The organism is Parendozoicomonas sp. 209JJ7-1, assembly GCF_058147085.1.
Window position 1 is genome coordinate 55,708 of record NZ_JBYVJU010000007.1, and the last position, 57,671, is coordinate 113,378.

49 protein-coding genes (2 of these 49 only partly in view) are annotated in these 57,671 nt (G+C 49.9%); 19 read left to right on the forward strand and 30 right to left on the reverse strand.

The annotated features are described in order from the left end of the window. Together ACY2RQ_RS08675 and flgM are read right to left on the reverse strand one after the other, a co-directional pair. A protein-coding gene (locus ACY2RQ_RS08675) for an alpha-hydroxy acid oxidase (RefSeq protein WP_490112566.1) crosses the window boundary here: on the reverse strand, positions 1–122 show its 5' end (the start). The gene continues 1,069 nt to the left of window position 1, outside the view; 122 of the gene's 1,191 nt are visible here — the first part of the coding sequence; it begins with the start codon at positions 120–122; the stop codon falls past the left edge of the window. A 241-nt stretch (positions 123–363) separates the two neighbouring features. Further along, positions 364–684: a flagellar biosynthesis anti-sigma factor FlgM gene (gene flgM / locus ACY2RQ_RS08680; protein WP_490112567.1), complete on the reverse strand. Its 321-nt coding sequence runs from the start codon at positions 682–684 to the stop codon at positions 364–366. Positions 685–970: 286 nt separating this feature from the next. Here flgM and ACY2RQ_RS08685 point away from each other — a divergent pair, with 286 nt between their 5' ends. After that, entirely contained in the window at positions 971–2,242 is a 1,272-nt protein-coding gene (locus ACY2RQ_RS08685) for a hypothetical protein (protein ID WP_490112568.1), read from the forward strand. A 137-nt stretch (positions 2,243–2,379) separates the two neighbouring features. Then, complete coding sequence (locus ACY2RQ_RS08690) at positions 2,380–3,417, forward strand: hypothetical protein (protein WP_490112569.1); 1,038 nt, start codon at positions 2,380–2,382, stop codon at positions 3,415–3,417. 204 nt (positions 3,418–3,621) lie between these two features. Here the strand turns inward: ACY2RQ_RS08690 and ilvM are convergent, their stop codons facing one another. The 6 genes from ilvM to ACY2RQ_RS08720 form a co-directional block, all read right to left on the reverse strand. Further along, positions 3,622–3,885, reverse strand: a complete 264-nt coding sequence (ilvM, locus tag ACY2RQ_RS08695; protein ID WP_490112570.1) for an acetolactate synthase 2 small subunit — start codon at positions 3,883–3,885, stop codon at positions 3,622–3,624. Positions 3,886–3,901: 16 nt separating this feature from the next. Further along, positions 3,902–5,620 (reverse strand): acetolactate synthase 2 catalytic subunit, encoded by a 1,719-nt coding sequence (gene ilvG / locus ACY2RQ_RS08700; protein ID WP_490112571.1) that lies wholly within the window; start codon positions 5,618–5,620, stop codon positions 3,902–3,904. A gap of 375 nt (positions 5,621–5,995) precedes the next feature. Next, entirely contained in the window at positions 5,996–6,673 is a 678-nt protein-coding gene (locus tag ACY2RQ_RS08705) for a class I SAM-dependent methyltransferase (RefSeq protein ID WP_490112572.1), read from the reverse strand. Positions 6,674–6,859: 186 nt separating this feature from the next. Continuing rightward, positions 6,860–8,473: a phosphoenolpyruvate carboxykinase (ATP) gene (gene pckA / locus ACY2RQ_RS08710; protein WP_490112573.1), complete on the reverse strand. Its 1,614-nt coding sequence runs from the start codon at positions 8,471–8,473 to the stop codon at positions 6,860–6,862. A 141-nt stretch (positions 8,474–8,614) separates the two neighbouring features. Continuing rightward, the gene (locus ACY2RQ_RS08715; RefSeq protein ID WP_490112574.1) at positions 8,615–9,052 is read right to left on the reverse strand and encodes a cobalamin biosynthesis protein; all 438 of its coding nucleotides are present in this window, start codon (positions 9,050–9,052) and stop codon (positions 8,615–8,617) included. A 129-nt stretch (positions 9,053–9,181) separates the two neighbouring features. Continuing rightward, positions 9,182–12,544 carry a hypothetical protein gene (locus tag ACY2RQ_RS08720; protein WP_490112575.1) on the reverse strand — a complete coding sequence of 1,121 codons (3,363 nt, stop codon included), beginning with the start codon at positions 12,542–12,544 and terminating at the stop codon, positions 9,182–9,184. A 160-nt stretch (positions 12,545–12,704) separates the two neighbouring features. Here ACY2RQ_RS08720 and ACY2RQ_RS08725 point away from each other — a divergent pair, with 160 nt between their 5' ends. Then, positions 12,705–14,135, forward strand: coding sequence for a hypothetical protein (locus ACY2RQ_RS08725; protein ID WP_490112576.1), 1,431 nt, complete (start codon positions 12,705–12,707; stop codon positions 14,133–14,135). Here ACY2RQ_RS08725 and ACY2RQ_RS08730 read toward each other — a convergent pair. The 4 genes from ACY2RQ_RS08730 to ACY2RQ_RS08745 form a co-directional block, all read right to left on the reverse strand. Next, positions 14,098–17,349 carry a PAS domain S-box protein gene (locus ACY2RQ_RS08730; protein ID WP_490112577.1) on the reverse strand — a complete coding sequence of 1,084 codons (3,252 nt, stop codon included), beginning with the start codon at positions 17,347–17,349 and terminating at the stop codon, positions 14,098–14,100. The two genes, ACY2RQ_RS08725 and ACY2RQ_RS08730, sit on opposite strands and share 38 nt — an antisense overlap. A 157-nt stretch (positions 17,350–17,506) precedes the next feature. After that, entirely contained in the window at positions 17,507–18,175 is a 669-nt protein-coding gene (ssb, locus tag ACY2RQ_RS08735) for a single-stranded DNA-binding protein (RefSeq protein WP_490112578.1), read from the reverse strand. Between the two features lie 106 nt (positions 18,176–18,281). Further along, on the reverse strand, positions 18,282–19,634 hold the full coding sequence (locus ACY2RQ_RS08740) for an MFS transporter (protein WP_490112579.1): 1,353 nt from the start codon (positions 19,632–19,634) through the stop codon (positions 18,282–18,284). A 65-nt stretch (positions 19,635–19,699) separates the two neighbouring features. After that, a complete protein-coding gene (locus ACY2RQ_RS08745) occupies positions 19,700–20,884 on the reverse strand; it encodes a PQQ-dependent sugar dehydrogenase (protein WP_490112580.1) in 1,185 nt (394 codons plus the stop codon). Positions 20,885–21,031: 147 nt separating this feature from the next. Between ACY2RQ_RS08745 and ACY2RQ_RS08750 the strand changes: the two genes are divergently transcribed. Next, positions 21,032–21,538: a hypothetical protein gene (locus ACY2RQ_RS08750; RefSeq protein ID WP_490112581.1), complete on the forward strand. Its 507-nt coding sequence runs from the start codon at positions 21,032–21,034 to the stop codon at positions 21,536–21,538. A 180-nt stretch (positions 21,539–21,718) separates the two neighbouring features. On the opposite strand, the gene ACY2RQ_RS08755 is transcribed toward ACY2RQ_RS08750, so the two are convergent. Next, positions 21,719–23,902: a hypothetical protein gene (locus ACY2RQ_RS08755; protein WP_490112582.1), complete on the reverse strand. Its 2,184-nt coding sequence runs from the start codon at positions 23,900–23,902 to the stop codon at positions 21,719–21,721. An 811-nt stretch (positions 23,903–24,713) separates the two neighbouring features. Between ACY2RQ_RS08755 and ACY2RQ_RS08760 the strand changes: the two genes are divergently transcribed. Further along, positions 24,714–26,429, forward strand: coding sequence for a hypothetical protein (locus ACY2RQ_RS08760; RefSeq protein ID WP_490112583.1), 1,716 nt, complete (start codon positions 24,714–24,716; stop codon positions 26,427–26,429). A gap of 2 nt (positions 26,430–26,431) precedes the next feature. On the opposite strand, the gene ACY2RQ_RS08765 is transcribed toward ACY2RQ_RS08760, so the two are convergent. Further along, on the reverse strand, positions 26,432–27,067 hold the full coding sequence (locus ACY2RQ_RS08765) for a TetR/AcrR family transcriptional regulator (protein ID WP_490112584.1): 636 nt from the start codon (positions 27,065–27,067) through the stop codon (positions 26,432–26,434). A 208-nt stretch (positions 27,068–27,275) separates the two neighbouring features. Here ACY2RQ_RS08765 and ACY2RQ_RS08770 point away from each other — a divergent pair, with 208 nt between their 5' ends. Beyond that, positions 27,276–29,012 (forward strand): acyl-CoA dehydrogenase family protein, encoded by a 1,737-nt coding sequence (locus ACY2RQ_RS08770; protein ID WP_490112585.1) that lies wholly within the window; start codon positions 27,276–27,278, stop codon positions 29,010–29,012. Positions 29,013–29,122: 110 nt separating this feature from the next. Here the strand turns inward: ACY2RQ_RS08770 and ACY2RQ_RS08775 are convergent, their stop codons facing one another. Further along, complete coding sequence (locus ACY2RQ_RS08775; protein ID WP_490112586.1) at positions 29,123–29,647, reverse strand: hypothetical protein; 525 nt, start codon at positions 29,645–29,647, stop codon at positions 29,123–29,125. 195 nt (positions 29,648–29,842) lie between these two features. Between ACY2RQ_RS08775 and ACY2RQ_RS08780 the strand changes: the two genes are divergently transcribed. Both ACY2RQ_RS08780 and purT read left to right on the forward strand, forming a co-directional pair. Next, positions 29,843–31,222, forward strand: coding sequence for a bZIP transcription factor (locus ACY2RQ_RS08780; protein WP_490112587.1), 1,380 nt, complete (start codon positions 29,843–29,845; stop codon positions 31,220–31,222). A 117-nt stretch (positions 31,223–31,339) separates the two neighbouring features. After that, positions 31,340–32,515: a formate-dependent phosphoribosylglycinamide formyltransferase gene (gene purT / locus ACY2RQ_RS08785; RefSeq protein ID WP_490112588.1), complete on the forward strand. Its 1,176-nt coding sequence runs from the start codon at positions 31,340–31,342 to the stop codon at positions 32,513–32,515. Between the two features lie 66 nt (positions 32,516–32,581). On the opposite strand, the gene ACY2RQ_RS08790 is transcribed toward purT, so the two are convergent. Both ACY2RQ_RS08790 and ACY2RQ_RS08795 read right to left on the reverse strand, forming a co-directional pair. Next, entirely contained in the window at positions 32,582–33,667 is a 1,086-nt protein-coding gene (locus ACY2RQ_RS08790; RefSeq protein ID WP_490112589.1) for an SMP-30/gluconolactonase/LRE family protein, read from the reverse strand. A 144-nt stretch (positions 33,668–33,811) separates the two neighbouring features. After that, positions 33,812–34,468, reverse strand: a complete 657-nt coding sequence (locus tag ACY2RQ_RS08795; protein WP_490112590.1) for a transglutaminase-like domain-containing protein — start codon at positions 34,466–34,468, stop codon at positions 33,812–33,814. 218 nt (positions 34,469–34,686) lie between these two features. Between ACY2RQ_RS08795 and ACY2RQ_RS08800 the strand changes: the two genes are divergently transcribed. Together ACY2RQ_RS08800 and ACY2RQ_RS08805 are read left to right on the forward strand one after the other, a co-directional pair. Continuing rightward, on the forward strand, positions 34,687–35,052 hold the full coding sequence (locus ACY2RQ_RS08800; protein ID WP_490112591.1) for a YacL family protein: 366 nt from the start codon (positions 34,687–34,689) through the stop codon (positions 35,050–35,052). Positions 35,053–35,090: 38 nt separating this feature from the next. Further along, positions 35,091–35,549 (forward strand): DUF2062 domain-containing protein, encoded by a 459-nt coding sequence (locus ACY2RQ_RS08805; RefSeq protein ID WP_490112592.1) that lies wholly within the window; start codon positions 35,091–35,093, stop codon positions 35,547–35,549. A 248-nt stretch (positions 35,550–35,797) separates the two neighbouring features. Here the strand turns inward: ACY2RQ_RS08805 and ACY2RQ_RS08810 are convergent, their stop codons facing one another. Further along, complete coding sequence (locus tag ACY2RQ_RS08810; RefSeq protein WP_490112593.1) at positions 35,798–37,651, reverse strand: hypothetical protein; 1,854 nt, start codon at positions 37,649–37,651, stop codon at positions 35,798–35,800. Positions 37,652–37,822: 171 nt separating this feature from the next. On the opposite strand from ACY2RQ_RS08810, the gene ACY2RQ_RS08815 reads away from it, so the two are divergent. The 3 genes from ACY2RQ_RS08815 to ACY2RQ_RS08825 are packed head-to-tail and all read left to right on the forward strand — an operon-like array spanning position 37,823 to position 41,163. Continuing rightward, positions 37,823–38,980: a paraquat-inducible protein A gene (locus tag ACY2RQ_RS08815; protein ID WP_490112594.1), complete on the forward strand. Its 1,158-nt coding sequence runs from the start codon at positions 37,823–37,825 to the stop codon at positions 38,978–38,980. Continuing rightward, positions 38,967–40,613 carry an intermembrane transport protein PqiB gene (pqiB, locus tag ACY2RQ_RS08820; protein WP_490112595.1) on the forward strand — a complete coding sequence of 549 codons (1,647 nt, stop codon included), beginning with the start codon at positions 38,967–38,969 and terminating at the stop codon, positions 40,611–40,613. The genes ACY2RQ_RS08815 and pqiB overlap by 14 nt, the downstream gene beginning before the upstream one ends. A gap of 4 nt (positions 40,614–40,617) precedes the next feature. Continuing rightward, positions 40,618–41,163 carry a PqiC family protein gene (locus ACY2RQ_RS08825; RefSeq protein WP_490112596.1) on the forward strand — a complete coding sequence of 182 codons (546 nt, stop codon included), beginning with the start codon at positions 40,618–40,620 and terminating at the stop codon, positions 41,161–41,163. Positions 41,164–41,233: 70 nt separating this feature from the next. Here ACY2RQ_RS08825 and asd read toward each other — a convergent pair whose 3' ends face one another. Both asd and ACY2RQ_RS08835 read right to left on the reverse strand, forming a co-directional pair. Beyond that, complete coding sequence (gene asd, locus ACY2RQ_RS08830) at positions 41,234–42,274, reverse strand: archaetidylserine decarboxylase (RefSeq protein WP_490112597.1); 1,041 nt, start codon at positions 42,272–42,274, stop codon at positions 41,234–41,236. Between the two features lie 19 nt (positions 42,275–42,293). After that, positions 42,294–43,913 (reverse strand): hypothetical protein, encoded by a 1,620-nt coding sequence (locus ACY2RQ_RS08835; protein ID WP_490112598.1) that lies wholly within the window; start codon positions 43,911–43,913, stop codon positions 42,294–42,296. Positions 43,914–44,356: 443 nt separating this feature from the next. Here ACY2RQ_RS08835 and ACY2RQ_RS08840 point away from each other — a divergent pair, with 443 nt between their 5' ends. Then, entirely contained in the window at positions 44,357–45,049 is a 693-nt protein-coding gene (locus tag ACY2RQ_RS08840; RefSeq protein ID WP_490112599.1) for a hypothetical protein, read from the forward strand. 116 nt (positions 45,050–45,165) lie between these two features. Further along, complete coding sequence (locus ACY2RQ_RS08845) at positions 45,166–46,401, forward strand: SGNH/GDSL hydrolase family protein (RefSeq protein WP_490112600.1); 1,236 nt, start codon at positions 45,166–45,168, stop codon at positions 46,399–46,401. A 69-nt stretch (positions 46,402–46,470) separates the two neighbouring features. Here the strand turns inward: ACY2RQ_RS08845 and ACY2RQ_RS08850 are convergent, their stop codons facing one another. Further along, positions 46,471–46,929, reverse strand: coding sequence for a methylglyoxal synthase (locus tag ACY2RQ_RS08850; protein ID WP_490112601.1), 459 nt, complete (start codon positions 46,927–46,929; stop codon positions 46,471–46,473). Positions 46,930–47,267: 338 nt separating this feature from the next. Between ACY2RQ_RS08850 and ACY2RQ_RS08855 the strand changes: the two genes are divergently transcribed. Both ACY2RQ_RS08855 and ACY2RQ_RS08860 read left to right on the forward strand, forming a co-directional pair. Next, entirely contained in the window at positions 47,268–47,567 is a 300-nt protein-coding gene (locus ACY2RQ_RS08855; RefSeq protein WP_490112602.1) for a hypothetical protein, read from the forward strand. 69 nt (positions 47,568–47,636) lie between these two features. Further along, the gene (locus ACY2RQ_RS08860; protein WP_490112603.1) at positions 47,637–48,086 is read left to right on the forward strand and encodes a YHS domain-containing (seleno)protein; all 450 of its coding nucleotides are present in this window, start codon (positions 47,637–47,639) and stop codon (positions 48,084–48,086) included. A 114-nt stretch (positions 48,087–48,200) separates the two neighbouring features. Here ACY2RQ_RS08860 and ACY2RQ_RS08865 read toward each other — a convergent pair whose 3' ends face one another. Both ACY2RQ_RS08865 and ACY2RQ_RS08870 read right to left on the reverse strand, forming a co-directional pair. Next, entirely contained in the window at positions 48,201–49,466 is a 1,266-nt protein-coding gene (locus ACY2RQ_RS08865; protein ID WP_490112604.1) for a 6-phosphofructokinase, read from the reverse strand. A gap of 184 nt (positions 49,467–49,650) precedes the next feature. Further along, positions 49,651–50,247, reverse strand: a complete 597-nt coding sequence (locus tag ACY2RQ_RS08870) for a hypothetical protein (protein WP_490112605.1) — start codon at positions 50,245–50,247, stop codon at positions 49,651–49,653. Between the two features lie 214 nt (positions 50,248–50,461). Between ACY2RQ_RS08870 and mpl the strand changes: the two genes are divergently transcribed. After that, complete coding sequence (gene mpl, locus ACY2RQ_RS08875; protein WP_490112606.1) at positions 50,462–51,820, forward strand: UDP-N-acetylmuramate:L-alanyl-gamma-D-glutamyl-meso-diaminopimelate ligase; 1,359 nt, start codon at positions 50,462–50,464, stop codon at positions 51,818–51,820. Next, entirely contained in the window at positions 51,817–52,455 is a 639-nt protein-coding gene (locus ACY2RQ_RS08880) for a flavin prenyltransferase UbiX (RefSeq protein WP_490112607.1), read from the forward strand. Before mpl ends, ACY2RQ_RS08880 begins: the two co-directional genes overlap by 4 nt. A gap of 617 nt (positions 52,456–53,072) precedes the next feature. Here ACY2RQ_RS08880 and ACY2RQ_RS08885 read toward each other — a convergent pair. The 7 genes from ACY2RQ_RS08885 to trmH form a co-directional block, all read right to left on the reverse strand. Further along, entirely contained in the window at positions 53,073–53,915 is an 843-nt protein-coding gene (locus ACY2RQ_RS08885; RefSeq protein ID WP_490112608.1) for a hypothetical protein, read from the reverse strand. 46 nt (positions 53,916–53,961) lie between these two features. Then, positions 53,962–54,285, reverse strand: coding sequence for a cupin domain-containing protein (locus ACY2RQ_RS08890; protein ID WP_490112609.1), 324 nt, complete (start codon positions 54,283–54,285; stop codon positions 53,962–53,964). 98 nt (positions 54,286–54,383) lie between these two features. After that, complete coding sequence (locus ACY2RQ_RS08895) at positions 54,384–54,698, reverse strand: hypothetical protein (RefSeq protein WP_490112610.1); 315 nt, start codon at positions 54,696–54,698, stop codon at positions 54,384–54,386. Positions 54,699–54,859: 161 nt separating this feature from the next. Continuing rightward, on the reverse strand, positions 54,860–55,333 hold the full coding sequence (locus ACY2RQ_RS08900) for a hypothetical protein (protein WP_490112611.1): 474 nt from the start codon (positions 55,331–55,333) through the stop codon (positions 54,860–54,862). 131 nt (positions 55,334–55,464) lie between these two features. Further along, on the reverse strand, positions 55,465–56,520 hold the full coding sequence (locus ACY2RQ_RS08905; protein ID WP_490112612.1) for a polysaccharide deacetylase family protein: 1,056 nt from the start codon (positions 56,518–56,520) through the stop codon (positions 55,465–55,467). Between the two features lie 62 nt (positions 56,521–56,582). Beyond that, positions 56,583–57,476 carry an acyl-CoA thioesterase II gene (tesB, locus tag ACY2RQ_RS08910; RefSeq protein WP_490112613.1) on the reverse strand — a complete coding sequence of 298 codons (894 nt, stop codon included), beginning with the start codon at positions 57,474–57,476 and terminating at the stop codon, positions 56,583–56,585. Between the two features lie 44 nt (positions 57,477–57,520). Then, positions 57,521–57,671, reverse strand: the end of a protein-coding gene (trmH, locus tag ACY2RQ_RS08915) for a tRNA (guanosine(18)-2'-O)-methyltransferase TrmH (protein WP_490112614.1). It continues 527 nt past the right edge of the window; only the last 151 of its 678 coding nucleotides appear in the window; its start codon lies beyond the right edge, outside the window; the stop codon is at positions 57,521–57,523.

Below are 57,671 nucleotides of genomic sequence, written 5' to 3' on the forward strand. Positions count from 1 at the left end.
TTGTCGAGGTTAACAGGCGCAACTGAGCCAGTGGCATGGGCAGGAAGGGCAGGTAATGCAGCAAACCCCGTTGCCAAAGCAGGAAGAGCTGCTCCCAGGAAATGCCGGCGTGACAAAGTCATTATGGCAGACCAGATAAGAATAAAGACTCCAAGTAAAGTCTGAATAGCCGGTCTTACCAGAAAATATTCATTATTTACTGTTTTTCCATCAGGACTTGGTTAAACGGTACAGGAGTGTTACCACAGTCCGTGTCCAGCGGACAGCGAAGTGAAGGGGGTATACGCAGGCGCGTTCAAGCCATGGTTTGAGTTGTTGCAGGCGGCTCAGGTCATTTTGTGATGGCGAAAATTCGCGTCGGCATCATTTCTCTTCAGACGATATATCTACCAGTGATGCCTCGAAGTTGAGCATCTTCTGTGCCAGCTTCTCATAGTCAATTTTCAACTCACCACGGATCATCGCCTGCTTGATTTCCTCGACCTTGTCGATATCAACATCCGGTGTGGCGACTGCAATAGCTTTCGCATTCTGCAGAAGCTCCACATCAGCATTGAGGGACAGAGTATCCTTTTCCCTTGTCGGTGCGGCACTGGCTTTTTGCTCAGCTTTCTGGCCTTCAAGCCTGCGTATACGCTCAGTATGAAGTTCTGTAACGGAGGCGGAGATGCGGGTAGTAGACATTCTTGAATCCCAATCTCTCTGCGAGTTAATGGGGTTGTCATAAACATCGGAATACTAAATGAATGCAACCCTGTTTGACGAACATTTACAGACCAGCGGTATAAACTGGAGTGAAAGGATTTATGAGCCAACAATCATAAGCCCGTTTTTGACCGCCCGTCCGTAAATAATTTTACTGCAGTTCGGGTCTCTGACTTCCCAATCTCCGCAAAAAACTGAGTAATCCACGGAAAGCACTGCGCTCCTTGTCTAGTCTTAGATGACAACCTTGGCAAGGATGCTTTTTATGGCTCTACCTCCCGTAAACGGAGGCTCCCAAAACCGGGGAGCTTCTCCAACCACCGCCCCGAAAGCCAGTGAAAGCACGGCATTTGACCGCAAAACAGCAATTGTTGATGTAAAGCCTTTGATGACCGGCAAGTACCTGGGACTGCATCTGGCACAGCAAAGCTTCTGGGAAAAGCTGAAGATAGCTCGTAAACATCCCGTTGTTTTCTGGCACCTCATAACAAACAAATTGCAGAAAATGCAGGAAACAAATCCCGGCAGGTTTATGCGGGAAGCGGCCCATCTGTGCAGTACTCCCAAAGACTGGGAACTGTTGCTCCAGAAAGGAGAACAGATGAAAACCCGGCCAGAAGCAGACCCCTCCCAGATCGAAGAACAACAGGCCAAAGCACTTGGCTATGCAGCCGGACATATCGAAGGCATTAAAACCGTTTCTGACATGTGCCTGCGCCTTGGGCGAATCACAAAATATGCACGGGGTCTGCAACGGGTTCGTGCTGAATCAAGCCGAAGGTCTGAATCCGGCAGTGGCTTTCATTACCTGGGTGCCAAAACAGAGAAGCTCCTGCCGAAAGCCAGCCGAGAAGAGCTGATAACACTCAAGTCTCATCTCAGTATTCTGCACACTAAAATAACTCCGGATAATAACCTTTTCAGCCGGTTGCTGGATCAGGTTGATGCACGCCTTCAGGCGTTGAGAGAACCGGAAAAAGCCAATGCTTTTACAGGAAATGCTTTTACACAGAAGGATTATCACATAAACAGACAAACTGTCGGAAAGAGCGTAGCGGAGCTGGATAAATTTGCGGCTCTTACCGAGGAGGTTTCCGAAAAAGCACTGGATGACCTGGCGGCTCCTCTGATCAGTAACCCCCATGACAAAGCTGCCTGGAAAGAGCTTGAAGAGCAGATAGAAGAGATAACAGACCTGCAGCAGGCTCAGGTATTCTATAAAATCTATCTTGCTCACCCTGAGCACAGCACAGTTCTGGAAAAAGTCCTCGCTTATTCATTACCGGTTTTCCCCGAGAACAAAGCATTCTGGTCCATATACGACCATTTCAAAGAACTCAAAGAGCACTCTACTCCCGAAAAGCTGATTGCCTTGCTTGAACCCGTTTTCAGTTCCAACCCGGAAAATATTGAAGTCAAAGCCCGTTTACTCGAACAGCTTATTCCCCTGGAGCGCGAGGGCTGGAAGGGTTCAACAATCGGCAACACGAAAGTGCAGCATTATCAACAGTTGTACAAGGATATTCTTCAAGGTTAATACAAGTAAAGGACAGGGAGTTTTTTATGGAACCCATGTTACCCCCATCAGGCAGAAGCAGCTCACAGGGCCCTGTCAATATTCAGGGCCCTGAAACAGACTCACTCCCTGCCTCCGGCAACCGTGTGCAGGTAGAAATGAATGTAGCACCCTACCTCGCCGGTAAAGACCTCGGAAAACATCTGAAACCCAAAGGCCTGGCCATGTTCAGGCTAATGATCTTCCATCCCAAAACAGCCTTTGACCTGCTGACCGGACGGCTGGCACAGCGTCGTTTAACGAAACCCACCGTTTATCTAACAGAAATTGCCGATCTTTGCCGTAAACCGGAGGACTGGGCTCATCTGCTCAATGAAATACGCAGTATCAAAGGAGGAGATTACATTCCCCTGCAACAAATGGGAGAACTTGATAAAAAAGAACTACAGGCCCTGAAACATATTGGCAGGTTTATCGGTGATACCGGCAGGCACTATTCACCACATAAACTGGCCCGACATTTAGGCAAGGTGACCGAGTTAACACGCCAGTGTGTAACCTTACCCTCAAACCTCCCCGAAACGTCTGTTGGCCTCAATAAACTGAGGCATGCCGTGAAAATTACACTCCCTCTAATGAGTGACTTTGATAAGGCAGCCGCATTAAACGACCTGGTAACACTGACCCTTCATCTTGAGCCTTCCGAAATTGAGGAGTTTCTCTATAAGCCCTTCAAAGAGCTGAAAGATTTATGTAAACAACCGGCAGACTGGGGATATCTTCTGGTTCGGGTAAGGGACTTGAAAAAACACCCCTCTATGCAGGGCGATCTTGAATTCCAGCGTGAATATCAGCAGTTTATGAAGCAGGTAGAACAAAACATCCTGGAGCAGATAAGCAAGGTTCTCAGCAATATCAGCCTGTCACCCACACCAGAGAAATTAATCAAACACCTGGAAGAAATAGCCGATCTGGCAAACGCCTGTGGCACCTTGTCTTATGATCCAGAATCAGCTCATGTTACAGGCTTCAATACACTGTACCAGGCTCTGTCAAACACGCTGCCAATAATGACGTCAGATGATAAAGCCGAGGTTCTTGATCATCTCACCACCCTGACCAGCCACCTGGAACCCATGTTTAACACGCCTCTGCAAACATTTGTCCGGCAACTGAGCGGAGAATTCAGGGGATAAGAGATCAGTTTCAAAGACCTGGCTACTCACCTTTAACAGCAGGGACACGACCCTCAGTGAGATTATGAAAGCCAGGAAGAATGGCAGACCGCATGCTCCGTGACCCTGAAAACCCCAAGGGGGTCAGTAACCGCCGTATGGGATTAATACTAATCTCTTAACCAGAGGTGATCTTCAAACCAGTTGCTCTTATACAAATTGCTCCTATGCAAATTGCTCCTGCGCAAACTCTTCCGCCGTAACAGTTTTTATATCCACCAGCTTTGCTAATTGCTGGTACAGCAACTCCGGTCTGCGTCCCTGCACAATAACCCGCAACTGCAGGTGTTCTCCTTCCCCTGAGGGCAGGGTCAGGCCACACAGCTCAAACCCGCGGTGGCGGATGACCCGCAGAATGCGTTCCAGCACCGCTGGCTGGTTGTGAAAGTAGATGGACAAATGGTGTCTGTTATCAATGGAACCGTTCATAGCTGTCTCCTTCGCCCTAGCAATGCTTTCCAAGCATTTCGTGGTTAGATGCTCCTGGCGGAACCAGGGGCCAGACATTCTCCGCGGCATCTATGGACACATGCAGCAGCGCCGGGCCATCCGTTTCCATCAGGAAGGCCAGCCCTTCATCAATCTGTTCTCGTCTATCAATACTCTTTCCGGGAATTCTGAAAGCTTTGGCCAGGGTTATAAAGTCCGGGTTATCAGACAGAATGGTTTCACTGTGTCGTCCATCAAAAAACAGGCTCTGCCACTGGCGCACCATGCCCAGCCGCTCATTGTCGAGAAGCACAATCTTCACCGGCAGATTTAAACGGCGAAGTGTAGCCAGCTCCTGGACATTCATCATAATGGAGCCGTCACCGGTCACACAGAGAACCATATCCCCAGGCCGCGAGCGGGCCGCCCCCAAGGCCGCTGGCAGGCCAAAACCCATGGTTCCCAGGCCTCCGCTGCTAAGATGATTTTCCGGCCGGGGAAATGACATATGCTGGGCCACCCACATCTGGTGCTGCCCTACATCGCAGGCAACGATAGCCGATTCAGGTAACAGATGACTGAGTGTATGCAATAATGCCGGGGCATAGATGGTTTCTCCCTGGGTGTCATAGCGCCAGCGGAATTCAGCGGCCATCTCCTGATTGTATTGCAGCCATTCAAAGTAGTTCCCAGGCACTGCGATCTCTGGAAGAATCTTGCACAGATCCCCTTGCAGGGCAACATCGGGCTGCCGTCGTTTGCCGAATTCCGCCGGGTCAATATCCATGTGAATAACTTTCGCTTCAGGGGCAAAACCTTCCAGTTTTCCCGTGACCCTGTCATCAAACCTTGCGCCTGCGCACACCAGAAGGTCACAATTCTGTACCGCCAGATTCGCCGCCCTGGTACCATGCATCCCCAGCATCCCCAGGTAACCGGGAGTGTCCGGAGCAATAGCGCCAATGCCTTTCAGGGTCACCACGGAGGGCATCATGGTGACGGCCTGAAAATCTCTTAACTCCTCAACTGCATCAGCCATGCCCACACCGCCACCGGCGTACAGCACCGGTTTTTTAGCTTGGGCCAATAACTGGCGGGCCTGATGGATATCAGCTTCATCCGGCCCAGGTAGTGGGCACTCCTCCGATAAACCGTGGAGAGTTGTTTCCGGAGATGCCTGCAGCACATCTTTGGGAATATCTACAAGAACAGGCCCTGGTCGGCCTGAACGGGCAATCTCAAAAGCCTGTTCCATAACGGAGGGCAATTCGTCAACAGAAGTCACCAGGAAACTGTGCTTGGTGACAGACAGACTCAGGCCCAGCATATCCACTTCCTGGAAAGCATCTGTTCCCAGAACAGATGTGTCTACCTGGCCAGTGATGGCCACCAGCGGGACGGAATCCAGCATGGCTTCAGCAAGTCCGGTGATCAGATTGGTTGCACCTGGACCAGATGTCGCTATACAGACGCCCACTCGGCCACTGGCCCGCGCATAACCGACAGCCGCCAGTGCCGCGCCCTGTTCGTGCCGGCAGAGAATATGTTCGACAGAGCCATCATAAAGGGCGTCGTACAGAGGCATGATAGCCCCGCCGGGATAACCGAATACAGAGGTAACACCCCGCTCCGTCAGCATACGGACAAGATATTCCGCGCCACTTTCTGGCCTGGCATGGCTGGCCGAATGCTCTACCGAACCTTCCGGCTCCCTGTCTGTTGTTGAATCCTTCACATTAAACCCTCTGCTCTAACTGTTGCCTGTCTTTAAAAACGCCTTTACCAGCACATTTACAAGAACGCAAAAGAAAGCCCCCGATCCTTGCGGAGCGGGGGCTTTCTGAATACGGTTTAGTCTTTCTTCAGACCATAATCAGCCCCCGTAGTGACCAAATAATCACTACGACGACTAGCAGGTTGAAGAAAGAATGCTTGAGCATGTATATAAACCCGATAAATAAATCTGTTGCCAATGGCTGTTCAAAATGAGTTACCCGAATAATTAACACAGGTAGTCAGGTTGTGCAAACTGTAACCATAAAATTCCTGACTCTTTGACTGCAAAGCGTGGGTTGCAAAGAGCTGAAGCAAGTTTCTGGCTCATCTGGTTTTAAAGGCTGACCGCCTGTGATTTGTAAAGCAGGATGACATCATTCCCGATAAATTCCAGCTCACACTTCAACTGCTCCGCCAGCCAGAAGAAGGTAGCCTGGCTGAAAAAGCAGATATGGGTTCTGTCGCGAATATAGTGCCATCGGGAGAAGGCATCACGGTCCCGGACCAGCTTGGTCATAATACCCAGACATCCGCCGGGGCGCAGTATGGACAGCAGTTGTTCAAGGATTGCTCGGGGATCAGATAGATGTTCGATAACTTCAGTCGCGGTTATAAAGTCATAGGTTTTTTCCAACACATCCGGGTTGCGGGCGTAAAAGTGGTCATAAACATTCATGGTATAGCCCGTTTCCTGGAACATAGCCGCAAGTACCGGGCCTGGCCCGCAACCAAAGTCCAAACCCAGGGCAGGCGGGAAGGTACGTTTTGAAACCGGAAGAAACATACGGGAAAGAAAGCGCCGGTAGCCGAGATCATCCTCACTGTTTTCATGGAGGTCGTAACAGGCTTTCTCTTCTTCCTCCGAAAGATGCCAGACCCTGGGGACAAAAATCAGCTCACACTCCTGACACCGTACATACTCCCGGTATTTATCTTTCCACCAGGGGGTTATATGAGTATGGCCGCACAGAGGACATGAAAGGTCAGACATTACGGTATTGCAGGACATCATCAGGTTTGTGGCTCCCGGTACAGTCTTTCAGTTTCAGCGCACCGGACTTTACCCATTTGGCCAGAATAGAAACATGACCGATGAGTTAGTGACAGCTCATTGAAAGGGTTGGACTCTAACGAAAAACGGCCCGCCACTGGCGAGCCGTCTGCGATTATCGAAAAGTTTCCGACAAGCTAAAAACCTTTATAGCTGGGGACCAGCCGCAAGCAGAGCTTTACCTGCGTCATTGTCAGTGTACTGGGCAAAGTTCTTCGCAAACAGGCTGGCCAGATTTTGCGCTCTGGCTTCCCATTCCGCCTCAGTGTTCCAGGTGTTGCGGGGATCAAGGATACTCGCATCCTCAACACCGGGCACAGCAACGGGAACCTGCAGGTTGAAGTAAGGCAGGGTAAGGGTCTCGGCTTCATCGATGGAGCCATCCAGAATGGCATCAATGATCGCACGGGTCGCCTTAATGGAAATCCGCTTGCCGGTACCATTCCATCCAGTGTTGACCAGATAAGCGGTAGCGCCGGAATCCTGCATACGCTTCACCAGAATCTCCGCGTACTTGGTGGGATGCAAGCTCAGGAAGGCTGCGCCAAACGCCGCGGAGAAGGTTGGGGTCGGCTCAGTAATACCACGCTCAGTGCCGGCCAGCTTGGAAGTGTAACCGGACAGAAAGTGATACTGGGTCTGCTCAGGGGTCAGCCTGGACACCGGAGGCAGAACACCAAAAGCATCTGCGGCCAGGAAAATTACACGGTTTGCATGACCAGCCTTGGAGACTGGTTTGACGATATTGTCGATATGGTAAATCGGGTAAGAGACCCGGGTGTTTTCCGTCAGACTGTTATCGTCGAAATCAACGCTGTTATCGTCACAGACAACAACGTTTTCCAGCAGAGCGTCACGACGGATGGCCTGGTAGATATCGGGCTCGGCTTCCGCGCTCAGACTGATGGTCTTGGCGTAGCAGCCGCCTTCAAAATTGAAGACGCCATCATCATCCCAGCCGTGCTCATCATCACCGATCAGCTCACGCTTGGGGTCGGTAGAGAGAGTGGTTTTACCTGTACCGGACAGACCGAAGAAGATCGCTACATCGCCCTCTTTGCCAACGTTGGCAGAGCAGTGCATGGAAGCGATGCCCTTGAGGGGAAGCAGGTAGTTCATGATAGAGAACAGACCTTTCTTCATTTCACCGCCGTACCAGGTGCCACCGATCAGCTGTACACGCTCGGTCAGGTTGAAGGCAACGAAGTTCTCGGAGTTTAGCCCCATATCTTCCCAGTTGGGGTTAGTGCACTTGGCACCGTTCATCACGATAAAGTCGGCTTCAAAGGTTTCCAGTTCTTCAGCGGAAGGACGGATAAACATGTTGGTCACAAAGTGCGCCTGCCAGGCCACCTCTGTGATAAAACGAACCGCCAGACGGGTATCGGGGTTAGCGCCACAGTAGGCATCAACAACGAACAAACGCTTGCCGGAGAGCTGCCCGGTCACCAGCCCTTTCAGGTGGTTCCAGTTTTCGCAGGACAGGGGCTTATTGTCATTCTTGCCCTGGTCGGACCACCATACAGTATCCCGGGTCGTGTCATCTTCAACGATGTACTTGTCCTTGGGGGAGCGACCGGTGAATATACCGGTGTTCACTGCAACAGCACCAAGATCAGTGACTCTGCCCTGCTCATAACCCTCCAGGCCCGGCTTTGTTTCTTCTGCGAACAACACGTCATAAGACGGGTTATGAAGGATTTCAGTTGTATTGGTAATCCCGTAGGGAGACAGATCCAGCATGGTCTTGTGCGCACTCACATTAATTCTCCCGCTCTGAGTGATTATTTGTCGGGCGATCCATGTAAACGATATTCGTGTTTGTTTGGTTTTGTTTACAGGGGTGCGTTTTTACCCTAAGACCGCCCAAAAAGCCAGATCGCCATACGTAATTTTACGTCTTTAAACAGATTTACATACTGACACGGTAACGCTGTGACTATCCAGACAAAGACGGTATTTAAAGGGAGGGGCGATAAGCTGTCTTGCGCCACTGAAGAAAAGTGCGGAGTGTTCGCTGACAGCTTCAGGATCATTACACGAACGATATCTGCAATTTCCCGTAACACCGGCCACCGATTGCAGCTCCAGCGCATCACAGGTAACAAAAGGAACCCGGTGAATCCGTGCGAAAGCGCCATAGGCCGGATCATACTTCTTCATTCTTATACTGGCCACCATGCGGACATCTTTCATCTCCACCTGCAGGTTATTCAGGCACTGCATCACCCCCTGTCCGATAACTTCAAGGGGCGTTCCCCGTTCACTCCCTACACCCACCACATAGGCTGTACGCCTGTGTAGCGGCCTGGCCGTCAGTATATAATCTTTGTCGTTCATTTTGTTATTTCGCTGCTAACGGACGGAAGCTGTCAGGATAGCCTATGCAGATAATGGATTACCCTGATGATAGTGGGTAAAGATTGTGGAAGGAAAACAAGTAGAGAAAGAAAGCGAACAGGAAAAACCTTAAAAGCCTTTTATGCCCTTCATCTGGAAACGCTGGACAGGGCGTTCATGTCCGACAGAGAAACGCCGGCATTCCATGCCCTGAATGATGATAGGAGGTTCCTCTTCCAGAGGCCGATAAAGCAGGGAAGCTTTGATTCCACTCACTGGCTTGACCTCTCCATGCCACCGGATCATAGAGGGAATGATATTCAGAGGTGGGCTGGGCGCTTTTTTCTCAACAGGTAAATCCGATCCCATGAAAAACCACGAACCATCTTTATCTCCTTCTCTTAAGTACTTCAGGTATATCCAGGTCGTTTGCCGGTTTTTGGTTTCAGATAACAGTTTGTCCTGAGGTATTTTGCTGTAATCCACTGTCCAAAAACCATTTTTGGTTTTGCTGCGGGACAACCTGTAACAGGATTTTTCAGAACCAGAACCAGAACCAGAACCAGAACCAGAACCACTCTCCAGATAGATCGTCAGTCCATAACTGATAACCAGGGCCTGCAAGAAGTCTTCCTCCTGTTCCACACTCAATCCCGGTGACAGGTGTGTGTCCATTGTCTGCCCCGTCGCCGCAAAGATTGTCCCGTAATGCCATACGACTTCATGGCTTACTTCACTGCGGGCTGCTTTGTTCTGACTAACGTTGTCCTGGCTTGCTGTGCTGTTGTTTCCGAAAGACCACGGAACAGATACTACCTGGCCAGACTTCAGCAGCTTTTTTTTGCCAGATTTGCCAAAGCCTGCCTGCTGTATCGAAGCGCCATAACGGTTGATATCCGACCAGATTCCAGATAAAGCCTGCCACAAAGAGTGCCGTCCGGAGGCGTTCTGTCTCCCGGTTTTACGGGGCTTTTGGCTCCGAAGAATCATACGAGGGCGATCTGGTTCTGTGCCAGTACTTAAACTGCCCCTCTTCGCCTGCTTCGATAAAGAGAGTACTGGGGCTGAGAAAATAACACCGGCTTTATGAACAGTTGTCTTTTTATTTCTGGCTATGCCGGGAAGCCTCCCTGAAAACAACATGTCTGCACTGCCATTGTTATCTCCACTGTCTGTATCTTCAATGGGCGAAGACAACACAGGAGAAGCAGGCACCTGCGTTAACCTTTCAGTGGTCGTTCCGGTTAATGGAGATGATGACGAGTGCACAGGCATATACACAGGCTGTACCGGCCCCCTTGCCCGGTAATCTTCCCCTGCCGTGTATCTTTTCACGAGCCCCCGGAAGACAGGTACAATGTCATCAGGCTTCAGATTATTCCCTCCTGCCTGTTGCAGTAGCTTTTTAAACTCTTTCGGATAGACTTCTTTCGCCCATGCCATCAAAGCCTTCTCGTCAGCTGTCGCCGGCATTGCCTGGTTATTCCTGTTGTAATCCTTTCTACCCATAAAGTCGGTAAAATCGAGAAAATCCAGCCCCAGGCGCAGCAGCATATTTTTTTCAATTCTGGCCCACCAGTATTCAAAAGCCTCATCCATTGAGACTTCGGCCGCATAACCGCACTTCATCGCGCTTCTGTTTATTGTGTCAACAATCATCTGATAGAGTTGGAATTTATTACCTTTCCGCCTTGTAATTTCTCTTCTGGCTTCACGGCAATCACTGAAAATCATGTCTATGGCACTGGCGGCCAGCTTCATTAACATCCGTTCCGGTTTTGTATTCAGGTTATATCGGCTGCTAAATCCTTTAACCATGCCTTTACGAGCAAGTTCATCCGTTCCATAACTGTCATGGAAAAACTCATCAAAAACCTGAAACTGAAAATGTCCGTAATTCTTGGAAGGGGCCCTGCCGAACAGGTGAAGATGGGCAGGAAACAGGTCGAAATATTTTAGCTTAAGCTTTCCCGTCTCAGGACATTGCTCCAGAGAGTAATTGGGAAACTTCGCATCATGGAAGCCTTCAAGAATTCTTTTGTGCCCGGAACTTCCCTGACCCTCTGCATACTTTTTATTGACCCCCTGTAGAACAACAATGCTACTGACGATTTGATGCGTCATCTGTTCCAGAAACGTTTGCACCTTCATGCGCTGCCCGAAAACCTCCACATCTTCAGCTCCGGCATTGTCGGCAATTTTCCGCAGATAACTCTCAAGAAGATTGTCCGGTTTGATAAATGGCTGGGCAATCAGGACGGGCTTGTTAGCGGTACCAGCCTCTGGCCTCCAGAATTGGGCCGCCAGGGTTTCCATACCGTGTTCTTCAAGAAAATGAAACTGGGCCAGCTGATGGAAAAAGAAAATTTTGGAATCACTGTCATCATTAAAATAGATGCGTCGAAATGCCAGGTCCGGCAGAACTTTATTAAGATCCTTTATATCCTCATCTACTATGCCCTCATCTACTCTATTTTCACCTGCTCTATTTTCACCTGCTATGTTTTCACCCGATATGCCTTCACCTGCACCAGGGGCTTCGGTCAGTGGCTGGAACTTACCAAAACGGAATACAACCGTACTGGTTCCAATGCCGATAACTTTTGCTTTTATGACATAGTGAACATTTCTCTTTTTGTAGCTGAAATATAAGGGGTCACCCACCTCATAACGCTTCCGCTTATATTGTTCTTTCTCCTCTATATGATTTAAGAAACGCGCGACCGACTGGTTAACACGACTTCGCCTTTTAAACGACTGTTTAATTCCGTCCTGTTCAGTCATAGCAGCAAAGTCAGGGATTTGGCTTAACTTGCCAAAAGCGCAACACACATCAAAAAGTTCATCAAAATGCTCATACTGATTGCAGATCAGCACCCTTGACCTCTGGTCTTCCCCCTGGCTTCTTTTCAGGAATGAGAAACCTTTATCGTATCTTTCCTGGTTCAGTTTTCTGACCCACAACAGGCCACTTTCCTCAAAAGAAGTGTCACTGGCGTCTTCAACGGAAACCAGACTTTCTGTCTCGCCGCTGCTACCGGACATCTGGTGCTGGTAATCTGAAGGCAGGTCCAGCCTCACGACCTGCTCCAGAGCAAGAGCCTGATCAAAGTAGGCGGAAGGATGATTTACATCCGATTCTTCTATCGGTGTCTGTACTGCAGGTGTTCTTGGGTCGATGCCGTCAAGGGTGAAGAAATAACCTCCATTATGATTGGCCCTGAAATCTGACCTCTGGCTGTATTCACAGACTTCATGCCGATTCTGCCTCACGGCCAGAATCCTGGACCAGCCGTCCGTATCACCATGATCCACAAAAATCCCGCTCCAGTCTTCTTCCGCAGCCTCTATCAGATTCTGGTAATGCACCTCCATAACTTCCACGCATTCAGTCAGCCCCAACTCCTTTGCAGGCAACCAGGCACTCCCCAGCAATAGAAAACCGGTAAAAGCTGCTCTGAACAGGTTTTTACTGAATCTCGTCGAAATCACATGCGCCGTCTGTTTTTACCCTTGCTATGCCCCGCCGCAGCGCAGCTGTGGCAAACACTTCAGCCCATCAGATTAGAAAAATCTTTCTGTTTGTACAGTTGAGATCATGAGCTGTACCAGGTGACCTATATTCCTAGATTTACCAGGGACTGAAGAGCAAATGGCAAAACGAAAACACGCTTCTGCACTGGAACTGTCTGCAAGCCTGACCGCCGGGGTACTGACTCCCTTAGGGTTACCCCCTATCAACTTCTGGCCTCTGTCTCTGGTTGGAATAGCCCTGTTATTCACCCGCTGCCAGCAACTGCCCGGAGTATCCGCCCTTATCACCTCCCTTGGATTCGCTGCCAGTTACATTCTGACCGGGCAACTCTGGTTCTACTACTCTCAGTCTTTTTTACCCGGTATGTCTCTCTTTGAAAGTCTTCACTCGGGTCTGCTGATACTGGGGATTCCTTTCTCTATCCTGTTTTGCCTTCTGAACATTTATCCTCTCGCCCGGAAAGTACTGCACCTGAAACGGTTTTCTATAGCCGGTGCCCTTCTTTTCAGCTGTTTCTGGGTACTGTTTGAAACAGGTTATGCCTGGTTCCATATCAGTAATCCTCTCCTTATCAGTGGCTATGCCCTGCTGGGGTTGCCCACAGACAGCCTTATCCCGATACTTGGTATCTTTGCCGTCAGTATGCTGCTAAGTCTGGTTTCCGCGCTGCTGGCCAGTCTGTTCCACCATCTTTGCCGGGGTCATGTCCGTCCATGCCGGGGTCTGCTGGTCTGGCTGGGCGCATGCCTCCTTATCCCCTGCATAGCACCAGACCAGTGGAACAAATCTTATGACAATCGCCCGTTCCTGTATGCCATGCAGACAGGCAAACGGGCGGACATGTCTCTTACCCAGATTGATGAGATAAACGGCCAGGAGCCACGGCTGGCAATTGTTGGAGGAACCATCCCTGAAAAGATGCCTGGTTTCGAGAAGCAACGCTTTTACCTGGATACCAATAAAAAAACGGCTTTTCTTTCCATATTTCCCACAGGCATTAATGCTTGCCCTTATTACTTCTGCACTTATGGAGAGGGAGAGGGGTGTGCGCTGCCTAAAAACTCACCTTATTTATTATCCCAGGCAATTCCTCCGGAGTGTAATACGGCAACGCTCTCAAGCCGCTTTTATCTCCAGCTTCGCCATCAGGCTATAGATGCCTACCGTTGCATGGTTATTGACTCTTCAAGAAGCATATCGCCCTATATCCCTGCCCACAAAGTGCTGGGTTCAGAAATGCTTGTTGTCTTTGATACAAAAAACCACGGGCAGGTCTCCCAGGAAAGGCTGCTTCTGGCGGACCGGGCCAGGGCTCTGGAAACAGGCAGGCCCCTGCTGCGCTACAGTTCTGCGGGCACTTCCGCCGCTATTGATCATAAAGGCAGAATACAGAACAGGTTCCGACCGGAACAAAAACTGGTATTCGGAACTATCACCCCCATGTCCGGCCCCACGCCTTACATTCAAACTAACGCCTTGGGAATTCTTGTAATTATCACCTTGATTTTCATCACACTGGCCTATCGTCGTCTTTTTCAGACTCTTTGAGCGCCCGGTTAATGTCATCATATAACATTTCCATTTTATTGAAGGAGAGTGAGCGACACAGGCTTTCCAGTTCACCAGCCAGTTCCTGACACTCCGGCAGGCTTTTGAACAGCGATGCAAGTTTGCGAATAGTTTCTATATCACCAACGTCTGCAGCGTCCCGCAACTGCTCAAAGAGAGGTTTTATGTCTCCGTGAATCTGAGGCATCCAGTATTTTTCAGGTTTTGAGGGCTGAATATCCCGCCAGATAAACCGGATATTTAAAATGTCCTCTATTTTTCTGAACAGGTCATCCACCCGAAATGGTTTTCCCACATAACCATTAAACCCCAGGCTTTGAAAATGCCTCTGCTGCTCAGGGTCAACACTGGCTGTCACTGCAATAACCGGAACCGGATTTTCCTGCCCCCGCAATTGTTTGACAGCTTCGGTTCCATTCATAACCGGCATACGAATATCCATCAGCACCAGATCCGGCTGATAAGTCTGGATACAGTTCAAACCGTCCTGGCCATTAACAGCTTCAAATGTTTTAAAGCCAGCATCATTCAGAAGACAAACCAGCATTTCCCGGTTTATCCGGCTGTCATCAACCACCAGCACACTGACTGATTCATCAGCATGCAGACGCAGGCAGCATGTCCCCAGTGTTTCCTCGTTTTTGTCGTCCTGTGCATCTTCTTCAATGGAGGCCTTTCTCAAGGGAAGAGAGAAGTAAAAGCGACTGCCAGTTCCTTTGGAGCTGGATACCTTAAGAGCCCCGCCAAGGGCGGACACCAGTCTCTGGCTGATAGCCAGCCCCAGCCCTGTTCCTCCCGGATGGTCATCAGACTGAACCTGATGGAACGGCGAGAAGATCCGGTCATGCTCCGTCGGGTCTATCCCAATACCTGTATCACTGACGATATAAATAACCCGGTTTCCATCCTGAACGACTTTGAGCTGAACTTCTCCCTTCTCGGTAAATTTTACCGCATTACCGAGCAGGTTGATCAGAATCTGCCGCAGCTTAGTGGTGTCCATCAGGATGACATCTGGCAGGCGGGTATCCACATCCAACACCAACTGCAGGTTTTTCCGGTCAGCCCTGGGCTGAAGTATACGACAGACCTTTTCCAGTACCGGATGCAGGCGGGCCGGTTGCAGCTCAACCCTCGGACCGGCTGTTTCAATTTTGGTCAGGTCCAGAACATCATTAATCAGCAACAATAAATGCTGGCCACAGTCCTCAACTGTTTCCATACTTTCCCGCTGGGGCTGGTCAAGATTGCTGCGCAACAGTAATTGCACATGGCCGAGAATACCGTTTAACGGCGTTCTCAGTTCATGGCTCATATTGGACAGAAACTGGCTTTTGGCCAGATCCGCTGCCCGTGCTTCATCCCGGGCTTTACGCAAATCCCGCTCCGTACGTTTACGGTCGGTAATATCCCGGATGGCGATTGTGACCAGCGTTCCTGAATCAGTATCCAGGGGGCTTGATGTCACTTCCGCAGGGAAGCTGCTGCCATCCTGACGGCGACAGACAGTTTCAAACCCCAGCTTCAGTTCGTGTTCATGTTCATCTTCATTCACTGTGTAACGCTTGCGGGGAAGGAGGTGGCCAACACGTTTTCGGCCCAGCATACCGAGGGGTTTTCCCAGAAGCTCCTTACGGTTATATCCGAACAACTCCTCAGCTCTGGCATTCACCATGGAGATCAGTTCATCCCTGTCGGTGATCACTATAGCGTCAGGAGCGGCTTCCAGCAGGCCGCGAAAGCGACGTTTGTCGTTTACAAGGCCGGTTACATCATGGCCCATGCCTTCTATTCCGCTGATACGCCCGCCCGGTTCGATAACAGGTACATTGACTATCTCAATAGTACGTCTGCTCCCATCTCTATGGGGCAGCTCAACCTGAAAAGCATCATTATTCAATTCACCATGAAGTATGGCCTTGATGGATCTTCGAATATCTTCTGCTCCCGGATAATTCTTGAAAACCTCCGGTATATTTTTGATCAGCACCTTCGCGGTATAACCAAGAACATAAATGACTGAAGGGCTGATATACGTAATCATCCCCTGGTCATCCAGCATGTAATAGAAGTAACTGCCCCGCATCCGCTCCGCAATATGGCTGATATTGCTGGCCCTTAATTCACGCAGGGCTTCATCCCTTTCGGACAGGCGCCGGGCCATTGCTGAAATGCTGCGGGCAAGGCGTCCGGTTTCATCATTGGACTGATGATGAAATTTCAGATGCCAGTGCTTGTCACCCAGGGTGTCTACAGCCTGGGCCAGTTTTACCAGGGGACGGGTTATAAAACCGGAAATTTTCAACACGCACGCGCTCACCAGCAGCAGAGCAGCCACCAGCAGGAAGGCACTGTAGTAAACAGACTCCCTTGCTGTCGCAAGGGCTGTTGTTTCCCGGATATGAGTCAGCAATACCCAGCCCGACTCGGGAATGGGGCTGGCGAAGTACCAGGTTGGCCAGTCTCTGAAGTGAACGGTTTCCAGCCCCCGGGTACCATTACGAATCGGGCCGTCTACCAGTCGCATCAATGACTCGGAATCTATTCGTCTGGCAGTGTCCTGAAGAGAGCCGTCGGGCCTTGTGGAGCGCATGTCCGAGTGAACAAAGCTGCTGTTCCTGTCCACAATAACGAATCGGAGATTGCGGGGATTATCCTGCTGCAGCAGAGCGATGAGCTTTTCTACCTGCACAATAAAGAACAGGTTTTTCAGACCGGGAACCCTGTAGGTGACTACTTTCTCGCAGGCAACCGGACTGTAAAAAGGGAGGCTCCATCCCCAAGGGTTTTCAGAAAATGTTCCGAGTTCCGGCCAATCTGCCTCCTGCAGCTTCCCGTTCGAGAAATAAAGCAAGGTTCCCTTACCCGGTCCCCCTGTGGCAACGCCATAGAACGCGTCATCTTTAAGAATGCCTGTTATAAATTGCCGGAAATCCTGGTCAATTGTTACCTCCTCCGCATGGCTGGCAGCGGAAATATTATGGGAGAGGGAGTCACCATAAGATTCAATAAAGCGCAGGTGGTTATCCAGCATTCCGGCAAAATGCCCGGCCTGTTGCTCCATAAATTCTTCAACCCCGATACGGGACACCCGAAGGCTGTCCAGAATATGGAGAACAAAAATAACGCTATAGAGAAGGGTCAGGGGAACAATTGTAAACAGAACGATCTTGTTGCGGATCGACGACCACATGAATCCCTAACCTGATCCACAACTGCCAAGACGTCAATAGCCTAGTAGAGAGAAAGAAAAGGGGACAGAAATTCTTCCACAAAAAGCTCCGCGTATTGCGGAGCTTCTTCAGAACGCGATGTCTGTTATTGTCGGTCTGTTTCCGGAGTCTGGTATGTCAGAACGGAATGTCATCATCGAAGTCATCAAAACCACCGGCCGGGGCCGCTGCAGGCTGCTGGGTCGGCTGCTGCTGGGAAGCCTGCTGCTGGGGCTGCCCATAGCCCGGGTTCTGTTGCTGGGCCGGCTGCTGTTGCTGGGTCTGAGGCTGTTGTTGCTGGGCCTGAGGCTGTTGTTGCTGGGCCTGAGGCTGTTGTTGCTGGGCCTGAGGCTGCTGTTGCTGACCGTATCCCTGACTTCCGGCAGGACGCTGTTGTTGCTGACGGGGAGCCTGCTGACGATAATTATCACCGGAGTTACCAGCATTGCTGCCACCGTCACGGGAATCCAGCATCTGCATCTGGCCATCAAAATCAACGATAACTTCTGTTGTATAACGATCCTGGCCCTGCTGATCCTGCCACTTGCGGGTCTGCAGTTTACCTTCGATGTAAACTTTGGAACCCTTGCGCAGATACTGCCCGGCGATCTCGGCAAGTTTTCCGAAAATAGCTACACGGTGCCATTCAGTGCGTTCCTGGCGCTGATTTGTATTTTTGTCTATCCAGGATTCACCAGTGGCAATACTCAGGTTGGTGATAGCGTTGCCATTCGGAGTGTAACGAACTTCCGGATCCCCGCCGAGGTTGCCGACCAGAATAACCTTGTTAATACCACTTCGAGCCATTAGCGTCTCCCATATTCATAACAATGTGTTTTATCAACAAAAATTCCGGAACCGGTTACAGCAGATCACTGACAACTGCTGAATACTGCCTTTCTGCGTGCCGGTTCTACCAGTCCCCGTACTGGCGTAAATGCTGCTCATCGAGCTGGTTTTTATCTATTTTCAGATAAGCTATCTGCTCTTCCACGACCAGGGATATATCCTTAACACCTGCCACCGTAGCAAGACGATCATTCATCCGGCTGGCTTCTGCGGGAGCCACCGGATAAAGATTCAATACGATACTGCTGACATAGGGGGGATTCTTCATGGTAACAGACAATAACCACCAGATGGCAGTCGCAATTGCCACGAGCGCAAACAATCCGCTCTCCCCCGACTGCTGATAAATATAGCCTGAGACAACACCGCCAAGCCCCGCCCCCAGGAACTGACAGGTGGAGAAAGCTCCCATGGCTGTTCCCCGGCTGCCCGCTGGCGCGATGCGGCTGAGCAATGAGGGGAGAGTAGCTTCCAGATAATTAAATGCCATAAAAAACAGCAGCACGCTGATCACCAGTAGTGTCAGGTTGCTCTGCCCGTACCAGATTAATGCCTGGGCTATCAGCAGCAAAGCTATAGCCCCAATCATTACCGGGCGAATTATGCGCTTTTTCTCACCCAGAATAATAAACGGCACCATAGCTACAAAAGAAAACACCATAGAAACCAGATAGACCCACCAGTGCTCATCCCTGGGTAATCCGGCCAGATTCTGCAGGCTCAGGGGAAGATGAACAAACAGCGCCATCAAAACAAAATGGAGAATAAATACACCGGCATCGAGGCGCAGCAGCTGTTTGTTGGCAAGCACCTGCCGTATCTGTGAAACCGCCGTAACAGTTTCACGGTTCGACTTTTGCCGAACCGGTGAAGGCACTCCCCACATCACCAGAGTAATCGCCAGTACCGCCATCACCGCAGAGATATAGAACATACCGGAAATGCCCCAGCCCTCTGCCAGCAAAGGCCCAAGAACCATAGCGACGCAGAAAGACAAACCGATGGTCATACCCACCATAGCCATAGCCTTGGTGCGGTTCTCTTCCCGGGTCAGGTCCGCCAGCAGCGCGGTCACCGCCGCCGCGATAGCACCAGCGCCCTGGAGAAAACGACCGGCAATGACACCGGTAATGGTGTCGCTGTACCCTGCCAGCAGGCTGCCGGCCATAAAGACCAGCAGGCCACCGATAATGACCGGTTTACGGCCAATTCTGTCCGATAAAAGCCCCGCCGGAATCTGCAGCAGGGCCTGGCTGACACCATAGGCACCGATAGCGACACCAATCAGTATCGGAGTACTCCCCTGAATCTGCTCCGAATACACCGCCAGTACCGGCAATAACATAAACAGCCCCAGCATACGCAGGGCAAAAACCAGGGCCAGACTTGATGCGGCACGTAATTCCAGTTGGTTCATTGTCCACAGTTCTTATTTGTGTCGAAGGCGCATAATACCAGTGCTTTTATCGACTGGCCCATAAATCAGGGTTTCCAGGTCAGCCTGTACACCACGTCGCTGAAATCATCGGAGATAAACAGCTCACCATTGTTACCCTGTTCAATAAATGCGGGCCGACCAATTACATCCCCTTCCTTTTCAAAGCCACCCACCAGTGTCCGCTCCTCAATACCGGAGTCGGTCCAATACAGGGAAACGACTTTATAACCATCTTTCTCGGAGCGGTTCCAGGAACCGTGCAGGGCCACTACTGCGGCATCTTCGAGAGCGGGCACTTTATTACCCTGGTAAAACCTGATGCCCAGAGGAGCGTTATGAGCCCTGAATTTATGGGCAGGCATACGGGCCTGGCTGATCACCTTTTCCTGATCCTTGCCATACTTCGGGTCAGGCACATTATCCCCGTGGGCCTGAGGCCATCCATAAAAGCCGCCGACCATAATTTCATTGAGTTCATCGGGAGGAAAGTTATCCCCCATCAGATCCCGGGCATTTTCCGTTGCGAACAGTCGCCCCTGGGAGTCCCAGTCAAAGTCCACGGAGTTACGAAGGCCTGTGGCGATAATTTCCCCTTCCGTACCGTCGGGCTGGTAACGGGAAATTGTTGAACGCAGTTTGTCGTCTTCCTCGCAGACATTGCAGCTGGAGCCTACCGACAGGTAAAGCAATCCATCCGGGCCGAAGTGGATAGTCCGGGTCCAGTGATTACCGCCGCCGGGAATATTGGTAATAATGCGCTGGTAATCCCCTGTCACCTTTCCGGTATCCTGGTTAAAGGGAGCCCGGCCAACGGCATTGGTTTCTGCCACATACAGCCATCCATCAAACAGCGCCAGACCGTGGGGGCTGTTCAAGTCTTTCATCACCGGGCGCTGTCCGTCACTGCGACCATCGCCGTCTTTATCCCGTAGCAACAGGGTAACTTCACCTTTGCGGGGCTGGCTTAACAGCAGATCACCGTTCGCCAATTTCTGAAGAACCCTGGGGTTCTCAAGTTCACTGGCAAAGACATTAATCTGGAATCCATCAGGCAGGGTAAAACGACTGTCGACTTTATTCTGGTTCGGAGCATCACCACCAATAACATCTCCAAGGGAAATATTAACCGCATAAGGTGAAGGCAGAAGGAAAACCGTCGCCAGAAGAACAGAAAACACTCCACCGGCAAGCAGGGCGAGCCATTTCAGCAGGGCTTTTATTCGTCTCATCGCTCAATATTCTTGTTGTTAAAAGCAGGAAAAGAAAATGATTCCTGTAAGTTTACCTGCACAAGTCACAGAGGACATTATGAAAATACTCACATCTGGACGGATATTTTCTATACTTCTTCAACTTTCTCTTAAAGAGTAAGACAGATGAAGCCCTTCAACTACGCTATTGTTCTGCGCCCGCTGCTATTCACTTTACCATTCCTTGTTCCGTTATCAGGGCTGGCCAGCCCACCTCCCTGCCCTACACCACCAAAAAGTCCGTACCACCTGGATGCAATACTGCCCATGTGCGATATGGACCCAAACACCCTGCTACTGGACCCTGGCCTGCACCGAAACCCCGGCAGATATGTCCTGGGGCGAACCCTTGATCCGAATCTGCAAAGTAATAGACAGTTACTGGCTTTATGCCCTTCAAACGCCGCTCAGTTTTATGGCAGCGCGGACAATGGCTATCCGAGAACAGCTGGTGACATGCTCAACTATGGCACTTACATACAGGTCGAAATTGCGCAGGACAAAAGCATAAAACTTTACAACTACAAGATTGCTCGAAATGGTGGAAGCTGGAAACTGCAAGGAGGCGGCCAGATCTGCTCACCACCGGGAGGCAATGTATCGGCCTATCTCCATTCATTTGATAATGACTGAGCTGCCGGAACAGAGAGTCCGGCTCTTCCGCCTGTACCGGAAGGTGTGGATCGGCACGGACTATCGGGCCTGCACTGTGTGCTGGTGTCGTCACAATGATGCGGCCAGTTTGAGGAAATAGAGCTGAACTTGAGGTTAAGACCCGGGACACTACCACTCTATTTTTAAAGAGCTCAATTTTTAAAGAATAGTGCACATGACCGGCGTCTGATCGTCTTCCATCCAGACAGGTCGTTCATGCCCTTTGGGTGGCTCATACCGGGTCTTCCCTGATTTTCGCCCCAGATAAAGAGGGTGAGTCGTTATCAGATCACTGTCTACAATATGTCCGTCTTCAGCTCTTCTGACCAGATTCAAAGGTCCTGTCAATGCTGTACTGCCGGGAATGACCAGCCTTCCCTGATCGTCTATTACGATTCCCCGCTGTCTGATGAGTTCTATAGCCCGATGTTGAACAACCAGAAGTGAAGATGATTCGCTGACCTGGTCTTCCTGGATATCAGAACCTCTGGTTTCTGGGTCCGTTTTTTCTGGCTCCACCATATGTATTGAGCGGGATTCCAGGCTTTCCAGGCTTATCTTTTCGCTGGCGAGCAAATGATTTACCAGCCTGGCTCTTTCTTCTGGAGGTTTACTGAAATACTCTTTCAGACTGGCCTGGCTGAACACTGGCTTATCAGTCATCAGCCTGTATTCGTTAATTATTAAATGGTAAAGCTTGTTAAACTCATCATCTGGTAGTTTTACCCGGCTTTGGATAAGGTTTTTTAGCCGATCATCCGCTTCTTCCACATATTCACAATTCAGCAGGTAAAGAACTGCGCCAGGATGTTGATAGAGCAAGGCCCTGTCCGATTCCCTGTATTTTTTTAAACAGTCATTTGAATACCAGAAATCAACAAGATCCTCAGTACTCCATGTTCGCATTTCTGAAACAGGGGGAGCATTGTAATGGTGTCTGTAAAAACCGGGTACAGAGTGTTGGCTGAATGCTTTTATGATTTCATCCGCCAGTGTTACTGATAAAACTTCTTTGCCAGAGTCATATTTAAGAAACAAGGGGTTGAGTCTTTTACAGGCTTCAAGGGCCATCTTTCTGGCTGTTAAGGGCATGGTCTTTGACAGTTCTTCCAGTTTTTTGATTGTACTGTATGCAGCTGCACAGAGCCTGATATTGTCTAATGGAATTTTCATCATTACATGGAAGTCGTGTTTAACTTCCTGTAGCAGAGAGGATGAACAACCGCTGTCTTCTTCGTTCAACGCACAAATCTGGTGGGCTAAACGCTCTGTTTCATGCCAGATGGGTGCCTGTTCTGCGCTGGTTCTCGGGATATAGGCAGGGTAGGACTTGAAAGCGCTGATCTGAAATCCTAATACCTTGAGCTCATTATCCTCAAGAGAGTCCGATTTTTCATACAGCCAGTCATCAAGTTGTGTAACCATAGTTGTATATTCATCAGAGGGCTGAACTTTCGGGAATTCCAGAATTTTCTCTATCAGTCGTGCTATATCAGGAAACTTTCTGCTGATGCCAGCCGCAGCCAGACAGTTATCTTCAGTATTTCCGGTAAGATGCATGGAGGGAGCAGTTACGGGTATATCAAAGAGCTGATGCTGTTGAAGATCAATAGCGTTAGCCAGAGAAAGCAGCAATTTTATGTGACATTGATTATCGTACAGTAAGTCATCATAACCGGCTTCATGTAATAATAACTGGCCATTACAGGGGATGACCCGTGTCTTGCTCCGTTGCGCTTCAGGGAAGTGTTGGCTGGAAGGCATTTGTGTGATGGATTTACCAACCACCGGGAGTCTTCTGTTTATGGAAGAGACCGAGTTGGCCAGGGCGGTGATCAGACAACTGAAATTCTCGTAGTTGACTCCATAAAGGTACTCTACAGGGACATCATCACGAATATAGGAAGAAAATGCTGGAATGAATTCTTTTTCATCGTCTGCTTCCCTGGCTAATACACTCTCATAGGCGGCGGGCGTAAACAAAAGCAATTCATCGCTGAGAGGGCATGTCAGAAGCGGATAGTTCTTTTTCTTGCACAGGGCCTGAAAAATAATTGAGGCATTGTCCTGGTCAATCATTGCTACAGTCAGATCGGGAAACAAGATAAAACTGTTGGCCGATAACTGGCCTTCTTCAAAATCCAGCATGACGACCGGGCGTTGCACTATTGCAGGCAGCAGTGTCAGTAATGTTGGGGTTGCGGCACTGCTGAATGTTGCGTCGCTGCCCTTGAGTTCAAAAGCTTTAAGCCCTTTGCCCTCTCTCAGTCTTTGAATCAGGACTTTTAGCTGATCACTTGTTGCACTGCCCTCAAAAAAATCTTCAAAGGGCTTTTGATACACTCTACTTGTCCTGAATTGTTCACTGGATCTTAATATATCTTCAAGGTTTTTGAGAATACTGCGGCTTATCCAGACATCATTGTTTTCCAGAGAGAAATGTTTAAGGTCGGAGTTTTTTAAACGTTCGAATAAAGTTGAAAATCTGCTGTAATCGACTTTCCTTAAGTCAAAACTGTGACGTTGCGCAATGGCCTCCAGGTGCCCAATCTTAAATTGTTTACTTTGTCTGTAAGTTACCCTGCCAGCTACCCATATTGTACTTTGAAACTCGCTTACCTGATCCCCGAACAATTTCCATCTCTCACTTTTCGGGATACTGGTCCCAGCTTTAACTCCCTTGATATGGGCATTGAAATGTGAGTGAAATTCCTTTTTTAAGGATGTGCCCGTACATTGCTGTGGCTCTGAATAGCATGATCCTGCTGTTTTAAAAGAAGAATGGGCAGGAGCAGTGGAAGCAGAAGCAGCAGGTTCCATTTTGATTCCCCTTTGAATTACTCAAGTTGCTCGTTTGGTTTAAGAGTTTTTACAAAATTCTATTCTTGAAACACATAACTTCTGGAAGCACATAACTACTTCAACAGGCCGTGGTACTTTGGACAAAGAAGCTGGATAAAAGTTTAAAATGTTCAAGGGGCGTAAATGGGTGTAGATAATCTGGACCGGCGGTTAAACAGTTCCTGACCATAGGGATTTCCCAGATTCTCCATGTCAGTTTTACTGTCATAGCAGACAGCCATAAGGAACCCAACTCTCCGACCGCAATCCATATTCAGTGTCATCGAAGTAAAAAATGCCAGGGATTGCTCCTATGCTCGTACATCGGTTACCAGCCTCTCCTTTTTTTCCGCGTCCCCAGGTTCACTCTTATCCACAACAGGGAACCTGGCGCTCCCGTCTGTGCCGACAGGCATGGAAGGGTACATGCTATCTGGCCTGCCTTCCTGCCAAAGCCGCCTGGGGCATTATTGTCCCTGGCACCCGCATCGCTTTCCGCGCTGTCTGTATATGTACTGACGCTACTTTCGCCCTGACCTTTATGCTGATGGGCACAGCCGGCCATGCCCTGGAGTTTGCCGGCAATCCGCTGCTGTTGAAGAAAAAGCCGGCCCTTCCCAGGATGCTTATCAGTGCCCTGTTGTTTTATATCCTGAAACAGTTCATGCCATGGAATGAAGAGAAACACTGCATGTACGCTGCCACCGCAGCTGTTGTGGCTTTAAACCTGTATACATCCACACTTGGCGTTTTTGTTGGATATACAGGAACCCTGCTCAGGCTGGCCGCTACCAATCTGAACCGTTTACGCACACTGCATTTATCTGAACAAGAACTACAAATGCTGGCTCGCATGTTCATTTATGGCATGCAAAAAAGTTTTACAGAAGATCATCAAGAAGTCGCCCAGTACTGGATAGACCAGTTAACAAACGAACTTCTGGCAGCACTCAAAGAAGCGGGAAACCAGCAAGATATAAACAGCCTCCTGAAAATACCTTCTACTGAGCTGTGTCGTATGCTTCTGGACTTTAGTGGTGACAGCAATAGCGGCGACAGTGACAGCAACGAAGACAGAGAAAGTCTGCGTGATATTCTTCTGGAGGACGTGACCCGGGGAATCACCTTCAAGACATTCAGGAATCTATTTAAGCGCCAGGCCAATATCACCTCCGGCCACCAGCATATAATAAGGGATTTTGACCTGCTGCTGAAAGAACAGATCCAGAAAAGAGGGCTGAATGTTTCCACCCTGTCCATGCTGGCCATGATGATGACTTCCGCATATTTCCCGGCCACAGCCGTGCGTTTCCAGGAATATGTGACAGAGGCTTGCAGAGCTCATATATCGGCGCTGATTGAGCAACATGTTCAGCAATATATTGAATCCCTGAAAAAGGATACTAAGCGTCAGCGTTCCCGGAAAATATCCGATGGCTCAAACTCTGCGCCAGAGCTATTACCAACAACACAGACTTCCTCCCATGAACCCCTGGACGCTGGGGAACAGAAAGAACGGAAAGAACAGATGGCCAGACTTCTGGCCAGTTATAGAAAAAGACGACAAAAAACCCAGAGTCATGGAGGAAATGGAAAAGATATCGTCTTACCTTTTTCCCAGACGGACACAGAAGCTTACAGACAACACCCTGCTTTCAAGAATGGCACAGCTCTGATTGATAAAGTCTCCCATAAAAACAGCATTATCAGGCTTAAAGCCAGAACACAGTGGGACAAGGTATTTACAACCAGCCTGTCTAACAGAATTCATCACTTCTCAGACCTCACTCTGAGCATAAATGGCCAGGCTCACCGCCTGTATCACTCCTCCACCGGCCTTAGTCAGAGCGACAGTAAGACAGCAACTCTGTTTTATTATTTTGATGAAAGCTTTAAACCGGTACTTGTCGCCGTCAGTCACCATACAGGCCCAAGAAAATATGAAATGGTTACCTATGACAAGCAATGGAAATTCCCTGCTTCACTCTCCCTGGAAAAGCCCGTATGCGTGGAGGAAGTACAGAGGTAACCCTACATTCGCCCGGACACGGCCCTCAGGCAAAAAGACAGCAATGAATCTGTAAGTTCATTCCGGGCCTTCTCGTTCAGAACCCTTTCATTATTTCCAAGAGGCCGAACCAGTGCCTCAGAAAGAATACCTACCAGGGCGGCAGCGCTGATACGGGCGTTCTGCTCAGGGAATTCCCCCTGTTCAATGCCCTCTTCAATCAGGGCCTGGTAAATCTCCGCGTAAGTGGCCCGGTATATCAGGCGCTCCTTTTCCACCATGGGATCTACGGGTTCAGCCATCAGTGCATAAGCAATTCGCTGTCCTTTAATGGCTCGATGAATAAAGCGACATATGGCGTCCATCATACGGGCACTGGGGGACAAAGGATTCCCGGTAGACGACTCAGGAAAGGCACTGGCTTTTACTTTCGACACTTCAAGATCCGTGGCCCGGCGAAATACAGCCGCGCACAGTTCCGCCTTGGAGGAAAAATATTTATACACCGTGCCGGTAGCAACACCCGCCCGGCTGGACAGCGCGCTGATCGTCAGACTCTGAAATCCCCCTTCGGAAACAATATCAACCGCAGTGGACAACAGCAGCTCCAGTTGGGCTTCTTTTCGGGCGCGGGTTTTTTCGGTCTGACGATAGGCCATGCTCTTTCCTGAATACGCGGCATCTTAACCCCCGGTACTTATTAAAGGTTTTGCGTGGGAGCCATATCAAAAATGAAACCATACCAGAGATTGTTCTCTAATCTCACTCTCAGAAAACGCTATACAGAAAACGTTGACCAATAAAGTGAATAGTGATTCACTTTATTGAAAAACAAGATTCCTTCTCCCTCCCAAAGAGGAACAGATCATGTCACAACCAGCCCATAAGCCCGGTAGCGATAGCGTTACCCCAATCAATACCCAGCAGGATGATTTCACCCCCAGCACGCCCTACTGGTCGGAAACCCATACCGTAGAAAACCAGCCCCAGCCGCTGGTGAATTACAATATGTACGGTTCGGATATAGCTCTCAGGGAAGCAGTTACCGCCAACTATGGAGCCTGGGGTGAGGATGACCTGCTGCGTCTCGGTGCCATTCTCGGCAGTGAAGAGATGATTGAAGCGGGTTTTCAGGCTAATGCCTTTCTGAACAAGCCAACCCTGCATACCCATAACCGTTATGGGGCACGGATCGATGAAATCCGTTTTCATCCTGCCTACCATAAAGTTCACGCCCTCTCCATGAAGGAAGGGCTGCACAGTTCCCAGTGGCTGGACCCAAAGCCCGGCGCTCACGTGGTTCGCGCGGCTAAAAACTATCTGATGGGACAGGTTGAAGTCGGCCACCTGTGTCCGGTCACAATGACCATGGCGGCTATTCCCACCCTCAAGCATCAACCGGATATTTATAAAAAGTGGGCACCCAAGGTGATGGCCCTGGATTACGATCCCCGCAATGTTCATCACGACCAGAAAAAAGCCGTGACCATCGGTATGGCCATGACCGAGAAACAGGGCGGTTCCGATGTTCGCGCTAACAGCACCCGCGCTGTTCCCAAAGCTGAAGGTGGACCGGGCAAGGAGTATCTGCTCACCGGCCATAAGTATTTTGTCTCCGCCCCCATGTGCGACGCGTTCCTGATGCTGGCCTACGCTCCCGGCGGCCTGTCCTGCTTCCTGGTTCCCCGGTGGAGGGATGATGGCACTAAAAATCCGCTGCAAATCCAGCAGCTGAAGAACAAGATGGGCAATATCTCCAACGCTTCCAGTGAAACTGAGCTGCGCGGCGCGACCGGCTGGCTGATTGGCCCCGAAGGCCGTGGTGTTGCCGCCATTCTGGAAATGGTGGCCATGACCCGTTTTGACTGTATGTCAGGCTCTTCCTCCATGATCCGTCACGCAACACTGCAGGCGGTGCACCACTGTTCCCAGCGCAAGGCTTTTGGCGCAACCCTGACGGACCAGCCACTTATGAAAAATGTACTCGCAGATCTGGCCCTGGAAAGCGAAGCTTCTGTGGCCATGAGCATGCGTATTGGCCGTGCCCTGGATTTGTGCGAGAACGACGAACATGAAAAGCTGCTGATGCGTATGGGCACAGCTGTGGGTAAATACTGGATCTGCAAGCGTGCAACCATTGTTGCCACAGAAGCCATGGAGTGCATAGGTGGCATGGGCGTAATGGAAGACACCATTATGCCTCGGTTGCTGAAAGAAGCGCCGGTAAACTCCATCTGGGAAGGCAGTGGCAACGTTCAGTGTCTGGATATGCTGCGGGCCATGAACCGGAGCAAGGGTTCGCTGGAAGCTTTTATCAAAGAAATGAAAAAGTCGGAAGGCAAGAACAAACTGTTCGACAAAGCCCTGCTGGATGTACAGAAAGAATTCAGCGACCTGTCCGCTATTGAGTACCGTGCACGTACCATCGTCAGCAAGATGGCCATCACCTTCCAGGCATCCTGTCTGTTGCAACACGGCAATCCGGAAGTCGCTGAGGCCTTCTGCCTGGCACGTTTGAGCGGTGAACACAGTGGCTGGGTATTCGGTCAGTTGCCCAGAGGCATCAACTGCGACCTGCTGATTGAGCGGGCTCGCCCCCAATAAAAACGCCTTTCTTGTGCAAAGACTGATGTGCAGGGATTGTCGGCTATTAAACGGCAATCCCTGTATAGCAGAGCTTCGGTTTTACAGCCTGGGAATGTCAGCACTAAATGTTAGTTGCAGCCAGGATCAAGTGCATTACGCATACAGGCCTGACAGTTGGCCGTATTGTATGCATCCATATTATGGTTCGTCTGGAGGGCTCCGCAGCAACTTTTATATTTCGTTACAAGCACAGAGCAGGCTGCAGTGAGTGAGGCACAATCAGCAGCCAGACCTATAGCCACCAGCGGCCCTATAATCGGAATACTGAAAGCAGGGCCGATAGCAGTGCATACTCCCGTTGCGCTAGAACAGGTACCATATTGATTCTTGCGATCCTGCAGGCAGTTATCAGACGGTTCAGTATTCAACGTCAACAACATTGACAAGCTGTTTATCGTATCCCAATAACCATTCTCTGTTAATCGCTCCGGATCTCCCCCTGCCTGCAGCAGAGAAGACCAGTAAGCATGGTGAAATTTCGTTTGCCACTCATTGTAATGGGAAGGTACTGCAGCAGGAGGAGTGCCATGAGCCAGACCCATAAAAAGCAGTACTATGGAAGCACTGAAGTTCTTCGCATAATTGATCTTCATTTTACTACCCACGATTAAAGATCTGCATACATGAGAGAGAAACTTATAGTGGGTACAGGATAAGAGATCAAAAAACAGTGCCGTGCCTTCGCCGTGTCTTCATTACTATCTAAAGCACTCTAACAGAACTGTTATGCAATTCTTTCGAAGTTGGCAATACCCTGCCTGTTCTCTTTTTTATATGGGGGGGGGGTTATGAAGGCGAGTGGGAATAATGCGGGGCAGCTATATCCATTAACCTGGAATAATGATTATTCGGTCCAGGGGGAGTCAGGGTCGGCAAACCCGCCTGGCATTTCTGGACGTTCTGTGGAGGCTGCTCCTCCACAGCCTGAGTATTCCGTATATTCGGCCTGTGGGCCTGAAGGGACATTTTCTCCCAGGACTGCTGAAATTCTTGAATCTTTGGACATTTCCTCCCCTGGAAGCCAAGGTAAGGACCTGGAGCCAAGTGAGGAGGGTGGCTCTGCTTTCCTGTTGCCTTTGGAAGAGGAGGGTGGATTAACTCTTTTGCCATCTCAGCAGTCCGCTACTGTTGCACCCTTCCCAGCCGCAGGATTTGGCCCTGGCGAATATTTGCAGGAATTGAATCACACTGATGTAGATTTCCTGTTAGATGTGGATTTGCTCTATGGGGTAAATTACGGTTTTGTACCAAGTCTGAGTAGATCTTCCGAATATCTTTATACTTCTGCTCCAGATACTTCTGCTCCAGAGCCTGGATTTACCGCTGCAGATGCCCCTGTACCGTCTGATAAATGTTTAACTGCTCTTTGCCGGGTGCCCCCAGTTACGCTGTCTCCTTACTATGCTATTGCTCAGGCTCTTATCACGACTTTTGTTGCGGATGATACGGTACCTGATTCCCTGGCAAAGAGAGACACTGGTGTACAGACCGAACCGGTGACTTTCGCCGTGGATGATGAAACTGGATCTGGCTCACAGGAAAAGAGGGAAAAGGGTGTGCAGACTGACCCTGAGACTTGTGGCATGAAAGATTATGCAGAGACCCACTTAGCTGATGATAACTCTGAAACCCTCGCCCACGTAAGTGATAAGACTGAATCCGGCGATGAAATTGACGATGAAATTAATGTGCAGACAGTTATTGAAACATTAGTCGATGGTGATGGGACTGGTTGCTCTGCAGAAGAAATGCGTATGATCCTTGAAAACCTGGCTGGTGATGGTTCCTTGCATGACTCTGCAGAAGCTGATGCTTTGGTTAGTGGTAATAAGCCTGTGCCGGTTTCTGAGAAAGCACGCGCGGCTCCCGTAATCTCAAGTGGTGCACCTGGTCCTTCTCTACAGGGCCAATCTGGGGAGAGTTCAGGATCGGAAGATGAAGGTGATCAACAGACGGAAGGAATAAGGAAAAATACGTTATCGGCAAGAAACTATCGGAAGAGGAAGAGAGAACATCAGCAGGTTTTGACGTCAAAATATATGTGCCTGAAAACCCAGAACATACAGTTAAAAAAACAGCTCAAGCAGTTAGAAGAGGAAGTTGTTTCTACCAGAGCATGTGTTCGAAGAACTCTCGCAGAGAAGGTTGCTGAGTTCCGGAGGCGGTAGAGGGTGAATCCTGCGCATCATAATCGGTTATCCGCAGTACTTAACCCCTTGGTCAACGTTGCCTGTGTTTCTGTGTAAAATAGACCGGATAAACTATCACAATGAGCAGGAGAAACCATGCTGGGTACAGCTCTGGCGAAAAGTGCAACCCGGGCTATGCTGCTGGGTTCCGGTGAACTGGGCAAGGAAGTGGCCATTGAACTGCAGCGCCTGGGGGTTGAGGTGATAGCCGTCGACCGCTACGCCAATGCGCCGGCTATGCATATCGCCCATCGCGCCCATGTTGTGGATATGCTGGATGGTGCGGCCCTGCGCAGTGTGATTGAACAGGAAAAACCCGATTATATTATTCCAGAGATTGAAGCCCTGGCCACTGCCGAGCTGGTAAAGCTTGAACAGCAAGGTTTTCATGTTGTGCCCACAGCCCGTGCGGCGCAGCTGACCATGGACCGTGAAGGTATCCGTCGTCTGGCTGCAGAAGAGCTGGGCATTCCTACGTCTCCCTACAGCTTCTCCGATACTGAACAGGATTATCGGGACTCTGTCGCAGAAATCGGTATGCCCTGTGTAGTGAAGCCGGTGATGAGTTCCTCCGGTAAAGGCCAGAGTATTATTCGCAGTGAAGAAGATATTGCAACAGCGTGGACTTACGCCCAGGAAGGTGGCCGTGCCGGTAAAGGCCGGGTGATTGTGGAAGGGTTTATCGATTTTGATTATGAAATCACCCTGCTGACCATTAAGGCCGTGGATGGTATTCACTTCTGTGATCCCATTGGCCACCGCCAGGAAGACGGGGATTACCGGGAATCCTGGCAGCCCCAGGCCATGACTCCGACCGCCCTCAAAGCCGCGCAGGAGGTTGGCCACAAGGTGGTAGAAAACCTGGCGGGTAATGGCCTTTATGGCGTTGAGCTGTTTGTTAAAGGCGATAATGTCTGGTTCTCTGAAGTTTCTCCCCGTCCCCACGACACGGGCATGGTGACACTGGCTTCCCAGGATCTGTCGGAATTCGCACTTCACGCCCGAGCTCTTCTGGGCCTGCCGGTAGCCGGTATTCGTCAGTTTGGGCCGACCGCTTCTGCCGTTATTCTGCCAGAAGGTAACAGTGAGGATGTCTGCTTTGATGAGCTGGATGCAGCTCTGATAGCGCCCGGCACCAGCCTGCGTTTGTTTGGCAAGCCTGCGATTGCCGGACGTCGCCGTATGGGTGTGGCCCTGGCAACCGGCGAATCTACCGATGATGCTGTGTCCCGTGCCAAGGCGGTGGCGGCTTCGGTAGCGGTTAAGCTGTAAATACATGATATGAATCTGGCCAGTATTCACTGGCCAGATTCATAGTCTGTTTACTCCATCTGCTTTTTACTTCGTCAGTTTTTGTTTCACCAGATCGGGAGCAGGCATTCTTCCGATCCAGCGATTAGTCAGGGTACCAAGCAGTAGTTCATCCCCATCCTGTTGCACCGATGTAATCACCGAGACATTTTTCCCTTCCGGGTCGTGCAGGCTGTGAATAATTTCTCCACTCTCGTTCAGAGCCAGAATCAGGCCGTATCGGGTTGGCTTAGGCAGCATGGGTTTGGGAAGTCTGGCCATCAGGTTTTTCACCCATGGTTTGGAATGCATCCAGTCCACAATGTTTTTGCGGGGAGTCGCCATGGCTACCCAGAACACACCCTTTCGGTTCGCTGATACGCCATCGGGCATACCGGGAAGGTTGTCGATGAAAATATCGCTGGTGCCGGCCTTTTCTCCTTTCAGCCAGTAGCGGGTAATCCTATAGCGGTAGGTTTCATTAACAAGTACAAAGTCTTCATTCTTTGACAAGGCTATTCCGTTGGCGAAATAGAGATTCCTGAGCAGAACAGTGGTCTTACCTGTAGCCGGATTGTAAGAGAGCAGGCGGCCGTAGGGCCTGGCTTCGAGTAAGTCGAGTACATAATCCGGCTGGTTATATTTGCTGCTGGCGTCAGAGAAATAGATGGTGCCGTCACTGGCAATATCCAGGTCATCGGTAAAGGCGTAAGGTACACCTTCGGCCTTTGTAGTAAGAACTTTGATCTTCCCCTCTGGATTAACAGACAGCAGGCCTCGCCAGGCATCGGCCACAATTAAATTTCCCTGTGCGTCGAAATGCAGGCCAAGGGGGCGGCCACCGGTATTGGTAAACACTTCCCGCTCGCCACTGGGAAGAATCCGTATAATCCGGCCATCCTGACAGCCACCGTAAAGACGGCCTGCAGTGTCTCTATCCACATCTTCTGGCCCAAGGCAGTCTGTGGTATCAATGGTCTGGATATCCGACAGCATACGGTTGGGTGTCAGAACACCGGACATATCTGGTGCCGGAGGTGGTGTCCAGCTGGCCGAATCCATGGCCTGGATGCCAGAAGAGATAAGAGTAAAAGCTGTAAAGGCGCAAGTCAGAGAGAGTGTGCGATATTGCATAAGAATTACCCGGGATTATTATTTTTCCCACCAAGATAAGCACAAGTTAACTAAGCCTGCTTGTATTGGGAATATTTTACCAGCCCTGTCAGTAGGTGTGCTATTACCGGGAAGACCCATCAGAATCTGGAAGAGAGCTTTCTCTTAGCTGATGTCTCTTTCCAGGGACGTCCTTTCCTGAGAACCTTTGTTGAGATTTGCCAGGTGTGGATAAGCTGTGAGTACGGAAGAGACAATAAAGTCGAAAGGGACATCGGCAAAGGTACCGTGCTCAGAAAGGTATTCCATGTGACGGCTACCGTTTGTACCATATTCGTGGAATATGGAATCTTCCCGGCCGTTAAACTCCAGGGGGGAAACACCCATTTTCTCGCACAGGACTTTATTAAAGGCGGGAGTCGCTTTTACCCACTTGCCTTCCAGGTAAAGCTCGATATAACCGTGCATCACAAACACGTCGCTTTGCAGGTATTCAATTAGCTGAGGGCTGGAGATATGGTTTTTTACGTCAGCAAGGCCAAGACGTGCGGGAATACCAAGCAGACGACAGCCGGCACCCAGTAGGATCGCCTTGGGAATACAGTAGGAAGAGCCGGTTTCCAGGCAGTGGCTGGCACTCAGGGACTCGGGGTCGAGGGAGAAGACGTAAGGGTTATAGCGGATAGTGTCCCGGGTGGCCTGATATAATCTGATCACCTGCCGGACAGGGTTCTGTTCAGCGCCAATAACGCTATGTACCCATGTTTGAATAGCCGGATTGTCAAAGTCAAAAAATGGTGTTGCCAGCAGATATTCTTTCATTCTGGTTTTTCCGCTTTTTATCTTTCGAGTATACCGGCGGCAACGGCAGAGTCATTTGCACAAAAGTAACAACCGTATTGGCATGAATGGTCATGTTTGACGCATAGACTTTGCCAGGACATGGTGAATGAAGCTGTTGAATGGGCTATTTAAGTTGAATTGCTGAATGGAATTGCTGAGAGGCATTGCTGAGGGGAGTTGTATTGTGGAGTTATGCAGTGGAATTTGAATTTCGCCGGGACGTGACCGGTCAGTTCCAGGCCAGCTTTTCCATGGGCCATGAAGCTATGGCTGCCTGGTTGCTGGAAGAAGTGGCCTGTCGGCCAACAGTTATACCTTTACTCTGTAAAGAGATTGCCCGATTGCAGGCTGGGGAGGGTTGGGAACACTGCCTGGACGGACAGGAGTACAATCTTCGCCTGAGCCGAACCGAAGCGGAAGTCTGCAACGCCCAGGTGGACTTCGACCATAATGAGGAGATTCAGGAAGATATGGATTTCTATGATCAGGAAGCCAGGGCGAGCTGCGGGCTGGATGATTTTAAAGGTATGCTGGAAGAGTGGCAGCGCTTTATCGAACGATAAAATGAATGTGCGCTATCAGGATGCAGACAGGAGTGGTTGTGAAGCAGCTGTTAACCCGAAAAATTGTTGAACCCCTGAAAGCGGTTATGCGCCAGGGGTTGAGCCGTGAAGTCATGGCCTTTACCCTGGCCGCGGGCTTTGTAATTGCCACCTTTCCCGTTTTTGGCGCGACAAGCCTTTTGTGCATTGTGTTTGCGGCCCGGTTCCGATTGAATCAGGTGGTGATACAGATTGCTAACTACGTGGGTTATCCCTTCCAGTTTCTGTTATTTATCCCCTTGATCCGCCTGGGGGAAGGGCTGTTCGGACTGTCTGCGGTCTCTATTGATCCGGGACAGGTGGGAGATATGCTCTGGAATACGCCTATGGTGTTTGTACAGCATTATGGCATAGCTATCGGAGCGGCCTGTGTAGTCTGGCTGCTGCTTGCGGTGCCGTTTATCTGGGTTATCAAGAGAATTATTCTGCTGATGCCGGGTATGCGGGTTTCTGTTTAGCTATTACCAAAGTCTTTCTAACGGGTTAGAGCGTAATCCTGAGCCTGCTTTTATTCAGGCTCAGGGCTAGCCCGGATATTTCATAAACATGCTCCCGATCTCGCTTGTTCCCTGCCACTCTAAGGAGATTTGGCTCAGTCGACCGTACGTCCCGGTACGGCACTTCTTCGCCAAACACCTTAGAGCCACAAGCCCCGGCGCGATCTTCGGGGCAATTTATGAAATATCCGGGCTAGTTCTTTATTTACCTACTCATCTGTCCAGTGACATGGACCATTTTCTGTGCAGCTGATTGTTCCGCTTTTATAGACTTTGAGCGTCTGGTGTCCGGCTGTTAGCCGACAGCCGAAACGCAGATGGCTGCCGGGGGAAGCCTTGAACCGGGTAGTCTGACCAGCAGAAATTGTTCTCCAGAGTATTCCCGGGTTTTTGGGGTCCGGGCTGCACTGTTTAGTGATATCCCAGCTGCGAATTAACAAAATACAGGCAAGACCATCACTGTTAACCTGTACATCAAAGCAGACGGGAGCCTCCCTGGGAATAAGCACGGGATTGGAGATAGCCGTAAATACCCCGGGAATAGGAGCATTGCCCAGGATGCGAATTGGTCCGGTGTAGTAATCAGGTCTTGCAGTCGAGTTTTTTAAGGTTCCTGTAATTGAAAATCTGGAGTCTGTACCGTTGACAGTTAGAGTACCGCTCTGTTTTGAAATCATTATGTAAACCTGAGAGTCTGGGTAGTCGGCGTCGGGAAACTCCAGCAGATAAGTATCCTCCCCTACGGGCAGCGCATAAACATCCTGACCATTATCATCTTTAAATGTATAGGCTGAACGAAACTGGTTGATGAAATCGGTATCCAAAGGTGTGAGGTCAGATTGCAGGTTTTTTGCTGTTTCAAGGCAGTGGGGAATATCCATGAAACATGTTGATATGCCATTATCAGACGACGTCAGCATATTAATATTTTCTTTACTTTCTCCGAGTGCTTTCTGTAATTGGGTTCGAGTCGTATAGCTGAATTGTTCGCCGTAACTTGTTTTCAATATACGCTGAATGACAAACTGCACATCCTTTGCGAGTTCATAAGCCTGAGCCAGTTCTTTTCTCGCATGCCGAATATCTTCGGTTACCATTGTTGGGCCTACAGGAATATTAAAGCGGCTATAGGGCGCGTAAGTCTGGCTAATGGGGTAAGCTGAGGGAGGGATTTCACCGGGAGGGGCATCAAGCTGGTTTGCGAATTCCTTATTGGCGTAATTAATAACACTGTCGATGGTTTTTTTGCAGTCCGCTAAATCGTCCAGGCTGCAGCTGGTTGCGTAAATGTTACCCGCAGATTTTCCTGCAAACACATGACTGAGTGCTGCCGGTTTACCACCCTGCTGAAAAGCTGCAATTTCAATTTCCCCATGAACATTACTTTTGTTCACCGAACCCTGCAGCCCCTGAGAGATATTCACGAGGGAGGCACCTTGAAAGTGTATGTTATCGCTGAAGTGGTTTTTCTCTATAGCGCTCGCAAATTTGATTTTGAGAGAGACGAAAAGGTTTGCACCCATTTGCTGGCTGATAACGAATTTATCACCACAGACTGTGCGAAACTCAGCAGGGCTTTTTGCGCTGGCTTTTTTTCCGGTGTCGTTTAGTAGATCTGCCCCCAGTCCATTGAGCTGGGTTTTGACCGTCGGCATTTGTATCTGCTGAAAAAAAAGAAAAGTCTGGGTTTGATCAGTATCCTGTACATAGCGTGCATACTGGGCTTTAGCATTGAGGGAAAACTTCTGGTAACTGAGTTCTACATCCAGGTTGACACCTAAAGTCATCAACAGTGAATCAATATCCTGCTGTTGACCAAGGTGAATAGTTGATGACCCGCCACCGCTCACATTGATTGTGCCGGGAGTCAGGCAGGTTTCTGCCAGAAGCTGTCCCTGGTCGGTGGAATAACCAAGCCCTAAGCCCTGGGTCCAGGGCTTAGGGGTCTGCGGTGGTGGAGCAAGGTACTCCCCGTGACAACAGGAATAGATGGTAACAAGCAGGGTATAGAGAAATATTCTGCAGATGGGCGCAGCGGCGGAGGAGATGTTTGAGCCTATCATTTGAGGTGCTTCCGAACTGTGGCCGGGGAGACGCAGCTAAGTATGAACCACCTTTGACACATTTGTGCTTTATTTATCTGCAGTCTGAGTGTCTGCGCATAGCGACAAGCCTGATCGTTTTGTCCTGCTGCAACACTAATCTGTAGTAGCACCAGACAGAAGTAATATTTGATGAACCCTGATATGAAAACCTGCCATGAGTGCGGGCTGGAGCAGAGGGTACCGGTTGTCCCGGGACGTTATCGGGCCTTGTGTGTTCGGTGTGGTGGTGTGCTTGTTGCCAACCGGCCGGGTTTTGTTGACAGGGTTCTTGGCTTTTCCCTCGCAGGGCTGGTGATGCTTGGTTTGTCGATGCTGTTTCCATTCCTGTCCCTGCAGGTGGTCGGGCGTATTCAGACTATGTCACTGATTTCCGGAATGAACATTGTCTGGCATCAGGGCTACCAGTTCTTGGCCGTGCTGATGGGGCTGATGATTTTTATCCTGCCGGGTATTTTACTGTTCCTGCTTGCTTTCTTCCTGCTTCATTATCGCTGGGACAGGAGCCTGCCTAATGGCATCTGGCTGGGTAAGCTGCTGGAATGGTTTATCAACTGGAATATGTCCGATGTTTTTCTGGTTGGGGTGCTGGTTTCTCTGGTGAAGCTTTCTTCTGTGGCCAGTGTTGTGTTTGGAATGTCGTTTATTGCCTATGCTGGCTTTTGTCTGTGCCTGGTGGGGGGGCTGACAAACCTTGATCAGCATCAACTTGAGCAGTGGATCAGCGGGGGACGCCCGGTTCTCCATCCGATAACCGAAGCTGGACCATGCCTTCAGCGTTGCTGGGCTTACCTGTTTACTGCCGCCATCTGTTTTGTGCCTGCCAATGTTCTTCCCCTTACTATAACCATCAGTACCGGGCAGACCTATCCGGGAACTATTCTGGACGGGGTGTTGGCGCTCTGGAGTATGGGTTCCTGGCCCGTGGCCAGCGTGATTTTTATTGCCAGTATTTTTGTGCCTGTTTCCAAAATGAGTGCCCTGGCCTATATCTTTCTCAGCGTGCAGTTCGGCATGACAGTGCGGCAGAGGGAACGCATGATTCTGTACCGGTTGGCTGAGCTTTCTGGTCGCTGGTCGATGATCGATGTGTTTGTTGTGGCGATGCTGGTCTCTCTTGTTCAGTTCAACGACATCATCGCCTTTCATGCCGGCCCCGCTGTGTATGCGTTTTTTGCCGTTGTGGTACTGACTATGCTGGCAGCTGAGAGTTTTGATCCCCGTTTAATCTGGAAAACCCATGGGGAATCGCTGAATTGTAAAAAGGAACAACAGTTTGAAGCAGAATGACGCTGATGAAGCCTCTGTTCCCGAAGCACGGATAGTAACCGGCCGCAGGGTATCTGCCCTGTGGGTTCTGCCCCTGATAGCCCTGCTGGTGGGGGGCTGGATGGTATGGCTGCATTATTCATCCCTTGGACCTCAGGTCACTGTGCAGTTTCAGACCGCAGACGGTATTGAAGCCGGAAAAACCCAGGTGAAGTACCGGGATGTTGTAGTGGGAGAAGTGACCTTTGTTCAACTCACTAAAGATCTTAAGGCTGTGCAGATGATGGTGCAGATGAGGGCGGAGAGTAGAGGGCTGGTAAAAGACGACAGTCGGTTCTGGATTGTCCGTCCCCGCATCACCACTGGTGGGGTATCCGGCCTTGGGACTCTTCTCTCTGGCGCTTACATAGAGATCAGTCCCGGTAAGAAAGAGCTGACCCGAAAGGATTTTATCGGTGATGAAACACCGCCGGTTTCAGATCTGAATGCTGATGGCATGAGGGTTACCCTGTACAGCAAGGAAGCGGGCTCATTAAATATTGGTGATCCTGTTCTGTACAGTGGTTTCCGGGTGGGTCAACTGGAGGATATGTCCTTTGACCTGAAGAAACGCCAGATTCGTTACCGGTTATTTATAAATGCGCCTTATAAGGATCTTGTGACTGACCAGACCCGGTTCTGGAATATCAGCGGTATAGATCTCAAGGCTGGCGTTAATGGGATAAAACTGCGTACCGGCAGCCTGGAATCATTACTCAGTGGCGGTATCGCTTTTGCTACGCCGGCTGGTGCTCCCCCCGGTCAGCCGGTGAAGGATAATCAACTGTTCCAGCTTTATCCCGACTTTTCCAGCATTAATGAATGGGAATATCAGGGGGGCTTTGATTATGTTCTGTTGTTTGATGAGTCCGTAAGGGGGCTTGAGGTGGGAGCGCCGGTGGATTACAGGGGTATTCAGATTGGCGAGGTTAAGCGTATTGCCTCTGATCTGATGGATAATGTGATCGGTGATGAGAGTCTTGAGATTCCTGTTATTGTCACCGTTCAGCCAGAACGGTTTGGTGCGTCTGTTTCCAAATTGACTCAGTCTGAAGTGAGTGAGGAGTTTCAGAAAGGTGTTAATAAAGGGCTGCGGGCATCGTTGAAGGCAGGGAGTCTTCTGACAGGCAGTCTTTATATCGATATGGATTTCCGGGCAAAAACAAGCGGTACAGGCGCTGCGGCTATCACGTTAAAGCAGTACCAGGGCTTTACTGTTCTACCCACGAAGAAAGCCGGGCTTTCTCAGATGGGAGAACAGGTTAATCACCTGTTAAACAAACTGAATACCCTGCCCCTTGAGGGAATCATGGTCAGTCTGGATAAAAGCATGCAGCAGATCACTCGCACCATGGCCAGAGCCGAAGATCTGCTTGCCGCGAAAACTACCAGACAGCTGCCCCAGAGTGTGAACAACACTATGGGTGCCGCACAAAAGCTGCTGGAGAATTATTCCTCAGACAGTGACGTTTATGGTGAGATGAGCGATACCCTTGATCAACTGAAAAACCTGATCTGGCAGTTACAGCCTTTGGTCCGGCAGATAAACCAGAAACCTAACACATTAATTTTTGGCAGGAGTCCCCATCGGGACCCTGAACTGGTCCGCGAGTAAATCCATGTTGAATCGATCATGTTTGACAAAGTTATGGCTGGTATTTGTGCTCTTTCTGGCGGGTTGTGTCGGGAATACCCAAAAGCCAGTGTACCTGCTTCTTGATCTACCCCACCCCCGGCTTGTGAGTACCGGTAGTGAAATGGGTCGGGTTGATGTGAAAGTGGCCGCTTATCTTCAACAACCCCAGCTGGCCATCAGTACCGGCCCAAACCGGGTGGAGTTCAGTGATAACTACCTTTGGGCAGAACCTCTGGACAGCGCGTTAACCAGCCTGCTGCAGCAGGAGTTGAAAGGCCAGCTGCCAGAAAACAAAAAAGCGGATGTGACTGTGACTGTTCGTCGCCTGACCTTCAGGCCGGATGGTGAGGTGCTGATGTCTGGCCATTATATGGTCACAACGAAAGCGTTAAATATCAACAGTCGTTTTGCTATAGGAGACCACACAGGCTCGACAAATTACCCGGACATGGTAAACGCTGTGCCTTTATTGGTACAAAAACTGGCTAACGCAATAGCAGATGGCTTGAGAGATACCCGTGATCTTTAGGCTTTCTTTGAACCTCACGTTATAGAAAACAGGGGAAGCAGGATTGGTTAAAAAGTTGGTTAAAAAACAGTTAATAAGAACCAACCTTCTGCCCCTGTTTAAAAATATCCCCTGGTTTTACGGTGAGGGTTGTGCCCACATCGGGCAATAACAGAATCACTGTAGAACCAAAGCTGAAATAACCAATATCCTCACCTTTCTCCACGATAATGGGAGGGTTGTAGTTGGAATAGTCCGTAGTCGCTATGTGCTGGAAGGTCTTGGGCCGGATGCGGTTCCATTTAGTGGTGATGCTGCCAATATTTTCCGCCCCGACCAGTACCATTACAAATGGTCCGTTTTCCCCTTCAAACGCAACAACCATTCGTTCATTCGTGCCATAAAGGTCATCAATGGTGCTGGCATGTTGCTGATTAACGCTGTTCAGTTTTCCGGGGATGCTGATGGTTTTGAGAAGCCTGCCGGTAAACGGCATGTGGAAGTGATGATAGTCGGTCGGTGACAGGTACATTGTAAGGAATTTACCGTTGTGCAAGCTGGCTGTCAGTTTTTCATCCTTCCCCAGTAATTCATTAAGGTAGAAGTATTTGCCCTTGGCCTGGAGCATTCGATCACTTTGGATGGTGCTGGCTTCAGACACAGTGCCATCCACACAGCTGACAATAGAATTTGACCCAGGGTCAACAGGGCGGACACCAGGTTTGAGCTGACGAATGAAAAAGTCGTTAAAGGTTGGGTACCAGTTTGGGTCTGGGTGGAGCAACTCTGAGAGATCAATGTCGAATATATCAATGTACGTTCGGATCATAAAAGTTTTAATAACCCAGTTTCTTGAGTAAGCCAGCTTAACAACCAGCCAGTCTATTAACTTTCCGGAGATAGACGACGTCCGATTCAGGAGATGATGTGGGCGCTCTGAAGGGGGCGGTGGCCTGTTATCATGCTGGACTGCTTCTTTGAGAGGGGGGAGTTGAGAAAAAGTTTCCATAAGGGGGGAGAAGGTTTCCGGATCTCCTCCTGAATCAGCTTTGCTGCTGAAGGAGAAGGTAATGAGGATGCCTGCTATCAGAGCAGGCACGATGTATCTTTCAGCAATCGTCATTATTTTCATCACTCTTACTGCTTTCTGTCTATCTGTTACCCGTGTCTTCCGTACTTGTCAGGTACTGGTTGAGGGTGTCGCGAAACTTCTGCATGGCACCTGTTTTCTCTTCATGACTCAGAGCCTGTTTTATCTGTGTGGAAAGTGAAGGAAGCGCCAGGGTGTAGTTGTCCCCTGGATGGTTGCTGGAACTTGTGATTTCTTTCAAAGGGATGCCTGATGACAGCTTGACTGTCTGGTAGTGCTGATTTGTCAACCATTGGGACAGGGTGTGAAAAGGGCGGGAAAAGAGACTCTTGTCGTTGAGATCCTGAAAGTTATCGGGATACAGAGGTGGTTTTATATCCATCAACATGGCCAGAATGGTGGTAAAGGCATTAAGTGTTGCCGCTTCCTTATTGATAAGGGAGCCGCTGATAAGCATGTAACTCAACCTTATTTGCGCCAGAAAGTGTGATACTTCTTCAGGTTTTTCGGGATAAAAACGGGCAGGGACACCAAGGTTACTGGCATAGGCTTCAAGTATGGCTTTATGGATATTGTAGCCGGAGAATGGCTGGAGCCTGAATTCGCATTTCTGGAAGGGTTTCATCTGTTCTGCTAGCCCAGGGAACATCTCAGACCTGGGTTTATAGTTCAGGGACCATGATGCAAGAGTCACTTCGTCTCCGTTTTCCCGGAAGCCCACCAGGTGCAGAATATCTTTCCCAAGATCGTTTAAAAGATAGGGCGCGAATCCGGGGGTATCATTTGCACGAATCAGGTTGATGGTGTTGAGCTGTTCCTGAAACGCCGTGAATGCATCAATCAGGGTTAAAAAGCTGTCTTCAGTGGCAGGGATTACCCGTGGGGGCGGGGCAGAGTAAGGGCCGTGGAACAGAAATTCTGCGCCCTTGTCGTCTTCAAATAACTTATCGTAAAGGGCATCTTTGAAGGTTTCCGCTTTTTGAGCTCTTTTTTCATGGATACCAAGAGCCTCGTCAAAGGCCGTAAGGCTCAGGTTTATCTGGTAAAACAGTGCTACGAGATATTTGGGAAGGGATTCAAGCCATTCAGTGGTGATAGTACTGACATGGAGGTGCTCCCTGAACAGGGTGGCAAAGCGCATAATCAGCGCCGCTTTCCTGATGTTCAGTTTTGTCAGTGTGGGCAGTTGGTCACTGTTTGGCTGCAGTTGCTGATTCAGGGTAGAGAGATGGTCGGGGATCAACAGGCGTACAAGCAGAGCGTTAGGAATACTTTTAACGATAAAGTAAAACGTTTCACCGGTCAGAAGCGGTTGCGCGTACTCATAAAATTCTTCTCCTAACGGTGAAATGGACTCCTGATGGATGAATTTCGCAGGAGGGGGGAAATGTGCAGAAGGGGGTAAAAGAAGAGCTTCTTCTGGCTGCCCTACTATAGAAAATCTCCGCTTGCGTGGCTGGCCATGAAAGACTGGGAAATGACTATGACTATTGCTGCTGATGTGGTTCACCAGGCCGAACTTGCGAGCTGAAGAGGGTGGTGGAGAACCAGGGTCAATTTCCTCTTCATCTGATGATTGAGATGAATCTGGCGAAGCTGGTGGCAGTCGGTAATTCTGGCCTCCTTTTCCCCTGCCGGAAGCCCATGTCTGGGTACACCCCCAAAATAACAGAAAAAGCATGACGATATATGCTGCAGGTGTCTTGCGATTACCGAGTTGCAAACAGAAGCTTTTGGACATCAATATCACTCACCAGAATATAGACCAGACACCTTAAAGTAGACACATATTTATAAACCGGGAGCTTTATCTTCTGCTGCTTGAATCCAACCCCAGCTTAAAAAGATGTAATACACACTGTTCCCTTTAATTTTCAGCAGTACGTCTGACATCGGAGTACTCATTTGGGTTAGGTCAACTAGAATTTGAATGTCTATTTTGAATGTCTATGAAAAGTAAGAGGAGAGGTATTCACCTTGTCCTTCTTTTTTCCGTGTGCCTTCTGTAATGGCAAAGGATTTGTGCTTTGCCTGTTCGTGCTCTGGCTGTTCCTTCCTGCCAAAGGCCACTGCGGTATTATGCCGGTCAGCGTAGGGGGGGATCCTGTGCCCGATGACCGCCCCTTGCTGATTTCAACCAGTGAGATGGCATACGAGCTTTTTGATGCTGTTCCGAGCCTTAGGCTCGACAGGAACCTGATAGGTTTTATCGATATCAGGGCTCTTTTTAATGTCCGGCCGGCGACACTGGGTCTGGATTTCAGGGTGCGGGCTGCTTACTTGAGATCTGTACGATTCCTCAAGCTCGTTGAATACAGCAATGAGCCAATAAGTTTTAACGGACGGGTTATTGTTGATGTTCATGGAACAACGGATAACATGTTATCTTTTGAGAGTGAAAGAGGAATGTTGAAGGCAAAACCAGGAATACTGGGCGGCTGGCTGGCGCGGTCTTTTTCTTCCAATAAAATCAAGCCTGGGCAAATAGACGTCCCCTGTTGCGGGTACTCCGATGTTAGCAGTGAATTGGTTGCCGGTTACAGGGCCGGTGGCGGCACAGATGTTGTCATCAACGGCTTTGACGCCCTTTATGTTCAGCTCAGAAAGGAAAAGACAGGGGGAATGCCGGGAGGGGAATTTAATGTCGAGACACCAGAGGGCACATATACAGGGTCGCTGGTTGATTATCTGCTTTTCGGTTCGGCTCCCGACTCTTTGCCTGAAAAATACATCATGTCCTCGCGTCTCGGCACACCTGAGCCCGTGGTTGCCCCTTCAACAGGCCAGGGCCTGGAGGCTTGCCATGACACGAAATAGTCTCTGCATGCCCATGGTTTCCGGTCTGGCGTGCTTCTCTGGATAGGCGGTGATTCCTTTTCTATTCTGGTTTATGTATTTAAATAATTTATAAAACAACCACTGGCCAGAAAATAATGATAAGGATACCACCTCTTTTTTCCCTGGTTCTCGGACTCCTTGTTTTTGCGTTTGCCTATACGTCTTCCGCTGCTGCAGAGAAGCAGGTGGGACGTTTGATTGTTTTCGGCGACAGCCTTTCCGATGATGGCGGCGACAATTCCACCTGGTTTCTACTGAAAACCCTGAACGGGCTGACGGGGGATCAGGGAATCCAGCATATGGAACCCTGGGTGCATAACTGGCTTTCAGAACAGATTTCCAATTACACATGGTTGTGCGATCACCAGTTCGCTAACTGTTCAAAGTATGAGCAAAAGGTTCTCAAAGCCCTGATTGTCTTTACCGGGAAATCAAACCTTATCCCTGTCTCCCCCCGCCCCCATTACGATAATGGCCGCTGGAGCAACGGGCCTGTGTGGACAGAATACTTCGCGAGAATGATGAGTCTGAATCCGGCAGACCGGAATCATTATCGTAATGAATCCCATGCCGGCAGCTGGTCATTGTGCGTTGGGGACAAAGCCCTTGGTATTCTGGACATCGTTGGCGATGTGAAATCGGTTGTGAAGGATATGATTAAGGGCAGCCTGATTCCTCCGTGCCTGAAACTGATAGTAAAAGGCTATCTGTATAAATATGAGAGCTTTGATAAAGATGATGTTGTCATCGTATTTTACGGAGGAAATGATTACCTGAACCGGTTTCAAAATCCCCAGAGGGTGATTGAGGCTCAGGCAGAAATGATTGAGTTGATGATTGCTAAAGGTGCAAAGAATATTGCCTGGCTGAATATGCCGGATTTAGCGGGAACCCCAAGGTTTTCATCGGGAGTATTTACCTCACAGGCTGGAGAAGTCTCCAACCTTATCGGTCAGCATAATATTGCTATGCGCAGTGAATGGGAACGGTTGAAGCAGACTTATTCACAGGAGGGCGTAAGCATTATGTATGTGGATGCCAGCGCAATTTTTAAGGAAATGTTGAATGACCACTTCAGTTATGGTCTGACGATTGTGGATAAAGCCTGTAGTACATTCCCTGTTCCCGGTCTGGATGTGCTGACTAAAAGTCAACAGGGTGCACAACCCGGTTCCGATGAAGGGACTGTTTGCTCAAATCCCGATGAATATGTGTTCTGGGATACCGTTCACCCAACAACCCATGTGCATAAAGTGATTGCCCGGAAAGCCTGTGAGTTGATGAAAAAGCAGGGATATATTTGTGATAAAAGCCTGATTGACCCGAACTGAAATCAGGAGGGGTAACCCGGCTGGATTACCCTGTTATCCATACACTCAGAAAGTCCCTCAGAAAGCCACTCAGGAAGGGCGCCCGGATGCATAGGCTTCATAGTCCGGAGCTGAACGCTCAAAGGGCGTATCAAACAGCTTTGAGGTAATCAGCAGATCCGCTGAGGCAGGGTTACAGGCTACGGGAATATTCCATACAGCCGCCAGGCGCAGCAGGGCTTTTACGTCCGGATCGTGGGGTTGGGCCTCCAGAGGGTCCCAGAAGAAAATCAGGGTATCAATTTTAGACTCAGCAATCATTGCGCCTATCTGCTGGTCGCCACCCATTGGGCCGCTGATCAGTTTTTTTATATCCAGCCCCAGTTTTGAGCTGATCATCTGTCCGGTTGTTCCGGTAGCGAACAGGGTATGTTTTTCCAGCTGGGCACGGTGGATACCCACCCATTCCAGCAAAGCCTGTTTCATGTTGTCGTGGGCAACCAGTGCGACTTTCCGGTCCGCGGGCATGGTAATGGTTTTGTATTTCATAAATTGGGATGAATCCAGTTTATATCGTTAGCAGATGCCATGTGTGCCACTCTGTACAGTTAGATTGGGTTGGCTGGCCATACAGAACCGCATGATCTGGTTGCATAGAAAGAATAGGCGGTCACAATTTAGCTATGTTTGTGCAGGTTATCAGATAACCATTAGTCACTATAGGTTACCCTTCTGTCTGGCCTGTTCTTGTTATAGTGTTGCCTCGCCCTTATATATCGGTTCTTTAAAAGAGGCATCACTGGCCAGAGGTTTGGTCTGTTTGAGTTCACTCTTGGTGTATATCCCGAAATGCTGTTATCTGAGAGGTTTTCCAGAAGGATGAAGTTATGGTGAAGCGTTTAACCCTGCTGACTGTGTTGTTGATCCCCTCTTTCGCCTACAGCGTGGAAATTCTCAACTGTGACCATCAGCAATCCCTGTGCGATGCCCAGTGTACCATTACTAATATTGGTGATGAGAAGAACCTGAATATCTGTAAAACCAAATGCCTGGGCAAGCGTATATCGTGTTCCGTCCATAAAGGCGTGGATGCCGCGAAGGACGCCGCCAAAAAAGCCGAAAGCTCCGGGGGAGACCTGGGGGATAAAGCCAGAGCGCTGTGGGAAGGTATGACGGAAAAACAGTAAGTGTTGCGGTTCGGGCATCTGGCTTCTTAAATAACAACGATGTCCATTGGGTCTGGAAGGGTGACGGAGATGCTGCTACGCCGAATATCATACGTTCTCTGGCTATCTGCTTTTCTTTTCTGCCAGCAGGCAAGTGCGGGAAAAGTTTATACCAGTTTCTTCAGTAACAAGGCTGTTGGTGGTTATGACACCGTGGCCTATTTCATTGAGGGCAAGCCGGTGAAGGGAAAGAAGCAGTTCTCGACCAAATGGCAGGGGGCGGACTGGTTGTTCTCAAACCAGGCTAACCTGGATCGTTTCAAAGCCAAACCTGAACAGTATGCGCCCCAGTATGGAGGTCATTGCGCCTGGGCCGTGGCTGAGGAGGACACTCTGGTAAGCGGCGATCCCCTTTACTGGAAAATCGTCGATGGAAAGCTGTACCTGAATTACGATGCTTCTGTGCAGAAACGATGGGAGAAAAATATTCCCGGCTTTATCGCCAAAGCCAACAAGAACTGGCCGGGGCTTAATCGTTGATACAGGTTGAACCCTGTAGAGTTTGAATTTTTTTCCAAACAAAACAGCCCGGTTTAACCGGGCCGTTTTGTTTCGGGTTGAATACTTCTGGCCTAATTTTAACGCATCAGGCGCTTATACATTGAAGGTTTCCAGTTTCTTTTCCACCATGTTTTTTTTCAGTTTGGCGAAAACAGGAACACCGTTCTTGAAGGGAGGAAAGTCTTCTCCCTGGATCAGGGGCTTGAGATAGTCCCGGCATTCTTCGGTGATATGGAGGCCATCGGCAGCAATAAAGTGCTCGGGGATTTTCATCTCCACATTGGCAACCATTTCCAGGGGCACATCGCCAATGCGCCATACGTATTCGTCTGTCTCCGACTCCTCACGCACGATAGTCGCCATCACCGCATTTTTGCCTTCCAGAGCGTGCTCAACAGCAGCACGACCAACAGCGTAAGCCTGTTCCACATCAACGGCGGAAGAGAGGTGACGAGCGGCACGTTGCAGGTAATCAACAACGGCCCAATGGTATTTATAACCCAGGGAGTCTTTCACCATTCGTGCCAGGATCGGCGCTGTACCACCCAGCTGCACATGACCGAAAGCGTCCGTGGTGCGGGAGGCGGACAGGTAGGTTCCGTCAGCGTAGTGGGTGCCTTCAGAAGCGACGATGACACAATAACCATGGTCTTCAACAATCCGTTCTACCTTGGCCAGGAAGGTTTCACGGCAGAAGTCCACTTCCGGGAACAGCAGCATATGGGGTGGATCATTTTCTTCTTCCATAGCCAGGGCTGCGGCGGCGGTAATCCAGCCAGCATGACGACCCATAACTTCCATAATGAATACCTTGGTGGAAGTTTCATGCATGGATTCGATATCCAGGGATGCTTCTTTCACGGACGTTGCCACGTACTTGGCGACAGAACCAAATCCGGGGCAGGTATCTGTTGCGGGCAGGTCATTGTCTACGGTCTTGGGAATTCCGATACAGATAATGGGGTAACCCATTTTCTGACTGTACAGGGCAAACTTGTGGGCGGTATCCATGGAGTCACCACCGCCGTTATAGAAGAAGTAGCCAATATTGTGGGCTTTAAACACTTCAATCAGGCGTTTGTATTCTGCTTCGTTGGCTTCAATACTGGACAGCTTGTAACGGCAGGAGCCAAATGCGCCGCCTGGGGTGTGACGCAGGGCGGCGATAGTGTCTGTGGACTCAAGGCTGGTATCAATCAGCTCTTCACGGAGAGCTCCCAGAATTCCGTTGTGCCCGGCATAGACTTTTCCTATTTTATCTGGGTAGCGTCGTGCAGTCTCAAGTACGCCACAGGCGGAAGCATTAATAACAGCAGTTACACCCCCAGACTGGGCATAGAAGGCGTTTTTTACAGTCATTCCGGGATATACTCCTGAATATTCAGTATTAAGCGGCAGTCACTTTTCTGGTGATATTGGCCCTATGGGCTGCCGGGCGGGTGAATAATACTTGAATGAATCAGATTTGGCATGTCTGACTTTATCGAGAGTACAAAAATCAAGGGGATAAAAACTGTAGCCCGGTGATAAAGTCAGAGGTTCCCTATTCAGAAGAAAATCCGCAACTGTATTTATATTCCTCATTCTTATTCAACTGCGCATCCTTAAACTCTGCGATTTTTTTCTTGCAGGAGTCCAGAAAGTGGACGAGTAGTTCTGAAAACAAACTCATTAATTCACCCTCGGGTAGATTTGGTAGTGCCAGTGAATATGATCTGTTAAAGAACCAGGCATACATACTGGCTAAGTGGTGCCTATTCCTTTGGTAATAGTCTTCTGTTTGCGAGGTGATAAAAGCAGCTCTGTCGGCCATGCAGTAATCCCCGGATTCAATCAGATGTCTCAACCTTGGGATCACAACTCTGTTCATCACAATGGGTAACATATAGTCCGTGATTTCTCTTTTAAGAAAGGGAGTTACTGCTTCTCGGCAACTTTTAACACTTCCTTCATCGTGGCATAAAAATCCATATATTTTTGCTGTTTCAAAGAGAATAGACGGCTGATCAAGCTCATCGGCTTCCTGCTTCCTGTCGTTTGGTTTGGAAAAGGCCAGCCCGGATGCCAGCATAATCAGCCCGACAAGGCTCAGTAGACAGACAACGCTAAGAAACTGTCTGGAAACGGATGGTTCTGACATAGGGACTCCTTGACTTCAAACCAGAGAATATGAAACCGGATACTAAGAGATGGAATTATGGTGTTGTCTGACAGGCCGGTCAGGAGGGCTGACGGATAGAGCACCGGAAGTTAATTCAGGAACAGGTATAGAGAAAAGAATTCCAGTGGAGGGTATGCTAAAGAGCAGAACAGATATTCATTCTTATTCCTGAATCTCTTATTTATATATTTATATGCATATACACATCCTAGGTATCTGTGGAACATTTATGGGCAGCCTGGCGCTGCTGGCCAGGGCGGCCGGTCACAGAGTGACAGGCTCGGATCAGAATGTTTATCCGCCTATGAGCACACAACTTGAAGAGCAGGGCATTGAACTGCAGGAAGGTTATGATCCGGCGCAGCTGGAGCCGGCCCCCGATGTTGTAGTTGTGGGCAATGCCATGAGCCGTGGTAACCCGGCGGTGGAGTATGTGCTGGATAAGGGCTTGTCTTATATCTCCGGCCCTCAGTTTTTGGCAGAACATATTCTTCCCGGGCGATGGGTGCTGGCCGCTGCTGGTACCCACGGCAAGACCACAACAGCGAGTATGCTGGCATGGATTCTTGAATATGCGGGTATGGCCCCCGGTTTTCTTATTGGTGGAATTCCCGGTAACTTTCCCGTGTCTGCCCGTCTGGGGGATACCCCCTTCTTTGTGATTGAAGCCGATGAGTACGATACGGCTTTTTTCGATAAGCGCTCCAAATTTGTCCACTACCAGCCCCGTACAGTGATTCTTAATAACCTGGAATATGACCATGCTGATATCTTTGATTCCCTGAAGGATATTCAGCGCCAGTTTCATCATCTGGTACGGATTATTCCCGGTAGCGGTCAGGTGATTGCACCATCCCACGATTCAAATCTGGCGGAAGTGCTGGATATGGGATGCTGGAGTGACTGTTGCCGTTTTGGGCCGGGAACAGGGTTCAGAACCCAACTGCAGGCACCGGACAGCAGTGCGTTTGATGTTTATGTTGAAGGAAAGCTCTCCGGAAGAGTTGAGTGGAACCTCACCGGTGAACATAACCGCAATAATGCGTTAGCGGCTATCCTTGCCGCCCGTCATGTAGGCGTTACCCCCAATATTGCCTGTGAGGCCCTGAATCAGTTCAAAGGGGTCAAGCGGCGTATGGAGCTGCTGGCCGACTGTGCAGGAGTCAGGGTATACGATGATTTCGCCCACCATCCGACAGCCATAGCCACAACCCTTGAAGGGCTGCGGGCTAGTGTGGGAACAGAGGGCATTATCCGGGCGGTTATTGAGCCCCGTTCCAATACTATGAAAATGGGCATTCACAAGGGGCAGCTGGCGGCAGCAACGGCAGCGGCTTCTGATGTTGTGTGGTACGAACCCGAAGGTTTGGAATGGTCCCTGGAAGAGGAATTGAGCCATAGCCCTGTACCGACCCACACTGAACAGGATATTGATGCTTTGGTGAATTATCTGGTCACCACCCGTCGGCCGGGTGAGCATCTTGTTATTATGAGCAATGGTGGTTTTGGTGGACTCCATAAAAAGCTGGTGGCAGCCCTGAAGGATATATGAAAGGAAAGATTGGAATAACTGAGCGGGAAACCATCACCCTGGCCATGACAGGTGCCTCAGGTGCCCAGTACGCCTGGCGTCTGCTGGAATGCCTGGTGGCGGCTGAACATAATGTGTTTTTCATGATCAGCAAAGCCGCCCAGCTGGTATCGGCTACAGAAACCGATATGCAGCTGCCCGGGCGTCATAGCTTGATGGAAGGGTTTCTGACCGATCGCTTCCGGGCCAGGGAAGGGCAGATCAGGGTTTTCGGACCGGAGCAGTGGATGTCTCCGGTGGCTTCCGGGAGCGGAGCTCCCAGTAAAATGGTGGTCTGTCCGGCCAGTACTGGTGTGCTGTCAGCTATTGCTACCGGAGCCAGCAATAACCTTATAGAACGGGCCGCGGATGTCGCTCTGAAGGAACGCAGACAGTTGATTCTGGTGCCCCGGGAGAGTCCGGTATCCGAGGTTCATCTGGAGAATATGCTTAAACTGACGCGTATGGGGGCAACAATCCTGCCGGCCAGTCCCGGGTTCTATTATCAGCCACAAAGCATTGATGATCTGGTTAATTTTATTGTTGCCCGCATACTGAATCAGCTTGGCATTGAACAGAGGCTTGTTCCCCGCTGGGGAGATGACCAGCTGTCATAAGCCTGCTGTTACAGGATAATGATGTGTCCATGGCCGGAAAAAGCAGGAAAAAGAAGGATCAAAACGTTCAGAAAAAGGAAGCGCATATTAAAGGAGGGAAAACATGTTGTTCTGTCCCTCCCGAGTGCAGGGTTTGATACCTGATTTGGCTGTGTGGCTTTCGTGCTGAAACTGCACGTTTTGATGATGGAAAATTTTAAGAAACTTTATTTGCAACAATGCGCACAACCCATCTCAGTACAGGTTCCACATGGATAGCTATCATGGCTGCAGCAAACCCTGCCACATGAGAATCCACAGGATTCTCCACTTGGCCTGCATTGTTCACTACTCAATTCGAGTAGCGTTCCATTATTAATAAAAGGATTGCCTGCCTCTGGGCTTTCTGTTGTGGGCATGTTACTGGCGCTTATACTACAGCTAAGTGTAAGGAGAGCTACTGATGCTGAAAATCTCAACATCCCCAATATATTCGTATGAGCTGGGATATTCTGTGTATTTGCGTTCATAGTATAACCATTACCAAGCATTACCAAGTAGACGTCAGTTACAGTGACTGCGTACCTATTTACAGTAACTGCGTGCCTATTTTAGTTGCTCTGGTCAGTTTGGGTGGTTTATTTGGAGGTTCTTAACCAGGTGGCAACACCATCCAGTATCACGGCAAGGCTTATACCTTCTAACAGTGCAGGAGTGGTTGTTTCCAGAGGGAATCCGGCGGGCAGTTCACGGTAAAAGACACTGTGCTGGTAATGGGCAGAAGGCTGGGTAGACACCATTAATACGGAGCCGGGAACAGGTGATGTTTCTATCCAGCTTCTGATGGTGTCTGCAGTATGGCTGCGGTGCCAGCTGTGATTTTGCCACTTGCGGGGGGAATCAAAGACTTTTACGGGAATCTGGTTCATTCCCGGGGGAAGGGGGTAATAATAAACCAGAAGACGGGCAGCTTCTGTTTCGTGGAGTGGGTAGTGTTCCTGCTCTATGGAAGCTGCAATATCGGGGGCGAGAAGGGAGAAAGTGGCTTTTACCCGGTCAATGGATGGCGTAAGAGGCCGTTGTCCGGTGAGCACAATCAGATGTTTAAACCTGATACCTTCATTCCACAATTTAATCAGCCATTCCAGGCGCTGCTTCATATTGGGAAGCGTTGACCCCGGCAATATGGCGTAATCATACTGCTGTTTTTCAGGGAACCAGGAGGCGATAAATCCAGCCTGCTCCAGTAGTTGCAGCAGTTGCTGTTTTTTCTCCGGGGCTAATTCAACTGCGGGCAATTGCCAGCGTTCCTGGTCAGGTTTGCGCCCCCACTGTTTTATGAAATGATCCCGGTATTCCTGCCAGTTGCTGATCTCAGGCATGGACAGCAACCGGGATAACTGGAGTAATGGTTCCGGAACAGTCTGGAACCTGCCTGTTTCCAGCGCATTGGGTTGAGATAATCCTTTTCCCTGATACATAACCAACATCCCTGTCAGTAGCAGTAAGACGAATGTTCTAACTGGGTTATATGCTGTCAGCATGCAGTGCCAGCCAGACTGTTTCGCAGGTTTCATCGGTCCACTCTATCCTGTGCTTCTTGTGGGCAGGGATAAGTAGATAATCACCGGGTTTAAGATTAAGGGTCTGTTGTTCCACTTGCAGTTTTGCCCCGCCGGAAAGCAGTACTACCCATTCATCATTGTCCTGGTCGTACCACTCCCCTTCTGGTGTTCGATGGCCGTGGGAGACGATGCGTTCAAGCTTAACACCCGGGCGTTCAAACAGTTTCTCCAAGTATTCGCTGTCAGGATTGAAAGGGGCTTGGTTAAATAAATTGGCTGAGGACATATTGATAACCCTGTTCCCGTTACCGGGAACAGACTATAGCAGTGTTCTCAAGACCGGGGTTCTTAATACCGGGACTCTTAATGTTTAATGTCTGGGCATCACAGGCGAATGCCATTCGCGGCTTCATGGGAAGAACCCGCGCTGTGCTGAGTCAGGGAGCTGTCCAGTTCCGGCAGAGGCCAGTCGGCCGGGTAGTACTTGGAGAGTTCTTCCATCAGAGCCGTATATTCACTGGCGGGTTTGCTAAGCAGGTACAGCAGGAAGGTGTACATACGGTCGGACATGGATTTGCGCAGCTTTCTCAATTCATCTTCGCTGAGGGCTCCGCTGTTGTTCAATTTCTCGACAGAGGGGTTGCGCAGGCAGGTGGCTGTAATAATCAGGGCGAGCTTTTTGACGGTATTTTCATCCATGGTACACCAGGCAGTCAGTCCATTTTCACTAAACCTAGTTGTAATCAGGGAGTGGGCAAGGGTGGGGAGGGAAAGCGGAAAAATGTTGGCGCTGATGAGTTTTGCCAGAGTCTTTTCAGAAATGAAAGAACCGGCCCTGACGGGCCGGAAACAGAGACTGATTAATTCTTCTGGGTAATTTTGTCCATGTCGGCCTGCCAGTGCTGATCACGCTGGTACATCAGGGCCGTGCCTGTACCAAGAGCCGCGCCACTCCAGAAGCCGGCAACCATACCTATGCCCGCGCCGATGGTAACACCGGCCAGTGTTCCTCCAGGGCCGCCAATGGAACCGATAAGCCCACCTATAATCGCACCGCTGCTCATACCGCCGAGGTGTCCGAAGAAACCGCCGGAAATCATGCCCCAGAGACCGCTGCGCAGATAATTAAAAGCATGGCTCTTTCTGCAGGAGGTGCTCTTTAATGATTTCTGTGCAGTTGTCGTTGTCTCAGTAGTAACAGGCATTTTGGGTGCGGGAACTGTTACCTTGACCGCCCCTTGAGTGCTGGTCGAGGAGGGTTCTGCCTGATGACCGCGTTGTGTCCAGCAACTGGGGTGGATCAGCGTGTGCAATATGCTGCTTATTTTGCTCATAGTTCATCCTCCTTGAATGTATAAGTCACCTAAAGCTTCCAGACTTTTATTTCCAGACAGCAGAATTTTATGAGCAGTGCCGAATAGTGGCTATTCGACATCAGTCTCTGCGACCAAGGTCGAACATATTATCAATCTATGGCTTTGCCGTATTTGTTCAGGCGCACCCAGCTCTGTGAGAACCAGTACCAGCGACCATCAGCCCCGGGAGCGGTACAGTTGACCCGTGAACGTCCAAGGGGGAGAGGAGAGGGGAGAGCAACCTTTAATAGGGTTTTGTCTTCATTCAGCCACTCAAGGTCAAGGGTGTGACCCAGGGCGTAGCAGGCGACCTGGGAAGGTGACCAGCCACCGGGCTTGAGGGTGAGGGTAAGGGAATCAAGCTTCCCGTTTGCGGGAGCCATGCCGGAATCAGGGCTGGTACTGATAACGGGAAGGGGCATGCTTTTCACTTTCAGGGGAAAGCTTTTCATCGCTCCATAACCAGCACCCATAGGGTATCGTGGCATTTTCGCTGGGTTGGAAAGCAGGCCCACAGCTCCGGATTGCTGGCCGAATCCCAGGTAACCCTCATCCAGAATCATCTGTTCCAGTTCCGGTGCGGTTTCTCCAAAAGGCCAGGCGAGGAGTTTCAGGTTTTCACCGGTTTCTTTGGCGATACGGGCTTCTGCTTTCGCAAGCTCCTGGCGGTTACGGTTCACCCATTGCTCAGTGGTTTCGTCTTTATTTCTTTCCACCATATGGCTGTGGTGGACGGTGTGGTTGGCCAGGCTGGCACCGTATGTTTTCATCTCACGAAGCTGCTTCCAGCTCAGGGTGCGTTTCTGCTTCTGATCCACTGCCCCGGTATTCACGAAAATGGTGAATGGAAAATTGTATTTGCGCAGCTTCGGAAGCGCGTTGGTGTAGATGGACTCATAGGCATCATCAAAGGTGATGACGATGGTTTTGTCCGGAAGTGGCTTCCCAAGGCGCAGTTTACGGGTAATTTCAGGAAGAGGGGCAACGGTAAAACCGTTCTCTTTCAGGTACTGCAGGTGCTCTGCAAAAAGAGCCGGTGGTGTGCTGGTGGACGCAGGCGTGGAAGCATCAATGTGATGGTATTGCAGTATGACCACATCGCTTGCGGATGCGGACATAACCATTACCAGAACAGTGGCCATGGAACATAACAGACGACGCAGCAAAACAGTTCACTCCTCTATCCAGGAAAGTGACCCGGCACATCAATCTGCGCCGGGTTGTGAGTTTATGAGGTGAACCGGCCAGAGCTGGAGTCTGTACGCAAACGCATCAGGCACTCCTGAGCCGTTGATGCCACCAGTCTTCCCTGCATATCAAAAATCTGTCCCCGTGCCAGACCTCGGCCATCAATGGCTGTGGGACTGTCCATGGTGTACAGTAGCCATTCATCCATACGGAATTCACGGTGGAACCACATGGCATGGTCCAGGCTGGCGACCTGCAGTTCAGGTTGCCAGAAGCTGACTTTATGGGGATTCAGCGCAGTGGTGACAAAGCTGAAATCGGAAGCATAGGCTAGCAGATAATTGTGTATGCGCTGGTCATTGGGCAGCTGGCCATTGGCCTTGATCCAGACATGGCGAACCGGTTCACGGTATTCCGGGTCGAGTACCTCTTCTGGGTTGCAGATCGGTCGCAGTTCAATCGGACGTTCCCGCTGGACTTCCTCCTGTACCCGTTCCGGCAGGCGGTGGGCGATTTTGCGGATCAGATCGGTACGGGACTCCAGCCCTTCAGGGCCAGCCACATCCGGCATCATCGGCAGCTGATGGTCAAACCCTTCTTCCTTCACCTGGAAAGAGAGGGACATATTGAAAATAGGCTTGCCGTGCTGAATGGCTACCACACGGCGGGTGGTAAAACTGCGTCCGTCCCGGGCTTTATCCACTTCATAAATAATGGGGCGGCTGGAATCCCCCGGGCGCAGGAAATAGCAGTGAAAAGAGTGCAGTGAACGGTCTTCATCCACTGTCTGCTTGGCTGCAGACAGCGACTGGCCGATAACCTGGCCGCCAAAAACATTACCGATTCCCAGGTCCTGACTCTGGCCCCGGAAAATAGTGTCTTCTATCTGTTCCAGTTGCAGCAGAGTCAGCAGTTCATCCAGTACCTGGCTCATGATTCCCCCTTGATAATTTTTCTACCCGTACGCGCAGATATTTATTATGCTCTGATACGGGCATACCAGACATCGGGTTGTATTAATTGTCCCTCGTCGTCCAGATCCGGATAAGCGATGTTCCTGTCATCACAGTAACGGGCCAGTTCCGGATAGCCCCATTGAAACAGGGTCTTCTGGAATTCGTCTTCAGGT

Bases quoted from the DNA above. Each gene is read 5' to 3' on its own strand.
- flgM (WP_490112567.1), bottom strand. From the start codon at position 684: ATGTCTACTACCCGCATCTCCGCCTCCGTTACAGAACTTCATACTGAG.
- ACY2RQ_RS08685 (WP_490112568.1), top strand. From the start codon at position 971: ATGGCTCTACCTCCCGTAAACGGAGGCTCCCAAAACCGGGGAGCTTCT.
- ACY2RQ_RS08690 (WP_490112569.1), top strand. From the start codon at position 2,380: ATGAATGTAGCACCCTACCTCGCCGGTAAAGACCTCGGAAAACATCTG.
- ilvM (WP_490112570.1), bottom strand. From the start codon at position 3,885: ATGAACGGTTCCATTGATAACAGACACCATTTGTCCATCTACTTTCAC.
- ACY2RQ_RS08705 (WP_490112572.1), bottom strand. From the start codon at position 6,673: ATGATGTCCTGCAATACCGTAATGTCTGACCTTTCATGTCCTCTGTGC.
- ACY2RQ_RS08715 (WP_490112574.1), bottom strand. From the start codon at position 9,052: ATGAACGACAAAGATTATATACTGACGGCCAGGCCGCTACACAGGCGT.
- ACY2RQ_RS08725 (WP_490112576.1), top strand. From the start codon at position 12,705: ATGGCAAAACGAAAACACGCTTCTGCACTGGAACTGTCTGCAAGCCTG.
- ACY2RQ_RS08730 (WP_490112577.1), bottom strand. From the start codon at position 17,349: ATGTGGTCGTCGATCCGCAACAAGATCGTTCTGTTTACAATTGTTCCC.
- ssb (WP_490112578.1), bottom strand. From the start codon at position 18,175: ATGGCTCGAAGTGGTATTAACAAGGTTATTCTGGTCGGCAACCTCGGC.
- ACY2RQ_RS08740 (WP_490112579.1), bottom strand. From the start codon at position 19,634: ATGAACCAACTGGAATTACGTGCCGCATCAAGTCTGGCCCTGGTTTTT.
- ACY2RQ_RS08745 (WP_490112580.1), bottom strand. From the start codon at position 20,884: ATGAGACGAATAAAAGCCCTGCTGAAATGGCTCGCCCTGCTTGCCGGT.
- ACY2RQ_RS08750 (WP_490112581.1), top strand. From the start codon at position 21,032: ATGAAGCCCTTCAACTACGCTATTGTTCTGCGCCCGCTGCTATTCACT.
- ACY2RQ_RS08760 (WP_490112583.1), top strand. From the start codon at position 24,714: ATGCTCGTACATCGGTTACCAGCCTCTCCTTTTTTTCCGCGTCCCCAG.
- ACY2RQ_RS08765 (WP_490112584.1), bottom strand. From the start codon at position 27,067: ATGGCCTATCGTCAGACCGAAAAAACCCGCGCCCGAAAAGAAGCCCAA.
- ACY2RQ_RS08770 (WP_490112585.1), top strand. From the start codon at position 27,276: ATGTCACAACCAGCCCATAAGCCCGGTAGCGATAGCGTTACCCCAATC.
- ACY2RQ_RS08775 (WP_490112586.1), bottom strand. From the start codon at position 29,647: ATGAAGATCAATTATGCGAAGAACTTCAGTGCTTCCATAGTACTGCTT.
- ACY2RQ_RS08780 (WP_490112587.1), top strand. From the start codon at position 29,843: ATGAAGGCGAGTGGGAATAATGCGGGGCAGCTATATCCATTAACCTGG.
- purT (WP_490112588.1), top strand. From the start codon at position 31,340: ATGCTGGGTACAGCTCTGGCGAAAAGTGCAACCCGGGCTATGCTGCTG.
- ACY2RQ_RS08790 (WP_490112589.1), bottom strand. From the start codon at position 33,667: ATGCAATATCGCACACTCTCTCTGACTTGCGCCTTTACAGCTTTTACT.
- ACY2RQ_RS08795 (WP_490112590.1), bottom strand. From the start codon at position 34,468: ATGAAAGAATATCTGCTGGCAACACCATTTTTTGACTTTGACAATCCG.
- ACY2RQ_RS08810 (WP_490112593.1), bottom strand. From the start codon at position 37,651: ATGATAGGCTCAAACATCTCCTCCGCCGCTGCGCCCATCTGCAGAATA.
- ACY2RQ_RS08815 (WP_490112594.1), top strand. From the start codon at position 37,823: ATGAACCCTGATATGAAAACCTGCCATGAGTGCGGGCTGGAGCAGAGG.
- ACY2RQ_RS08825 (WP_490112596.1), top strand. From the start codon at position 40,618: ATGTTGAATCGATCATGTTTGACAAAGTTATGGCTGGTATTTGTGCTC.
- asd (WP_490112597.1), bottom strand. From the start codon at position 42,274: ATGAAAATAATGACGATTGCTGAAAGATACATCGTGCCTGCTCTGATA.
- ACY2RQ_RS08835 (WP_490112598.1), bottom strand. From the start codon at position 43,913: ATGCTTTTTCTGTTATTTTGGGGGTGTACCCAGACATGGGCTTCCGGC.
- ACY2RQ_RS08845 (WP_490112600.1), top strand. From the start codon at position 45,166: ATGATAAGGATACCACCTCTTTTTTCCCTGGTTCTCGGACTCCTTGTT.
- ACY2RQ_RS08850 (WP_490112601.1), bottom strand. From the start codon at position 46,929: ATGAAATACAAAACCATTACCATGCCCGCGGACCGGAAAGTCGCACTG.
- ACY2RQ_RS08855 (WP_490112602.1), top strand. From the start codon at position 47,268: ATGGTGAAGCGTTTAACCCTGCTGACTGTGTTGTTGATCCCCTCTTTC.
- ACY2RQ_RS08860 (WP_490112603.1), top strand. From the start codon at position 47,637: ATGCTGCTACGCCGAATATCATACGTTCTCTGGCTATCTGCTTTTCTT.
- ACY2RQ_RS08865 (WP_490112604.1), bottom strand. From the start codon at position 49,466: ATGACTGTAAAAAACGCCTTCTATGCCCAGTCTGGGGGTGTAACTGCT.
- ACY2RQ_RS08870 (WP_490112605.1), bottom strand. From the start codon at position 50,247: ATGTCAGAACCATCCGTTTCCAGACAGTTTCTTAGCGTTGTCTGTCTA.
- mpl (WP_490112606.1), top strand. From the start codon at position 50,462: ATGCATATACACATCCTAGGTATCTGTGGAACATTTATGGGCAGCCTG.
- ACY2RQ_RS08880 (WP_490112607.1), top strand. From the start codon at position 51,817: ATGAAAGGAAAGATTGGAATAACTGAGCGGGAAACCATCACCCTGGCC.
- ACY2RQ_RS08885 (WP_490112608.1), bottom strand. From the start codon at position 53,915: ATGTATCAGGGAAAAGGATTATCTCAACCCAATGCGCTGGAAACAGGC.
- ACY2RQ_RS08890 (WP_490112609.1), bottom strand. From the start codon at position 54,285: ATGTCCTCAGCCAATTTATTTAACCAAGCCCCTTTCAATCCTGACAGC.
- ACY2RQ_RS08895 (WP_490112610.1), bottom strand. From the start codon at position 54,698: ATGGATGAAAATACCGTCAAAAAGCTCGCCCTGATTATTACAGCCACC.
- ACY2RQ_RS08900 (WP_490112611.1), bottom strand. From the start codon at position 55,333: ATGAGCAAAATAAGCAGCATATTGCACACGCTGATCCACCCCAGTTGC.
- tesB (WP_490112613.1), bottom strand. From the start codon at position 57,476: ATGAGCCAGGTACTGGATGAACTGCTGACTCTGCTGCAACTGGAACAG.